This is a genomic window from Sinomonas albida (genome assembly GCF_004919045.1).
In the GTDB taxonomy this organism is placed as follows: Bacteria; Actinomycetota; Actinomycetes; order Actinomycetales; family Micrococcaceae; genus Sinomonas; species Sinomonas albida.
In genome coordinates this window covers 56,821-112,684 of sequence record NZ_SWDW01000012.1, presented here as the reverse complement: position 1 = coordinate 112,684, position 55,864 = coordinate 56,821, and the positions used below count along the sequence as shown (strand labels likewise).

Annotated in this window: 53 protein-coding genes, 1 tRNA gene and 1 pseudogene (1 of these 55 cut by a window edge); 18 read left to right on the top strand and 37 right to left on the bottom strand. The window is 69.3% G+C overall.

Going from position 1 to position 55,864, the window contains the following annotated elements; all coding sequences use genetic code 11:
- Window positions 1–140: 140 nt before the first annotated feature.
- Window positions 141–917, top strand: a complete 777-nt coding sequence (locus E6A26_RS13135; RefSeq protein WP_136611644.1) for an isocitrate lyase/PEP mutase family protein — start codon at window positions 141–143, stop codon at window positions 915–917.
- Between the two features lie 104 nt (window positions 918–1,021).
- Here E6A26_RS13135 and E6A26_RS13130 read toward each other — a convergent pair whose 3' ends face one another.
- Entirely contained in the window at window positions 1,022–1,735 is a 714-nt protein-coding gene (locus tag E6A26_RS13130; protein ID WP_136611643.1) for an MBL fold metallo-hydrolase, read from the bottom strand.
- Window positions 1,736–1,772: 37 nt separating this feature from the next.
- Here E6A26_RS13130 and E6A26_RS13125 point away from each other — a divergent pair, with 37 nt between their 5' ends.
- Together E6A26_RS13125 and E6A26_RS13120 are read left to right on the top strand one after the other, a co-directional pair.
- Window positions 1,773–2,327 carry a TetR/AcrR family transcriptional regulator gene (locus tag E6A26_RS13125; protein WP_136611642.1) on the top strand — a complete coding sequence of 185 codons (555 nt, stop codon included), beginning with the start codon at window positions 1,773–1,775 and terminating at the stop codon, window positions 2,325–2,327.
- Between the two features lie 84 nt (window positions 2,328–2,411).
- Window positions 2,412–2,690 carry a DUF2277 domain-containing protein gene (locus E6A26_RS13120; RefSeq protein WP_136611641.1) on the top strand — a complete coding sequence of 93 codons (279 nt, stop codon included), beginning with the start codon at window positions 2,412–2,414 and terminating at the stop codon, window positions 2,688–2,690.
- A 246-nt stretch (window positions 2,691–2,936) separates the two neighbouring features.
- On the opposite strand, the gene E6A26_RS13115 is transcribed toward E6A26_RS13120, so the two are convergent.
- Complete coding sequence (locus tag E6A26_RS13115; RefSeq protein ID WP_136611640.1) at window positions 2,937–5,321, bottom strand: ATP-binding cassette domain-containing protein; 2,385 nt, start codon at window positions 5,319–5,321, stop codon at window positions 2,937–2,939.
- A 189-nt stretch (window positions 5,322–5,510) separates the two neighbouring features.
- Between E6A26_RS13115 and E6A26_RS13110 the strand changes: the two genes are divergently transcribed.
- Together E6A26_RS13110 and E6A26_RS13105 are read left to right on the top strand one after the other, a co-directional pair.
- Window positions 5,511–6,554 (top strand): squalene cyclase, encoded by a 1,044-nt coding sequence (locus E6A26_RS13110; RefSeq protein ID WP_234865474.1) that lies wholly within the window; start codon window positions 5,511–5,513, stop codon window positions 6,552–6,554.
- A complete protein-coding gene (locus E6A26_RS13105; protein ID WP_234865472.1) occupies window positions 6,541–7,632 on the top strand; it encodes a Gfo/Idh/MocA family protein in 1,092 nt (363 codons plus the stop codon). The genes E6A26_RS13110 and E6A26_RS13105 overlap by 14 nt, the downstream gene beginning before the upstream one ends.
- Here E6A26_RS13105 and E6A26_RS13100 read toward each other — a convergent pair.
- The 3 genes from E6A26_RS13100 to E6A26_RS13090 all read right to left on the bottom strand — a co-directional run bounded on the left by E6A26_RS13100 (window position 7,629) and on the right by E6A26_RS13090 (window position 11,255).
- Window positions 7,629–8,552 (bottom strand): DMT family transporter, encoded by a 924-nt coding sequence (locus tag E6A26_RS13100; RefSeq protein WP_234865470.1) that lies wholly within the window; start codon window positions 8,550–8,552, stop codon window positions 7,629–7,631. The genes E6A26_RS13105 and E6A26_RS13100 overlap by 4 nt on opposite strands.
- Before the next feature lie 67 nt (window positions 8,553–8,619).
- Window positions 8,620–10,125, bottom strand: a complete 1,506-nt coding sequence (locus tag E6A26_RS13095; protein WP_136611637.1) for an arylsulfotransferase family protein — start codon at window positions 10,123–10,125, stop codon at window positions 8,620–8,622.
- Between the two features lie 86 nt (window positions 10,126–10,211).
- Window positions 10,212–11,255: a YeiH family protein gene (locus tag E6A26_RS13090; RefSeq protein ID WP_136611636.1), complete on the bottom strand. Its 1,044-nt coding sequence runs from the start codon at window positions 11,253–11,255 to the stop codon at window positions 10,212–10,214.
- Between E6A26_RS13090 and E6A26_RS18155 the strand changes: the two are divergent.
- The 4 genes and pseudogenes from E6A26_RS18155 to E6A26_RS13075 form a co-directional block, all read left to right on the top strand.
- A pseudogene (locus E6A26_RS18155) lies at window positions 11,155–11,832 on the top strand (LysR family transcriptional regulator); the annotation flags it as partial. The gene E6A26_RS13090 and the pseudogene E6A26_RS18155 sit on opposite strands and share 101 nt — an antisense overlap.
- Window positions 11,807–12,214 (top strand): LysR substrate-binding domain-containing protein, encoded by a 408-nt coding sequence (locus E6A26_RS17650; RefSeq protein WP_327407657.1) that lies wholly within the window; start codon window positions 11,807–11,809, stop codon window positions 12,212–12,214. The pseudogene E6A26_RS18155 and the gene E6A26_RS17650, both read left to right, overlap by 26 nt.
- A gap of 19 nt (window positions 12,215–12,233) precedes the next feature.
- Entirely contained in the window at window positions 12,234–13,142 is a 909-nt protein-coding gene (locus E6A26_RS13080) for a hypothetical protein (protein WP_136611634.1), read from the top strand.
- Window positions 13,143–13,204: 62 nt separating this feature from the next.
- Window positions 13,205–13,852 (top strand): peptide deformylase, encoded by a 648-nt coding sequence (locus tag E6A26_RS13075; RefSeq protein ID WP_136611633.1) that lies wholly within the window; start codon window positions 13,205–13,207, stop codon window positions 13,850–13,852.
- 34 nt (window positions 13,853–13,886) lie between these two features.
- Here E6A26_RS13075 and E6A26_RS13070 read toward each other — a convergent pair whose 3' ends face one another.
- Window positions 13,887–15,923 (bottom strand): S9 family peptidase, encoded by a 2,037-nt coding sequence (locus E6A26_RS13070; RefSeq protein WP_234865464.1) that lies wholly within the window; start codon window positions 15,921–15,923, stop codon window positions 13,887–13,889.
- A gap of 43 nt (window positions 15,924–15,966) precedes the next feature.
- Here E6A26_RS13070 and E6A26_RS13065 point away from each other — a divergent pair, with 43 nt between their 5' ends.
- On the top strand, window positions 15,967–16,848 hold the full coding sequence (locus E6A26_RS13065; RefSeq protein ID WP_136611632.1) for a methyltransferase domain-containing protein: 882 nt from the start codon (window positions 15,967–15,969) through the stop codon (window positions 16,846–16,848).
- Here the strand turns inward: E6A26_RS13065 and yczE are convergent.
- Window positions 16,826–17,512: a membrane protein YczE gene (gene yczE, locus E6A26_RS13060; protein ID WP_136611631.1), complete on the bottom strand. Its 687-nt coding sequence runs from the start codon at window positions 17,510–17,512 to the stop codon at window positions 16,826–16,828. The genes E6A26_RS13065 and yczE overlap by 23 nt on opposite strands.
- Before the next feature lie 61 nt (window positions 17,513–17,573).
- Between yczE and yczR the strand changes: the two genes are divergently transcribed.
- The 4 genes from yczR (at window position 17,574) to E6A26_RS13040 (ending at window position 21,174) form a co-directional block, all read left to right on the top strand.
- The gene (gene yczR / locus E6A26_RS13055; protein ID WP_234865462.1) at window positions 17,574–18,974 is read left to right on the top strand and encodes a MocR-like transcription factor YczR; all 1,401 of its coding nucleotides are present in this window, start codon (window positions 17,574–17,576) and stop codon (window positions 18,972–18,974) included.
- 99 nt (window positions 18,975–19,073) lie between these two features.
- Window positions 19,074–19,538, top strand: coding sequence for an NfeD family protein (locus E6A26_RS13050; RefSeq protein WP_136611629.1), 465 nt, complete (start codon window positions 19,074–19,076; stop codon window positions 19,536–19,538).
- A gap of 43 nt (window positions 19,539–19,581) precedes the next feature.
- On the top strand, window positions 19,582–20,697 hold the full coding sequence (locus tag E6A26_RS13045; RefSeq protein ID WP_234865460.1) for an SPFH domain-containing protein: 1,116 nt from the start codon (window positions 19,582–19,584) through the stop codon (window positions 20,695–20,697).
- Window positions 20,698–20,826: 129 nt separating this feature from the next.
- On the top strand, window positions 20,827–21,174 hold the full coding sequence (locus E6A26_RS13040) for an RNA polymerase-binding protein RbpA (protein WP_136611628.1): 348 nt from the start codon (window positions 20,827–20,829) through the stop codon (window positions 21,172–21,174).
- Window positions 21,175–21,231: 57 nt separating this feature from the next.
- Here the strand turns inward: E6A26_RS13040 and E6A26_RS13035 are convergent, their stop codons facing one another.
- Genes E6A26_RS13035 through E6A26_RS13015 form a run of 5 tightly spaced genes read right to left on the bottom strand, consistent with a single transcriptional unit; the run spans window position 21,232 to window position 25,694 of the window.
- Complete coding sequence (locus E6A26_RS13035; RefSeq protein WP_136611627.1) at window positions 21,232–22,050, bottom strand: MBL fold metallo-hydrolase; 819 nt, start codon at window positions 22,048–22,050, stop codon at window positions 21,232–21,234.
- A complete protein-coding gene (locus E6A26_RS18150; RefSeq protein WP_136611626.1) occupies window positions 22,047–23,129 on the bottom strand; it encodes an ABC transporter ATP-binding protein in 1,083 nt (360 codons plus the stop codon). The genes E6A26_RS13035 and E6A26_RS18150 overlap by 4 nt, the downstream gene beginning before the upstream one ends.
- Window positions 23,126–23,887, bottom strand: a complete 762-nt coding sequence (locus tag E6A26_RS13025) for an ABC transporter permease (RefSeq protein ID WP_136611625.1) — start codon at window positions 23,885–23,887, stop codon at window positions 23,126–23,128. The genes E6A26_RS18150 and E6A26_RS13025 overlap by 4 nt, the downstream gene beginning before the upstream one ends.
- Entirely contained in the window at window positions 23,884–24,768 is an 885-nt protein-coding gene (locus E6A26_RS13020; RefSeq protein ID WP_211129127.1) for an ABC transporter permease subunit, read from the bottom strand. Before E6A26_RS13020 ends, E6A26_RS13025 begins: the two co-directional genes overlap by 4 nt.
- Window positions 24,768–25,694, bottom strand: a complete 927-nt coding sequence (locus E6A26_RS13015) for an extracellular solute-binding protein (protein WP_211129125.1) — start codon at window positions 25,692–25,694, stop codon at window positions 24,768–24,770. The genes E6A26_RS13020 and E6A26_RS13015 overlap by 1 nt, the downstream gene beginning before the upstream one ends.
- A gap of 364 nt (window positions 25,695–26,058) precedes the next feature.
- Here E6A26_RS13015 and E6A26_RS13010 point away from each other — a divergent pair, with 364 nt between their 5' ends.
- Window positions 26,059–27,120: a LacI family DNA-binding transcriptional regulator gene (locus E6A26_RS13010; protein ID WP_136611624.1), complete on the top strand. Its 1,062-nt coding sequence runs from the start codon at window positions 26,059–26,061 to the stop codon at window positions 27,118–27,120.
- Window positions 27,121–27,131: 11 nt separating this feature from the next.
- Here E6A26_RS13010 and E6A26_RS13005 read toward each other — a convergent pair whose 3' ends face one another.
- The 17 genes from E6A26_RS13005 to E6A26_RS12915 all read right to left on the bottom strand — a co-directional run bounded on the left by E6A26_RS13005 (window position 27,132) and on the right by E6A26_RS12915 (window position 47,956).
- Entirely contained in the window at window positions 27,132–27,866 is a 735-nt protein-coding gene (locus E6A26_RS13005; RefSeq protein WP_136611623.1) for a polyprenol monophosphomannose synthase, read from the bottom strand.
- Between the two features lie 406 nt (window positions 27,867–28,272).
- Complete coding sequence (locus E6A26_RS13000; protein ID WP_136611622.1) at window positions 28,273–29,943, bottom strand: amidohydrolase; 1,671 nt, start codon at window positions 29,941–29,943, stop codon at window positions 28,273–28,275.
- A gap of 60 nt (window positions 29,944–30,003) precedes the next feature.
- The gene (locus E6A26_RS12995; protein WP_136611621.1) at window positions 30,004–32,970 is read right to left on the bottom strand and encodes a DEAD/DEAH box helicase; all 2,967 of its coding nucleotides are present in this window, start codon (window positions 32,968–32,970) and stop codon (window positions 30,004–30,006) included.
- Window positions 32,971–32,979: 9 nt separating this feature from the next.
- Window positions 32,980–33,774: a twin-arginine translocase subunit TatC gene (gene tatC, locus E6A26_RS12990; protein WP_136611683.1), complete on the bottom strand. Its 795-nt coding sequence runs from the start codon at window positions 33,772–33,774 to the stop codon at window positions 32,980–32,982.
- A gap of 44 nt (window positions 33,775–33,818) precedes the next feature.
- Entirely contained in the window at window positions 33,819–34,100 is a 282-nt protein-coding gene (gene tatA, locus E6A26_RS12985; RefSeq protein ID WP_136611620.1) for a Sec-independent protein translocase subunit TatA, read from the bottom strand.
- 406 nt (window positions 34,101–34,506) lie between these two features.
- The gene (locus tag E6A26_RS12975; protein ID WP_136611618.1) at window positions 34,507–36,474 is read right to left on the bottom strand and encodes a helix-turn-helix transcriptional regulator; all 1,968 of its coding nucleotides are present in this window, start codon (window positions 36,472–36,474) and stop codon (window positions 34,507–34,509) included.
- A 119-nt stretch (window positions 36,475–36,593) separates the two neighbouring features.
- A complete protein-coding gene (locus E6A26_RS12970; protein WP_136611617.1) occupies window positions 36,594–36,989 on the bottom strand; it encodes an FKBP-type peptidyl-prolyl cis-trans isomerase in 396 nt (131 codons plus the stop codon).
- A gap of 61 nt (window positions 36,990–37,050) precedes the next feature.
- On the bottom strand, window positions 37,051–37,980 hold the full coding sequence (locus E6A26_RS12965; RefSeq protein WP_136611616.1) for an FKBP-type peptidyl-prolyl cis-trans isomerase: 930 nt from the start codon (window positions 37,978–37,980) through the stop codon (window positions 37,051–37,053).
- A gap of 131 nt (window positions 37,981–38,111) precedes the next feature.
- Entirely contained in the window at window positions 38,112–39,488 is a 1,377-nt protein-coding gene (pafA, locus tag E6A26_RS12960) for a Pup--protein ligase (protein ID WP_136611615.1), read from the bottom strand.
- Window positions 39,489–39,552: 64 nt separating this feature from the next.
- Window positions 39,553–40,251, bottom strand: coding sequence for a proteasome subunit alpha (gene prcA / locus E6A26_RS12955; RefSeq protein WP_136611614.1), 699 nt, complete (start codon window positions 40,249–40,251; stop codon window positions 39,553–39,555).
- Between the two features lies 1 nt (window position 40,252).
- Complete coding sequence (gene prcB, locus E6A26_RS12950; protein ID WP_136611613.1) at window positions 40,253–41,062, bottom strand: proteasome subunit beta; 810 nt, start codon at window positions 41,060–41,062, stop codon at window positions 40,253–40,255.
- An 8-nt stretch (window positions 41,063–41,070) separates the two neighbouring features.
- Entirely contained in the window at window positions 41,071–41,268 is a 198-nt protein-coding gene (locus E6A26_RS12945; RefSeq protein ID WP_136611612.1) for a ubiquitin-like protein Pup, read from the bottom strand.
- Between the two features lie 104 nt (window positions 41,269–41,372).
- Entirely contained in the window at window positions 41,373–43,022 is a 1,650-nt protein-coding gene (dop, locus tag E6A26_RS12940; RefSeq protein ID WP_234865458.1) for a depupylase/deamidase Dop, read from the bottom strand.
- Between the two features lie 24 nt (window positions 43,023–43,046).
- Window positions 43,047–44,747, bottom strand: coding sequence for a proteasome ATPase (gene arc, locus E6A26_RS12935; protein WP_407695385.1), 1,701 nt, complete (start codon window positions 44,745–44,747; stop codon window positions 43,047–43,049).
- Window positions 44,748–44,944: 197 nt separating this feature from the next.
- The gene (locus E6A26_RS12930; protein WP_136611610.1) at window positions 44,945–45,961 is read right to left on the bottom strand and encodes a tRNA (adenine-N1)-methyltransferase; all 1,017 of its coding nucleotides are present in this window, start codon (window positions 45,959–45,961) and stop codon (window positions 44,945–44,947) included.
- Window positions 45,962–46,007: 46 nt separating this feature from the next.
- Window positions 46,008–47,237, bottom strand: coding sequence for a site-2 protease family protein (locus E6A26_RS12925; protein WP_234865456.1), 1,230 nt, complete (start codon window positions 47,235–47,237; stop codon window positions 46,008–46,010).
- Window positions 47,234–47,956, bottom strand: coding sequence for an HAD family hydrolase (locus E6A26_RS12915; RefSeq protein WP_136611609.1), 723 nt, complete (start codon window positions 47,954–47,956; stop codon window positions 47,234–47,236). The genes E6A26_RS12925 and E6A26_RS12915 overlap by 4 nt, the downstream gene beginning before the upstream one ends.
- Before the next feature lie 106 nt (window positions 47,957–48,062).
- Between E6A26_RS12915 and E6A26_RS12910 the strand changes: the two genes are divergently transcribed.
- Window positions 48,063–48,962: a proteasome assembly chaperone family protein gene (locus E6A26_RS12910; RefSeq protein WP_136611608.1), complete on the top strand. Its 900-nt coding sequence runs from the start codon at window positions 48,063–48,065 to the stop codon at window positions 48,960–48,962.
- 58 nt (window positions 48,963–49,020) lie between these two features.
- Here the strand turns inward: E6A26_RS12910 and mshC are convergent, their stop codons facing one another.
- Window positions 49,021–50,295, bottom strand: a complete 1,275-nt coding sequence (gene mshC, locus E6A26_RS12905; RefSeq protein WP_136611607.1) for a cysteine--1-D-myo-inosityl 2-amino-2-deoxy-alpha-D-glucopyranoside ligase — start codon at window positions 50,293–50,295, stop codon at window positions 49,021–49,023.
- A gap of 56 nt (window positions 50,296–50,351) precedes the next feature.
- The gene (locus E6A26_RS12900) at window positions 50,352–50,573 is read right to left on the bottom strand and encodes a hypothetical protein (protein WP_136611606.1); all 222 of its coding nucleotides are present in this window, start codon (window positions 50,571–50,573) and stop codon (window positions 50,352–50,354) included.
- 80 nt (window positions 50,574–50,653) lie between these two features.
- On the opposite strand from E6A26_RS12900, the gene E6A26_RS12895 reads away from it, so the two are divergent.
- Window positions 50,654–50,884 (top strand): DUF5703 family protein, encoded by a 231-nt coding sequence (locus E6A26_RS12895; protein WP_136611605.1) that lies wholly within the window; start codon window positions 50,654–50,656, stop codon window positions 50,882–50,884.
- A gap of 1 nt (window position 50,885) precedes the next feature.
- On the opposite strand, the gene E6A26_RS12890 is transcribed toward E6A26_RS12895, so the two are convergent.
- Both E6A26_RS12890 and E6A26_RS12885 read right to left on the bottom strand, forming a co-directional pair.
- Window positions 50,886–52,064, bottom strand: coding sequence for an acyl-CoA dehydrogenase family protein (locus E6A26_RS12890; RefSeq protein WP_136611604.1), 1,179 nt, complete (start codon window positions 52,062–52,064; stop codon window positions 50,886–50,888).
- A 99-nt stretch (window positions 52,065–52,163) separates the two neighbouring features.
- Window positions 52,164–53,486, bottom strand: a complete 1,323-nt coding sequence (locus E6A26_RS12885) for a M20/M25/M40 family metallo-hydrolase (protein WP_136611603.1) — start codon at window positions 53,484–53,486, stop codon at window positions 52,164–52,166.
- A 164-nt stretch (window positions 53,487–53,650) separates the two neighbouring features.
- On the opposite strand from E6A26_RS12885, the gene E6A26_RS12880 reads away from it, so the two are divergent.
- A tRNA-Leu gene (locus E6A26_RS12880) sits at window positions 53,651–53,734 on the top strand.
- A gap of 92 nt (window positions 53,735–53,826) precedes the next feature.
- Here E6A26_RS12880 and E6A26_RS17940 read toward each other — a convergent pair.
- The 4 genes from E6A26_RS17940 to E6A26_RS12860 form a co-directional block, all read right to left on the bottom strand.
- A complete protein-coding gene (locus tag E6A26_RS17940) occupies window positions 53,827–54,123 on the bottom strand; it encodes a hypothetical protein (RefSeq protein WP_136611602.1) in 297 nt (98 codons plus the stop codon).
- Window positions 54,116–54,448, bottom strand: coding sequence for an ArsR/SmtB family transcription factor (locus E6A26_RS12870; RefSeq protein ID WP_136611601.1), 333 nt, complete (start codon window positions 54,446–54,448; stop codon window positions 54,116–54,118). Before E6A26_RS12870 ends, E6A26_RS17940 begins: the two co-directional genes overlap by 8 nt.
- Before the next feature lie 151 nt (window positions 54,449–54,599).
- Window positions 54,600–55,487, bottom strand: a complete 888-nt coding sequence (locus E6A26_RS12865) for a metal ABC transporter permease (RefSeq protein ID WP_136611600.1) — start codon at window positions 55,485–55,487, stop codon at window positions 54,600–54,602.
- Window positions 55,484–55,864 carry the end of a metal ABC transporter permease gene (locus E6A26_RS12860; protein ID WP_136611599.1) on the bottom strand. Its footprint extends 531 nt past the window's final position, so only the last 381 of its 912 coding nucleotides appear in the window; the start codon falls outside the window, past its right edge; its stop codon occupies window positions 55,484–55,486. Before E6A26_RS12860 ends, E6A26_RS12865 begins: the two co-directional genes overlap by 4 nt.

The window sequence follows — 55,864 nt, the reverse complement described above, 5'->3', positions numbered from 1 at the left end:
CAGACTGTTACTTGACATAATGCAGATTATCGGCGATTGACCAGGACGGTTCGGAGCAGCGCGCCACAGTCTCACGAATAACACTCTCTGCCGGTTGGTCGGCTCGGTGTTAGCCTGCCATCGCGGGAAGGAGCCCACTCATGACGTTCCGTGATCTGCACTTCCAGGACAGCCCACTGCTGCTACCCAACGCCTGGGACGTCGGCTCGGCGATAGCGTTCGCCGCGGCAGGCTTCCCGGCAATCGGCACGACGAGTTTCGGCGTGAATGCGGCGAGCGGGCGCCCCGACGCCGAGGGCGCGAGCCGAGATGCGACCGCCGCGTTGGTCGAGCAGCTCCGGGCCTTGCCCACCTACATTTCCGCCGACATCGAGAACGGGTACAGTGACGACCCGGCTGAGGTCGCCGCACTCGTCGCTGGGCTCAGCCCAGACGGCGTGAATATTGAGGATTCCGCTGGCGGCCGACTTGTCGACCCAGCGATCCCGGCCGCGAAGATTCGCGCGATCAAACAGGCCGCCCCGGACGTGTTCGTCAACGCCCGAGTGGACTCCTACTGGTTTCACGAGGACGACACTGTCGGTGCTGTCCTGGATCGGGCGAAGGCGTACGCAGATGCGGGCGCCGATTGCATCTTCCTGCCCGGTGCTGCAGACCCCGCGACATTGGAGCAGCTGACCGCGGCCATCCAGCTTCCGGTCAACGTGCTGGCCGTATCAGGCCTGACCCTGATTGATCTGTGGAACCTCGGCGTGCGGCGGGTCAGCACCGGGTCACTGCCGTACCGTGCCGCCATCGACGCCGCGGTAAATGTCGCCACGGCACTCCGAGACGGTCGCGACATCCCTTCCGCGACGTCCTATGCCGAGTCGCAGCAGCGACTCCTCGACTTCGCGCTGCGCGCGGATTCAGACTGACCACTGCATAGGTCCCTCGTGAACCCGTGAGGGATGAGTCAGACTCCCCCGCTGTCGTCGTCGTACATGATGTACCTCGTTCACCGCTTGGAGACCAGAGCTCGCTAGATCTCCGCGGCGCGGTACGCGGCGATGAGCGACGGCGCGTCACCGCGCCATGGTGCGCCGTGGCCAGGAATGATCCAGTCGACATCCAGTCCGGCCAACTTCTCGATCGACGACGACGATCCCGCCTGATCGTCGGTGAACGGCGCCGGCTGGGGGCCTTCCACGCCCGTCAGAACGTGGCGCGTGGTCAGCTCGTCGCCGACGAACACCGCACGTACGGCCGGAAAGTAGACGGCGACACTTCCGGGCGAATGGCCCGGCATGGCGACGATCCGCGGCGAACCGGGCAGCGGCAGGACGTCGCCGTCGTGGACCGGCAAGACCTCCCGCAGCGGCGGGATGCGCAGGGCGCCCTTGGAGATCGCGTAAGCGAAGAACCGAATCGTCGGGCCGAGCCGCCGTGGATCCTTTGGCGTGGCTGGCGGCTTGGCACCCTTCGCCCGGTCAGCGTCTTCTGCGCCGATGTAGACCGGGATGTTGAGCTCGCTCCTCAGGCGTTCGGCGAACCCGATGTGGTCGCTGTCGCCGTGGGTGAGGACGATTCCCTTGATATCGGTGATCGGGCGCCCAATTGCCTTCAGTTCATTCATGAGGTCCCGGTAGTGCCCGGGCAGACCTGCGTCGACGAGAGTTATGCCGTCGTCGGCGACGATGAGGTGGGCAGCGACGATGTCGTTGCCGATGCGGCGAAGTTGCGCGGCGAGTTCCATGAAGGCTACGATAGTTAGCCATCGATAGGAGGTCAAGATGCCCGCTCCAGAAAAGACCACCCAAGGGGCCATCGTGGCGGCCGGACGTGAACTCGTGGAACGACGCGGCCTGGGCGGGCTCACCATGCAGGCCGTCGCTGAACGGGTCGGAGTCAGAGCGCCGTCGCTCTACAAGCGAGTGCGCAACCGCGGCGAACTCGTCGACCTCGTGGTCGGGTCGGTCATCGAGGACCTGGCTCGTGAACTGCGGGACGCAATCAATGGCATCGAAGACCCGCGCGAGCAGCTGGCGTGCGCCGCAACAGCCCTGCGCTCCTTCGGCCACGAAAGACCGGAGAGCTACGGGCTCGTGTTCGGGCTCGCGCAGGAAGCGAGTGAGCCCACCCGCGCGGCCCGTGATCGCGCCGTCGCCCCCATTCTCTCGGCCTGCTCGGCACTCGTCGGTGACCAGCATGCACTCGATGCCGCGCGGCTCGTCACCGCGTGGGCCAACGGCTTCATCACGATGGAGCTGGCCGAGTCCTTCCAGATGGGCGGGGACGTCGACCGCGCCTGGGCCTGGGGCCTCGATCGAGTCGTCCGAGCCCTGTGACGGCTGACCTCCGGCACCGCTTCGCCCATTCGGGAGGACCCGATTCAGGAAGACCGATCCCCCAGCGCGGCGTATCGTCGGAGCATGTGCCGGAACATTCACACGCTCCATAACTTCGAGCCAGCAGCAACCTCGGACGAGGTCCACGCAGCCGCCCTGCAGTACGTGCGCAAGATTGCGGGCACCACGAAACCGTCGAAGGCGAACCAAGCGGCGTTCGAGCAAGCTGTGCACGAGATCGCGCACATCACGCAGCACCTCCTCGACGACCTGGTCGCCACGACGCCGCCGAAGAACCGCGAGGAAGAAGCAGCAAAGGCCCACGCTCGAGCCGTGCGCTCGGGGCGCTACGCCACGGCCTAGTTCCCTTCAGGCAGGGGTTCCCTTCACGCAGGCCACTCCCCCACGACGCCGGGCGCACAGAATTCCTCGCCGGCTCGCTGGACTTCTCGGGGTGATGAAGGGATCCGTCTCGCGGGCCGCGGAGACAGCCAGCGCCCGGTAGCCGGTGGACTTGGTACCGACTCCCGGGCGCACGCACGCCTCTCAAGCACTTCCATCATCCTCGCGGGCGGCTGCAAGTACCACCATCGCCCGCCGCGGATCGCGTCAGGCGCCCACGTAGGCGGCCAGGTGCTCCCCCGTCAGCGTCGACTTCGCGGCAACAAGCTCGGCCGGCGTGCCCTCGAAGACGATCCGGCCGCCGTCGTGCCCGGCGCCGGGACCAAGATCGATGATCCAGTCGGCATGCGCCATGACCGCCTGGTGGTGCTCGATCACGATGACGGACTTCCCGGAATCGACGAGCCGGTCAAGCATGCCGAGCAGCTGCTCGACGTCCGCGAGGTGGAGGCCGCTCGTCGGCTCGTCGAGCACGTAGACCCCGCCCTGCTCGCCCATCTGGTTGGCCAGCTTGAGCCGCTGCCGCTCGCCGCCGGAGAGAGTGGTCAGGGGCTGGCCGAGACTCACGTAGCCGAGCCCCACGTCCTCCATCCGCGCGAGGATCGCGGCGGCGGCGGCCGTCTTCGCCTCGCCCTTGGAGAAGAACGCATGCGCCTCGGAGACCGGCAGGTCGAGCACCTCCGCGATGTTCAGACCGCCGAAGCGAAGCTCGAGCACCTCGGCCTGGAAGCGCTTGCCGCCGCAGTCCTCGCACGGGGTCGCCACCGTCTCCATGAAGCCAAGCTCGGTAAAGATCATGCCGTTGCCGTTACATGTGGGGCAGGCGCCTTCCGAGTTGGCCGAAAAGAGCGCAGGCTTGACGGCGTTGGCCTTCGCAAACGCCTTCCGGATGGGCTCGAGCAGACCCGTGTACGTCGCCGGGTTGCTTCGCCGCGACCCGCGGATTGCTGTCTGGTCGATCGCGACGACGCCTTCGCGCTTCGAGACGGACCCGTGGATGAGCGAGCTCTTGCCCGAGCCAGCCACCCCCGTCACCGCGACGAGCACGCCAAGGGGAATGTCGACGTCGACCGCCTGCAGATTGTGGGTGCTCGCTCCGCGCACCGCGAGGTTCCCGGTCGGCGTGCGGACGGCTTCCTTCACGGAGACGCGGTCCTCGATGTGCCGGCCCGTGATGGTGTCGCTTCCCCGCAGACCGTCGACCGTTCCTTCGAAGCAGATCGTGCCGCCGCCCGAGCCGGCCCCGGGGCCGAGGTCGACGACGTGGTCGGCGATGGCGATCATCTCCGGCTTGTGCTCGACGACGAGCACCGTGTTGCCCTTGTCCCGCAGGCGAAGCAGCAGCTCGTTCATCCGCTGGATGTCATGGGGATGCAGCCCGATGGTCGGCTCGTCGAAGACGTAGGTCACGTCGGTGAGCGACGAGCCCAGGTGGCGGAGCATCTTGATGCGCTGCGACTCACCACCCGAAAGCGTCCCGGACGGACGGTCCAGCGAAAGGTATCCGAGCCCGAGCTCGACGAACGCGTCGAGGTTCTCCCCGAGGGCGTTGAGGAGCGGAGCCACCGAGGGCTCCCTGAGCCCGCGGATCCACGCGGCAAGGTCCGTGATCTGCATCGTGCAGGCGTCCGCGATGGTGATGCCGTCAATCTTCGACGAACGAGCCCCCTCGCTGAGCCGCGTGCCCCCGCACTCGGGGCACGTCGCGAACGTCGCGAGACGCTCCACGAAAGCCCGGATGTGTGGCTGAAGCGCGTCGATGTCCTTGCTCAGCATCGACTTGCGGATCTTGGGGATCAGTCCCTCGTAGGTGACGTTGATCCCCTTCGCCCTGATCTTGGTCGGCTCCTTGTGGAGGAACTCGCGGAGCTCTTTCTCCGTGTAGTCGCGGATCGGCTTGTCTGGGTCGACGAAGCCGGACTCGCTGAACGTGCGGACCATCCAACCGTCGGCGGTGTAGCCGGGAACCAGGATCGCACCTTCGTTGAGGGACTTCGTCTCGTCGTAGAGCTGCGTGAGATCGATGTCGGAGACCGTGCCCCGCCCCTCGCACCGCGGGCACATGCCTCCGTGGTAGATGGCCTCGCGCACGATCGTCTTCTCCCCCGTCGCGCTCGTCATGACCCCACTGGCCTTGCGCGTCGGGACGTTGAACGAGAAGGCCGTCGGGGGGCCGACATACGGCGAGCCGAGGCGGCTGAAGAGCACCCGCAGGATGGCGTTGGCGTCGGTCACGGTGCCGACCGTAGAGCGGGCGTTGGCGCCCATCCGCTCCTGGTCCACGATGATCGCCGTCGTCAGGCCTTCGAGGACGTCGACGTCGGGCCTCGCGAGGGACGGCATGAACCCCTGGAGGAACGCGCTGTAGGTCTCGTTGATCATGCGCTGGGACTCGGCGGCGATCGTGTCGAAGACCAGCGAGCTCTTCCCAGAGCCCGAGACGCCGGTGAACACCGTGAGCCGGCGCTTCGGAATCTCGATGCTGACGTCTTTGAGGTTGTTCTCACGTGCGCCGTGCACTCGGATCAGGTCGTGGCTGTCGGCGACGTGCGGCGTGGTCCGCTTGGCGTCCGCACTCGTGGCCATGCTCATCGTCTCTCCCTCTGCCGGGGCCGGACGGCCCTCGCGGTCTTCAGGGCCGCCAGCCCGACCTGGTCAGCCTAGGCCAGCACGGGTTCGGGCACCCCTACGCGATCATGCTAGGCGCAGGTACTGAGGTGGGGCTTCTTGAATCCTGACTGGCTCGCCGTTTCGCTGCGCCCGGGCCGGTAGGCTGAGGAGATGGTCGAGGTTGCCTCCGTCACAGATTGGCTCATCGATTCGGATCCTGCGCTGCGCTGGCAGGTGGAGCGCGACCTCCTCGGCGCGCCGGAAGAGGTGTGGGCGGCGACGCGACGGCGCGTTGCCTCCGAGGGCTTCGGAGCGCGGCTCCTCGCGCTTCAGGATCAGGACGGCCAGTGGGCGGGCGGCTCGTTCTTCCCGGCGGACTTCGACTTCCATGGCCCGGAGGCGGCCGACGGCGCCGGGCAGCCTTGGACTGCCACGACCTGGACGCTCAACTCGCTTCGGGAGTGGGGACTCGACCCCTCGTTCCTCGCGGGCACGGCCGAGAAGCTCGACGCGAACAGCCGGTGGGACTACAACGGCCTCCCGTATTGGGGCGGCGAAGTCGATTGCTGCATCAACGCCTACACGCTCGCGAACGGCGCATGGCTCGGCGCCGACGTCTCGTCGATTGCCCAGTGGTTCCTTGACCATCAGATGGACGAGGGCGGGTGGAACTGCGAGTGGGTCGAGGGATCGAGGCGCTCCTCGTTCCATTCGACGCTCAACGCGCTCAAGGGCATTCTCTCGTTCGAGGCCGCCACGGGCGGGAACGCGGATCTGAGCGAGGCGCGTCGAGGCGCCGAGGAATACCTCTTGCGACGCCGGCTTCTCCACCGGCAGACGACGGGCGAGCTCGTGGCACCATGGGTCACGACGTTCGCCTACCCCTTCCGTTGGAAGTACAGCGCGCTCAATGCGGTCGACTACTTCCGCGCTGCCTCGCTCTACAGCGGCGCCGCGCCGGATCCACGGGTGGAGGAAGCCATCAACGTCATCCGGTCGGCGCGCCGAGAGGACGGCACCTGGCTGCAGGAGGCGCGTCACCCCGGGCGGGTCTGGTTCGAGGTCGATGTCCAGCCCGGCGAACCTTCCAAATGGCTCACTTTCTACGGCACGCGGGCCCTGGCCTGGTGGGACGAGGCGCGGGAGGCCGCTCAGGCCGGGTCGCCGGCTACGGCGGCGTCTGCGCGGGAAGGAAGCGCCAGTGCAGAATTCTGAGCCGGTCCGGGTCGGCATCATCGGGGCCGCGTGGCGGGGCCAGTATTTCCTGCAGCTCGCGCGCCGATTCCCGCGCGAGCTCGAGCTCGTCGGCGTCGTCGCGCGGCGCGAGGAGGTGCGCCGCGAGGTCGCCGAGCGCTGGAACGTCCCGGTCTACGCGTCGGCCGATGAGCTTATCAGCGCGGCGGCCCCGGAATTCGTGGTCACGAGCGTGAGCTGGGACGCCAATCCGGCCCAGATCGAGGCGGCTGTCGCGCGGGGCGTCGCGGTTCTCTCCGAGACCCCGCCGGCACCAGACCTGAGCGGGCTCCGGCGGCTGTGGGAGCGGGTGGGCCCGTCAGGCCTCGTCCAGGTCGCCGAGCAGTACATGCACATGCCCACCCACGCGGCCCGGCTTGCCGCCGTGCGTCGTGGGCTCATCGGCGAGCTGAGCTCCGTCCAGGTCTCCTCGACGCATCTCTACCACGCGGCGAGCATCATCAGATCGTTCCTCGGCGTGGGCTTCGAGCCGGCAACTGTGAGCGCGCGCAAGTTCGCGGGACCCCTGGTCAACCCGAGCGACCGCGGCGGATGGACGCATGACCTCGAACCGCGGATGGCGACCACCACGATCGGCACCCTCGAATTCGAGAGCGGGCGGAGCGCCCTCTACGACTTCACGGACAACCAGTCGCGCAACCACCTGCGTTCCCGACGCCTCGTGCTGCGCGGCAGCACGGGGGAAATCAGCAACGATCGCCTCGTGAGGATCGTTGACGCCGAGACGATCCTGGAGTCGCGCATCGAGCGCCACCAATCGGGCTACGAGCTCGACCACGAGGGCTTCGACACCGCGCACCTGAGCCTCGACGGCGAGGTCCTCTGGCGCAATCCGTTCTTCGGCCTCCGTTTCAATGACGAGGACATCGCGATGTCCTCGATCCTGCTCGCGACCGCAGAGTGGATCCGAGGATTCGGCCCGGCGCCCTATCCGCTTGCCGAGGCCGCGCAGGATCACGTGCTCGGCCTGGCGATCGAGCGCTCGGCTGCCGAGCAGTCGATGGTCACGACGGCGGCCGAGGCCTGGTCGCTGAGCTAGCCGGCCGGCCTACGGCGTACAGGCAGCGCCAGGGCCACAAGGCACGCGACAATGAGACCCATGCCGGCCCAGCCGAACCATGGGAGGCGCTCGCCGACGACGACGACCGCCAAGACCGCGGCGACCACGGGCTCGGCCAGCGAGACGGTCGTGGCGGTGCTCGACGCGACCCGGCTGAGGCCCCAGCCGAACAGCAGATAGCCAACGAACATGGGCACCGCCGCGAGGTAGGCGCCGACGGCGAGATTGGTCCACGAGTCGAGGAACGGCCGGCCCACACCGACGAGCACGGCCAGCAGGACGACCGCGGCGACCGCGAACGTGGCCCCGACCGACGCGCGGGACGGGACGCCGAGGCGCATGAGCCGATGCGACGTCCATGAGTAGCCCGCATACGTCGAGGCGGCGAGCACGCCGAGGAGCACGCCGGCCGCCGTCTGGGCGGACTCGCCTCCTCCGCCGCCTCCCCGAGCGAAGCTCAGCAGGACCGCGCCGACGACGCCGAGGGTCGCGCCCGCCGCCCACTGCGGCGTGAGCCGCCGGCCGTCGAGGAACCGCTCGAGCACTGCGGACGCCACGGGAGCGCCGCCAATCGAGACGGCCGTACCGATCGCCACGCCAGCCAGGCGCATCGAAGTGTAGAAGGCCACGGAGTACAGGGCGACGGCGGCACCGCCGACGATGACGAGCGGCCATGAGGCGGCAAGGAGCCGAGAGCTCGAGGCGATCTGCGGCGCCGAAGTTGCCGCGAGGAGAAGTCCGCCGACACCCATCGACGCCGCCCCCATCGCGAGGGGACTCACCGATCCAGCGAGCGCGGAGGCAGTCCCGGTGGTTCCCCACAGGATGGACGCGAGCAGGACACACGCAATCCCGAGCGAGTGGCCCTCGCTCCGATCGTTGACGCCGGAATCCACCACGTCACCATTTAACGGCACAGGGTGCCGTTGGCCAGCACGAGGCCAGACCGGCGCCCACCTCGCCGGGCTACGCCTTGACGACGGCGGAGCGCGCGAGCACTTTGCCCGTCGAGTCGAGCGCCTCGGCGGCGACATGCTGTGCGGTGGCGACGGCGGCCGTCGTCTCGAACCCCGTGCGCTTGACCACGACGGACTCCGCGAGCGAGGCCGCGTCGTCGCTCGTCAGGAAGCGCCAGCTCGCCACCTCGGTCGCGCCGTTCCAGCTCGCGTAGACCTGCATCGTCGAGCCGTTCCCGGGGAGGACGGCCACGTCCGGCAAGGTGTCCGGGGCGGCAGTCCACACCTCCCTGTAGACGCGGTAGGAACCGCCACCGATGCTCGTGGCCTCGAACACGGCATTGCCCGCGGCGTCGAACTCGGTCGCGGACGGATCCGAGCCCCAGCCCACGAAGTAATGGCCGTTGTCGAGGAACTGCACGTTCCCCATCGCATTGCCGCGGTGCCCGCCCCTCGCGAGCTCAAGCTTGACGGCCGCTGTCCGCTTCTTCTCGTCGACCGTGAGGAGCAGGCCGCGTGAGGTCCCGACAGTGCCGTCCTTGTAGTGGTTGTCGAACATGCTGATGACCCCATCCGGCCGCTGCCGCACGTCGTGCTGCCATGCGAAGGCGCCCTCGGCGGGGATGGCGAAGTCGCTCTGCTTCCCGCCAAGCCGCCACACCACCGCGCCCGACGTGTTCACGAGGTAGATGGTGTGGGTGTGCCGGAACGAGATGAGGTATCCGTCGGAGCGCAGATCGACGGCGTTGACGTGATAGCGGTCGAACGCCTTCGCCGCAGTGCTTCCGTCCGCCGTGGAGTCGTCGGAGGGCTTGACGTAGCTCTCGTCGAGCGGGATCTGGTCCGAGGCCTTCCAGTCGAACAGGACCCTCCCCGTGGCCACGTCCACCTCCTGGACGTGGCAGTCGTACATGTAGTCCTTCGTGCTCCCACCCAGCGGGGAGAGGTCGACCTGCACGGTCGGGTAGGCGGTGAGGAGGGCGGTGCCGTTGGCCGTGAGACGGAATTCGTGCAGGTCCGCTCTGAGGCCGCCGCCCGCGGAGACCTCGGCGATGGTCCTGTAGCTCGTGTCCTTGACGATTCCCGTGCCCTCGCCGTGGCCGCCGATCCCCTTGCCGCTCCAGTAGGTGAGGACCGGTTTCCCCTGGTACTGCTGGACCTTGAGGTCGGTGACGCCCGCGCCCGTCGGCTCCATCCACACCGGGTGGCCGGCGTTGTCCATGATGAGCCCATTGGAGCCGTGGCCCATGGGTCCCGCGAACACGAGCCCGGCTGCGGTCGCCCCCGAGGACCACACGTCGACGTGGGGCGTCGTCAGCTTCGTGCTGACGAAGGTCCTGTCCGGCGGCGGGCTGCCGGCCGTCGCGCCGGCGGAGGGGGTCGCGCTCGGTGTGGCCGCGGAGGCGCTCGGCGGGAGCGGGAAGATGCTGGACCGCGCGACTCCTGCGCCCGCCACCGCCCCGAAGACCGCAAGACCCGCACCCTGAAGAAAACGCCGACGGCTCACCTTTCCCATGAAACTGAGGCTAGACACGAACCCTGTGCCGGCGGATTCGCCTAACTGTAGGTTCCCTGAGAGCGGCCCGGGTAGCGGCTTGTGGCTCAGCCGATGAGGGCCGCGCCGGCGAGGCCGACGGCGCCGACCACCGCCGTCGAGCAGGCGGCAAGGGCTAGCGTCCGCCCGCCCCGCCGCAGCAGAACGCCCAGCCGCACGCCCGCACCAAGGGCGAGCATCGCCGTCGTCAGCAGGAAGCTCTGGACCCACGACGCCGCGCCGAGCACCTCCGTCGGCACGGGCACAGCGCTGCGCAGTATCGCCATCAGCAGGAAGCCGACCACGAAGAGGGGAACGATCGGCGGCCGCTTGGCGCCCGCAAGCGCGCCACTGCGCCGGCGCCGCCACGAGAGCACGGCGGCAACGGGCGCGAGCATGAGCACGCGCGCGAGCTTGACCGTGACGGCGACCGCGAGCGCCCCTCCACCGATGATCCCGCCGGCGGCGACGACCTGCGCGACCTCGTGGATGGAGGCGCCGGCCCAGATGGCCGCGACGTGCGGCGCGAGGCCGAAGACGCCGGCGAGGAGCGGGAGAACGGGGATCATGGCCGTGCCGAACAGGACCACAAGAGCCACGGCGGTGACCGTCTCCTCTTCGTCGGCGTCGACGATCGACTCCACCCCCGCCACGGCGGCCGCGCCGCACACGGAGAAGCCGCACGCAATGAGCAGGGCCTGCCGCGCCGGTACTCCAAGGGCCCGCCCGACCCCGATCGTTGCCACGATGCCAGTCGCCACGACAGCTGCGGCGAGGACCGGAATCCCCCAGCCGAGCGCCGCCAGGTCGCGCAGAGACAGCTGGAGGCCCAGCACCACGATCCCGAGCCGGAGCGGGACCCGCGCGGCGACTGCGAGGCCAGCCGCGAGACGGTCCGGGAGCAGGCCGAAGTTGCGGGCCGCGAGGCCCAGCACGATTCCCACGAGCAGCGGGCTGAGACCTGGGACAAACGCTGCGATCACGAGGGCAGCCACAGCCCCCAGCGCCGCGATGGCGAGCCCGGGCCCGAGACTCCGGAACCCCGCAAGATGGCTCGCGGCCGACGAGCTGGGACGCGGAGGCGCTGGGATCGTGTGTTCTGGGGCTGCCATGCTTCCATGCTTCCGTGCGCCGCCTCTGCGCAGTAGACGGCAATCCGGCATGGAGTCATATGCTGGCGATATGGCTGTTCGGGACTGGGATCTGAGGCATTACCGTCTCCTTGCTGCGCTCGCGGCGCGGGGCAGCATCGGTGCCGCCGCGCGGGAGACGGGCATGGCCCAGCCGAACGCGTCGCGGCTCCTGGAGCAGATGGAGGCCTCGGCAGGCTTCGCCCTCGCGCGGCGCACGCCCCGAGGCACGGAGCTGACTGATCGGGGTCGAGTCATCGCTGGCCTCGCGGCGGAGGTCCTCGAGGCGGCGGACAGCGTGACCCGCGCCGTCGACGCCCTCGAGCGGGACAGGGGCACCCTTCACGTGTGCGCGAGCATGACGGTTGCCGAGCACCTCATGCCGCAGTGGCTCGCGGCGGCCCAGCAGCGCCTGCCCGGCATGAGCGTCACGCTCGACGTCGGCAACTCCGACGAGGTCTTCGACCGTCTCCGCTCCGGCGCCGCAGACCTGGGCTTCGTCGAGGGCCCAACGGTGCAGACCGGCTTCCGCTATCTCGAGGTGGCCCGCGACGAGCTCGTGGTCATCGTGCGCCCGGACCATCCGTGGGCGAACGACGGCGACGTGCCCCCCCGACGAGGTCGCGGCGGCCGGGCTTGTGGTGCGGGAGCCGGGGTCCGGGACGCGGCAGACTGCCGACCTTGCGCTGGCGCCGTACGGTGCCGGGCATCGCTTCGAGGTGGGGAGCAACGCGGCCCTCGCGGCGAGCGTCGCCGCGGGACTCGGCCCGGGAGTCGTGAGCCGGCTCGCGGTTCAGCTCGCACTGCGCAGCGGGCGACTCTCCGAGGCGCGGACGCCAGGGCTCCGGCTCGCGCGCGTGCTGCGGGCGGTGTGGTCTGCGTCGGCACCCCTTCCGCGATCGGCGGAGGACTTCCTCGGCATCGTCACCCACGCGGGCTAGCGCGCAGTAGCCTAACCTCATGGGTCCGCGTCCGCGCGCCGGTCGGATCGCCGCAGGTCTGATCGCCGTCGGCCTGGCCAGCGCGCTGGCCGCGTGCTCGCCGGGTGCCGCGACGCCGCCTAGCCTCCCGCCGTCGTCGTCCGTCTCCCCCACCGCGGCGGGGCCGGTCTCCGCCGTCGTCGACCAGTTCCGCGACGGCTACGCGAGCGGAACGATCGTCCTGCAGCTTGATGACACGGCCTCGGCGCCCATGACCGTGGTCCGCGCGGAGCTCGTGGACGCCCGCTTCGTGGACGGTACCGCCTGGAGCGGGAGCGAGGAGCTCTCCCCCGGCCTCGCGATCAGCCTCCCGGCGCAGACGACGGCGCCGCGCTGCGACCACGCGGACGACGGCGCGCCCGCCGTCCGCGTGACCCTCGCCGACGGCTCGCTCCACACCGTGGCGGCATCGGACCCGCATGTCGTGCTGCCGCGGATCCACGCCGACGCGTGCTTCGCAGAGCGCGTGTCCGCCGTCGTCACGCTCCGATTCTCGGATGCGCTCTCCCCCGGCTCCGCCCCCGGCACCGCGGTCCTCACGCTCAACCAGGGTGCCGCGCAGCCCTCCACGACGAGCCGCTCCACTGCGGGACCCGCCCAGGCGACGCTCGTCTCCGTGGCCAACACGACCCTCCTCGACGAGGACCCGTCGGCCCCGTGGCCGCGCGAAGTGAGCCTCTCGGCGGGCGGGCCGCCGCTGCGGGTGACCGTGCGGCCCGCTCGCTGCGATCCGCACGCCGTCGCCGAGGACAAGGTCGGGACCCTCATCCCGCTCACCGTTCGCCTCGGGTCCGCGACAGGCACGGTCAAAGTGGCGGCATCGTCGACCCTGCGCGCCGAGATCTACGCGTTTGTGGCCCGATCCTGCGGCTGGACGCCTGCGCCGTGAACAGGACCGAGCCGCGGAGGGCCGGCGCGGGCGGAGCGTCGCCCGCGCCCTAGGCTGTCACCATGAGTCCCGCATCGCCCAGCCGCTGGTCCCCCGCACGCCTCATGGAGGCCGCCGCGGAGATCGTCGCGGCGGAGAGCCTCCCCGAGATCGTCCAGGCCGGGCATCCGGTGCTGCGCACGCAGGCGCTGCCATTCGACGGACAGCTCGATGCGGCCCTGCTCGCGGCGCTCATCGAGGTCATGCGACGCACCATGCACGCGGCGCCGGGCGTTGGCCTCGCCGCCCCGCAGATCGGCCTCCCGCTGCGCCTCGCGGTGCTCGAGGACACCTGGGCAGCCGATCACGATGTGGCGCTGGCCCGCGAGCGCGCTCCGCTCCCGTTCTTCGCCGTCATCAACCCCACCTACCTTCCGCTCGGCGAAGAGCGGTCCGCCTTCTACGAGGGATGCCTCTCGGTCCGCGGGTACACCGCGGTGGTGCGGCGGCCGTCGCGGGTCGAGGCCCGGTGGACGGCGCCAGACGGCTCGGCGCGGAGGGCGGAGTTCTCCGGCTGGCAGGCCCGGATCGTCCAGCACGAGACAGACCACCTCGGCGGCACCCTCTACGTGGACCGCGCCGAGCTCCGGTCGCTGTGCAGCAACGAGGAGTACTCGGCGCGGTGGTCGCATCCGACGCCCGAGGCCGCAGCCCGAGAACTGGGATTCTAAGGGCCGGGCCGCGGCGGCAGGCCCCTCGGAGGTCCTAGCCTTCCGCGGGTGCGGGGTTGGCCTCGGTCGGAAGGTGGCGCGACCACCACCGCAGGATGTGCTCGAACCGCTGCTTCCGGTGGTGGGGCGTTCCGGCCCGGGACAGCTCGTGGTTCTCGCCGGGGAACACCAGGAGCTCCGTCTCGACGCCGCGGAGCCGCAATGCCGTGTAGTAGCGCTGCGCCTGCTCGATCGGGCAGCGCCAGTCTTCCTCGGAGTGGACCACGAGGGTCGGCGTGGTGACGTTGTCGACGAAGGCCATGGGGCTCTGGGACTGCATCGCCTCGACGTCCCAGCCCGTGTACTCGCCGGGGAAGAACCAGCCGATATCGGACGAGCCGATGAAGCTCACCGGGTCGAGGAAGCCGCGCTCGACGATCGCCGCGCGGAAGCGGTGGTCGTGCGCGATGGTCCAGGCGGTCAGGTAGCCGCCGTAGGAGCCGCCCATGACGCCCAGCCGTTCGCGGTCCAGTTCCGGGAACTCGGCGAGGGCCGAGTCCACAAAGCCGAGAACGTCTTCGAGGTCGACGCTTCCCATGCGGCCCTTGATGGCCCTCCCGTGGTCCTCTCCGTATCCGGCCGCCCCGCGGGGATTGCACATGAGCACCGCGTAGCCCGCTCCGGCATAGACCTGGGCCTCGTCGAACCACGCGCCGGTGTACTGGGCGAACGGGCCGCCATGGATGTTCAGCAGCACGGGGAACGGGCCGGTGCCCTGAGGCAGCACGAGCCACCCGTGGACGGGCGTCCCGTCGGCGCTCTTGCCGGTGAATTCCCGGGGCACGAGCGGGGCTGCCGCCTCGCGGAGCGGGGCCGCGAAGTCGGTGAGGCGTTCCGGTGCACCCTCCCGGACCGCGGCGAGTTCGCCCGGCGTCGTCGCGTCAGCGAACGCAAGGACGACGGCGCCGCCCGCCGAGTCCGCGCCGGTCACCACCCGATCGTCCCCGACGAGGACCTCCCGGCCACCGCCGGGGGCGAACGCCACGAGCCGAGCCGTGCCGCGCCGTCGTCCGATCGCGAGGGCGCGACCGTCGGCCCCGACCCGAAGCGCCGCCGGTGCCTCGCCGAAGTCGTCGTCCGGATCGCTGACCCGCACAGTCGAGCCGGCTTCGAAATCGTGCCAGAACATGTGGGTGCTCCAGCCCACGAAGTCCGTGCCGGACTCCCCCAGAGTCGACGCGAGGACGAAGAGACCAGATCCGTCCGCCGCCTCGCGCACGGCCCGGACCGAGGCCGCGTCCGGCGTCCCGAGCTCGATCGGTGCGCTTCCGCCGCCGTCCACGGCCGTCCGGACCACGCGGGATCCGAGGGTGTCGACGTCCGCAGGGTCGAATTGCGACACCGTGTACACCCACTGGCCGTCCGAGGAGAACGAGGGGAGCGAGTGATCCACCGCGGTCGTCGTCAGCTGGCGGGCCTCGGGAAGGCCAGTCTCGCGCTCGTCGGCCGGAGTCTCGGCCTCGGCCGCCTTCGCGCGGCCCTTCGCGCTCACGAACGGCTCGTCGTTGCCGTTCGGAAGGTCCAGGACGAAGAGCTGCGAGCGCTGGTCGCCCGTGTACCCGGGCCCGTTGACCCGGTAGTTGAGATGAGTTACGAGCCGCGGGTCCTCGGCGCGGGGGCCCACCCCGTCCATGCTTCCGTAGCGCCCCGCCTCGGGTTCGCGCGACGTGAACGCGATCCGGTTGCCCTCGGGCGACCACGCGAACTGCTCGACGCCGAGGAGCCGGTTGGTCAGGACGCGCGGCTCGCCGCCCTGCGCTTCCACGAGGCACAGCTGGGGCCGGCCCTCCGGAGTTGCCCGGAGGAACGCGAGCCACCGCCCGTCGGGCGAGTATCGCGGCGCCGTGTCACGGAACCCGCGCGTGAGGCGCCGGGGTGCAGCACCGCCGTCGAGCGGCACCTCCCACAGCTGGCCGACGGGTGCATCGGCGCGGAAGTCGGGACGTGTCGCCGCGACGACGCAGCGGGCGCCGGATGGGTGCACGGTCGGGGCGGACAGGGAGACAACGGTGTCGAGGTGCGTGGGCTTCACGCCGTGAAGCCTAGCCCTCGCCGCCACGGCTAGCATGGAGGCCATGCCCTTTCCCGCCCAGGACCTTCTGCGCTGCCCCGTGTGCGAGGGCCCGTGGGACGCGGCGCGGAGCAGCGAGCGCTCGCTCGTGTGCGTGGGCGGCCACCGTTTCGACGCGGCGCGCCAGGGCTACGTCAACTTCCTCACGGGACGCGGAACGCGGTTCGTGCCCGACACCGCGGACATGGTGGCGGCGCGGGACCGCTTCCTGTCTGCGGGCCACTACGCGCCGATCGCCGCCGCTCTTGCGGACGCCGCTGCGGGAGTGTTGGCCGCGCCTCCAGCGAACGACGGCGGCACTCACCGCGCCGCCCGGCCCGGCCCCCGCGCCGTGCTCGACGCTGGAGCCGGCACGGGGTACTACCTGTCGGCGGTCCTGGAGCGGGCGGTGGGGTCGCCCGCCGTCGCCCTCGATCTCTCGCCCCACGCCCTGAGGCGCGCCGCGAAACTGCCGAGGACGGCGGCCATCGTGTGGGACCTCTGGCGGCCCCTCCCCCTCCGGGACGCATGTGTGGACGTCGTGCTCGACGTCTTCGCCCCGCGGAACCTGCCGGAATTCGCGCGGGTCCTGCGGCCCGGCGGGCTCCTGTGCGTGGTCACGCCACTCCCGGAGCACCTGGCCGAGCTGCGCGGCGCGCTGCCACTGCTTGAGGTGCCTGCCGGGAAGGTCCATGAGGTCGCTCGCGCCGCGGCCCAGGACTTCGAGGCCGTCGCGGCGAGGCCGGTGAGGATCCCCCTCGAGCTCGACGAGGAATCGGCGGCTGACGTGGCCCTCATGGGTCCAGCCGGCCACCACTCGTCCCGGGAGGCCGTGTTGGCCGGACTGACCCGCGGCACGATCCACGCGACGGCCGCCGTGGAACTCAGCGTGCTGCGTCGGCGCTGATCGGGACCACGGGGCCAGAGCCCGCGGCGGGCACGATTCGGCGCCGTCCCAGCTCGACCCGGAGCAGCCTGACCGCGAGCTGGATGAGCGGGCCGATGGCGAAGGCGAAGACCGCCGTGCCCACGCCCACGGTCCCGCCGAGGAGCCATCCGATGGCGGTGACGCTGAGCTCGATCCCGCTGCGGACCACCCACACGGGCCATCCAGTGCGGGCCACGAGCCCCGTCATGAGGCCGTCGCGGGGCCCTGGCCCGAGTCCCGCGCCGATGTACAGCGCGGACGCGAACGCGAGCAGCGCGAGACCCGCGCCGAGGAAGAGGGCCTCGGCAGCTGGACCCCACACGGGCAGCGAGCTCGCGGGCGGGAGCACGGCGAGGCCGAAGTCGGCGAACACGCCGATGAGCGCGGCATTGGAGAGCGTCCCCCAGCCGGGCCTCTGGCGCAGGGGAATCCAGAGGAGCAGCACGGCGAGGCTGATGGCGATCGTCGAGGTCCCGAACGTGAGGCCCAGGGTTCGTGCCACGCCCTGCCCGAAGACGTCCCACGGCGAGCCGCCGAGGCCCGCGCGCAGGATGAGCGCGATGGCGATCCCGTACGCGAAGAGTCCGAGGTAGAGGCGCACAAGGCGGACCGATATCCGCCGGCTGGTGAGAAAACGCTGCATGGAGTAAAGATTCGCCCAAAGTGGAATGCTCAAAAAGGTCCAATTCGGACATAATGGCCTCATGACCTCCATCACGGCCACGCGATTGGCCACGATACTCGGTCCGTGGCGGAGCCAGAGCCCCGCGTACGCTGCACTCGCGGACCGGATCCGCCTTGTGGCCCTCGACGGAAGACTGGCCCATGGCACCCGGATGCCCGCCGAGCGCGACCTCGCCGCAGCGCTGGGCCTGAGCCGGACGACCGTGGCCGCGGCCTACGCGCGGCTGCGCGACGCGGGGTCCCTCGAGAGCCGCCGCGGGTCCGGCAGCTTCGTCTCGCTCGGCACGCGCCCCGCCGCGGACGCCGCGGTCGACGGGATCGCGCTCGACTTCACGAAGGCCGCCATGCCCGCGGCCGGGCCGGTCGCCGCCTGCTTCGCGGCCGCCGCCGCGCTCATCGGCCCCGAGCTCTCGCGATCGGGCTACGAGATCACCGGCCATCCGGCCCTGCGGGGGGCTGTCGCCGCGCACTTCGCCCGGCGTGGCGTCCCGACCGATCCGGAACAGATCCTCGTGACGTCCGGTGCGCAGCATGCCATCGCCCTCCTCACGAGGGTCCTCGCCACGCCCGGAGATCGCGCCCTCATCGAGCAGCCCACTTATCCCCATGCGATCGACGCGCTCCAGGCAGCCAAGGCCCGGCCCGTGCCCGTGCCGGTGGACGTGGAGGGCGCGTGGGACCTGGCCGAAGCCGAAGCAGCGATGCGGGATGCAACGCCCTCGCTCGGCTACGTCATGCCGGACTTCCAGAACCCGACCGGCGCGAGCCTCAGCGAAGACGAGCGCGGACGCCTCGCCCGCGCAGCCGACCGCCACGGCACGGTGCTCATCGCCGACGAGACGACCATGTGGCTCGACCTCCGCCGCGGACCGCGCCGGCCGCTCGCCGCGTACTCCCCCGCCGTCGTCACCGTCGGGGGGCTCGGCAAGCTCGCGTGGGGCGGACTCCGGGTCGGATGGATCCGCGCGAGCCGATCGCTCGTGGCGCGCCTTGCCCAGTCGCGCACGAGCATGGACCTCGGCACCCCGGTGTTCGAACAACTCGTCGCGGTCGAGCTCCTGGCGCGGGAGCGCGACCTCGTCGCCGAGCGGCGGACTCGGCTCGCCGATGGCCTCGCTGCGATGCGGGAGGGCCTCGCCGAACAGTTCCCGCAGTGGACCGTCCCGGATCCGGACGGCGGGCTGGCACTCTGGCTCGACTGCTCGCCATGGTCGTCCTCCGAGTTGGTCCTCGGTGCCCGCGAGGAGGGACTTGCCCTCACCGCCGGACCGCGCTTCGGGCTCAACGGAGCCTTCGAAGGCCGGCTCCGCCTCCCGTTCACTGACTCCCCAGAGTCGATCCGGGCCGCCGTCGGGGCGCTGCGGAGGGCCGCCGACAGGCACGCGAGCGGTCCTCTGGCCGAACCTCTCGTCGCGGTCTGACGAGGTACAACGCCCCGTTGCCGAGTTGTTGTCCACAGGCCCCCTACGAGGGGGTCAGCTGGGCTAGGGTAGTGGAAAGAATGGGGTTGGAGGGCCCGAATGGACTGGATCGCACATAACGCGTGGATGCTGTGGCTGGTTCTGGCCCTCGTGCTCGGCGGGATCGAGATGGTCAGCCTCAGCCTCGTTTTCGCCATGCTCAGCGGTGGCGCCCTCGCGGCTTTCGTCGCCGCGCTCCTCGGGGGACCAGCGTGGCTCCAGGGCCTCGTGTTCGCCCTGGTCTCGGTCGGCATGATCGCGTTCGTCCGCCCCATCGCGATGCGTCACATGCGCTTGGGCATCGAGGACGTGCGGACCAACGTCGATCGGCTCGTCGGAGCGCGGGCCACCGTGATGGAGCCTGTCGACAGCAGAAACGGCCTCGTGAAGATCGGAGGCGACGTGTGGACAGCCCGCGCCGAGCGGGGCGAGTTCCTCCCAGGAGACGTAGTCCAAGTCGTCGCCATCGAGGGGGCGACGGCCGTCGTCGCGCCAAGCGGCGAGACCTCACCATATCGGAGCTGACGGCCCAACCCAGAGGCCGCCGCAAGAACATCAGGGGGTAATCATGGATGCAGGTGGAGTTCTCCTCCTCGTCGTTGTCATAGCGCTGGTCCTGTTCGTCATGACCGTGCTCGTCCGGGCGGTGCGCATCATTCCGCAGGCCCGCGCCGGCGTCGTCGAACGCCTCGGGAAGTACCAGCGCACGCTGGCCCCGGGCCTCACCCTGCTCATCCCCTTCGTCGACCGGCTCCTGCCGCTCCTCGACCTCCGCGAGCAGGTCGTCTCGTTCCCGCCCCAGCCGGTCATCACCTCGGACAACCTCGTCGTGTCGATCGACACCGTCGTGTACTTCCAGGTCACTGATCCCCGCGCCGCGACGTACGAGATCGCCAACTACATCCAAGCCGTCGAGCAGCTCACCATCACCACTCTCCGCAACGTGGTCGGCGGGCTCAACCTCGAGGAGGCCCTGACCTCGCGAGACCAGATCAACGGTCAGCTGCGGGGCGTCCTCGATGAGGCCACCGGGCGATGGGGGCTGCGCGTCTCCCGCGTCGAGCTCAAGGCGATCGAGCCGCCGCACTCGATCCAGGATTCGATGGAGAAGCAGATGCGTGCCGAGCGTGATCGGCGCGCCGCGATCCTGACCGCGGAGGGCACCAAGCAGTCGGCGATCCTCACGGCAGAGGGCGAGCGGCAGTCGCAGATCCTCAAGGCTGAAGGCCAGGCGAAGGCAGCGGTCCTCAAGGCAGACGGTGAGTCGCAGGCCATCCAGAAGGTCTTCGACGCGATCCATCGCGGGAACCCGGACAACAAGCTTCTCGCCTACCAGTACCTCCAGACACTCCCCAAGATCGCCGAAGGCAATTCCAACAAGCTCTGGATCATCCCGAGCGAGGTCGGCGAGGCGCTCAAGGGCATTGGCGGCGCGCTCGGCAGCGCGGGCCAGGCCTTCGCCGCAGCCGGCGGCGGCGCTCCCGCTACGCCCGAGCGCACGGACGACGGCGTTGCCCCCGCGAGCGAGCTCGTCGCCGAGGCTTCCCCGAGTGCGGACAGGCTCGAGCAGGACGCGCGGGAGTTCGAAGAGGAGGCGGGGCGGCCGTCTGAGCTCGATGCTGAGGCCCAAGGCATCCTCGAACATCACCTACGTCGCGGCAGGTCCGACGACACCTCGGCATGACGGCCCCTCACGACGCCCGCCCGAGCGCCTATAATGGAAAGTCCGCCCGGGAACACGCACGCGTCCGCGGGCGTTGAGATGTGCGTCGGGCCCGAAAGGTCCGGACCGCAGAACGCGAGGGAGTAGATAATGAGCGACCGCAGCCTGCGCGGCATGCGCCTGGGTGCACAGTCCATGGAAAGCGAGGCGGGCGTCGAGCCGGCGCCTCGCCAGCGCGTCGAGTACCGCTGCGAGGACGGCGAGCAGGTCTTCGTGACTTTCTCCTCCGAGGCGGAGATCCCTCCTGTCTGGACGTCGAAGACGGGCAAAGAGGCTTTCCTCGTCGACGGCGAGCGTCCGTCGGAGGGCGCGGAGAAGGCCGTGCGCACGCACTGGGACATGCTCCTGGAGCGTCGCAGCATCCCCGAGCTTGAGCAGATCCTCGAGGATCGCCTCACGCTGCTGCGCGAGAAGCGCGGCGAGCGCGCGGGAGCCTAGCGCAACCAGAGAGTGGAAAGGGCGGGAACCGCAAGGTTCCCGCCCTTTCCCGTCTCGTCAGAGCACCATCCCCGGGACGGCCAGATGAATCGGGCCGCGGAAGGTCTCCGCGGCGTCCGTGACGGCCTGCGCGCCTATTGCCGGGTCGGACAGATGCGTGATGACGAGTTGCCGGGCGCGCGCTTCCGTTGCGAGGCCGCCCGCGAGCCGTGCGGTGAGGTGCCCGTGGCCGACCAGCGACTCCTCGTCCGCGTCGAGATAGGTCGCTTCGCAGACGAACACGTCGGCGTCGCGGGCGGCATCTACCACGCCCTGGCAGTAGCCGGTGTCGGACGAGAAGGCGACCACCTGACCGCGATCCGTCTCGAACCGCAATGCGGCCGAGGGAACGCTGTGGTGCGCGGCGTAGGCCCTGAATCGAAGCCCGTCTAACTCGATCCAGGTCTTACCGTCGAGCTCGAGTGGTTGGATCTCCCACGCTTGGAAGATCGGTCGCTCCATGCCCGGCAGGGTCGGAATTCCAAACAGAGAGTCGAACAGCCCGAGCCTGCCCACCTCCTCTCCGGGGACAAACAGCGGGATGCTGGCGAGAGCTCGGGGGAAGGTCCAGCGGTATGCCCATGCCATCAGGTCCAGGCAGTGATCGGCGTGCAGATGGGTCACCACGATCCCGCGGAGTTCGTCGAGGCGGTGCCCGGCCTGCAGGTAGGCAAGGAGGGACCCCGGGCCAGCGTCAACGAGAACATGGCCGCTGCCACTTCGCACAAGGTAGGAAGAGGCTGCGCCCGCGGCCGTCGGCGCAGTCGCGCAGCTGCCGAGAATCTCACAGACCGGCGTCGTCGATTGTTTCGGCTCGGGGCCGGAAGGCCCGATCATGGCGCACCGACAAGGAGGTCGGCGTGTCCAGAGCGCACCGAGACCCTGGCGTGGGTGCCAAGGCGGACACCGAGCGGCAGCCTAGCCACCAGGAGCGTGTCCCCCGCCCGAAGCGTCACCTGCGCGGCATCGCCCACGAACTCCTGATGGACAACTGCAACGTCCAGGGCTGAACCATCGTCGTTCGGTTCGTCGTGGACGGCGAGCGATTCGGCCCGCAGGAGCACCCTGATTCCACGGTGCGCCGAGCGCCGCTGCCGGAGACCCGCAATGGGCACGCGCCACCGCCCGTCGAAGAGGAGCGCGTGTCCGTCCTCGAGCCGCGCGTCCTCAAGCCGTGAACCCCCCAGGAAGTCCGCCACGAAGGCGTCCGCGGGATCGTCCCACAGCTCGCGCGCCGGTCCGAACTGGACTACGGCGCCGTCGCGCAAGACCGCGATCCGCTGTCCCAACGCGAGCGCTTCCTTCTGATCATGGGTGACCAGAAGGGTCGCGCTCTCGGTAGCGGTCAGCACCTGCGCAAGCTCTCGGCGCAGGGCACCGCGCAGCTGGGGGTCCAACGCCGCCATGGGCTCGTCGAGCAGCAGCACTTTCGGTTCGACGGCGAGCGCTCGGGCCAGCGCGACTCGCTGGCGCTGCCCCCCGGAAAGCTGATCGGGATGGCGCTCGCCGAACGCCGTCAAGGACGTGAGCTCGAGCAGGTCGGCTACCCGCTGTCTGCGGCGGAGGGAGGGAATGCGGTGTGCCTTCATTCCGTAGGCCACGTTGGCCGCAACGCTCATGTGCGGGAACAGGGCGTAGTTCTGGGGAACCAGTCCGGCTCCCCGGGCGGCGGGCCGTTCGCGGGTGACATCCCGCCCCCCGATCATGATCTTCCCCTCGCTCACCGGGACGAGCCCCGCTACGGCGCGCAGCATCGAGCTCTTGCCGCATCCCGAGGGGCCGACAACCGCAACCGTCTCCCCCGCAGCGGCGTCGAGCGTCACCCGTCTTGCAGCGGTGGCTGCGCCGTAGCGGATCGTCACGTCCGCGACCGCAAGCCCTGAATGGTCAGTGGCACGTAGAGCCGAAGTCGTCATGGGTCGGTTCTCCTTGTTCTTCGCTGGATCGAGACGATCGCGAGGAGTACGGGGACGATGAAGGCGATGAAGATCACGGTCTGGGCCGAGGCGAGTTCAAGGCGTCCGGTCGAGTAGGCGTCGAAGAGGGCAAACGGAACCGTCGGTGTGGCCGGCGGGTTCACAAAGAAGCTGATGTTGAATTCGCCGAATGAGAGGGCGAACACCATTGCGGCCGACTGCGCTATGGCGAGCCCGCACGCTGGCACCGTGATGGTCCTGATGACGAGGGCGGATCCGGCTCCGAGACTCGCTGCGACCTCCTCGGCGGCTCGGAGGCTCTCATCCGCGAGCACCGGAACCAGGGCGGCGAGGGTAAAGGGCAAGGTCAGGACCACGTGCGCCATCACGAGGAGAAGTCCGCTTGGTCTCAGAGCCGGGAAGGTCCCGACCAGTGCCACGCTGAGCGCGATCCCTGGGACAGCGAGCGGAACGTTGACCAGATAGCCGACCGCGCGGCTCACAAGCGATCGGCTCCGCGCAATGCGCCACGCGATCACGCCTCCGAGGAGCAGATTGATCCCGACCACGAGCGTCGCGACTCCCAAGCTTCGCGCAACCGCCGGCGCCAGCGGTGCCCACGCGTACCCAAGCCAGTCCAAGGTGACGCCGCGACCCCACGGGCCCTGCGAGAAGTCGACACTCGTCGCGGCGAGTGCCGTCCCAGCAATCGGCATGACCACAAACAGTCCTACGAGCACGCGAATCATCCTGCTCATGCCCTGCTCACCGCCCACCTCGAAAATCGTGAAAGCACCCGCCCCGAGACGATAGAGAGCACGGCGATGGCCGCCAGAAGAACCGCGAGCGTCGACGAGTCCGCGAGCCTGTAGCCAGTCGTCAGCTCGTTGACCACGTTGAGGGGCAAGAGCCTCACGCCGGCCGAAAGCGTCGCGACGGTGCCGTAGCCGCCGAGCGCGACCGCGGTCGCGGTTGCGCAGGCCTCGATGATTGCGGGCAGGAGGATGGGGAGGGTGATGGTTGCAAACACGCGCAGCCGCGATGCACCGAGTGTGCCCGCGCATTCGGCGAGCGCGGGATCGAGCGATGCGGCCGCGGCGCGCAGCGGTCCCAGCACGCGCGGAAGGCTGAAATACACGTAGGCGATGAGCATTCCGCCGAAGAGGTAGGCCACGCCGGAGAAGCCGTTCCAGACGAGGGCCAGGAGTCCGGTTCGCCCGACGAGCACGATGGCGAAGAAGCCGATGATGATTCCGGGCAGAGCGATGGGCGCAGTCAGGATCGCGTGCTCGACGACGGCCACGACTCCTTCGCGGCCGCGCCGGCGCGGCCTGGCACGGCGCAGCACTATGGGAAGGACCACCGCGAGACAGATGGCAACGCTTCCGAGGGAGATCATGGCTGAATTGCCAAGCGCGACGTGAACCGATCCCGACGTGATGGCCTGTTCGTAGTGCTTGAGCGTGAATCCGTCGTCTGACCGCACAGCGCCCAGGCCCACAGAGTTTGCAACCAGCACCCCGACCGGGTAGACGCTGAAGATGAGAATGGGCGCAAGCGAGACGAGAAGGGCCACGTGTCCGGCCAGCGCGCCGCTCGACTGAGCGCCGCGCTGGCCGGAGGCCGAGATCCTCGACACTAGAACCCGACCTTGTCCTGGTAGAGCTTGATGAAGTCCTGTTGCACCTTCCCCTGTTTCGCGTAGTCGATCGTCACCGCGCGGCGGTAATCGGAGTCGGGAAGGACCTTGGCGGCGATCTCAGCCGGAACGCTTCCGACGACTGGTCGCATGTAGCCCTTGGCGAAGAGAGCCTGGCCTTCCTCGGAGAAGTAGAAGTCGAGAAGCGCTTGACCGTTGGCCTTGTGGGGCGCGCCTGCCACCAGACCGACGATGTAAGGAATCTGCAGCGACCCCTCCTTGGGGATCACTACCTCGACATTGGCTCCCGTGTCGCGCAGTTTGTAGCCGTTGAAGTCCGTATCGATGAGGATCGGAATCTCACCCTGAGCGACCTTGGCGGTCGCCGTCTGCGCGGAGGTGGACGCTCCGTTCCGCTTGAGCGCCGCGAGGTAGTCGAGGCCCGGTCCCCAGTTGTCAAGGGAGCCGCCGAGGGCGATGTTCGCCGCCGTCGCCACCGAGTAACCGACCGCGGCCTGCGTCGGGTCCAGATAGCCGACCTTCCCCTTGTACTTCGGATCGAGGAGATCGTTCCACCCCGTCGGAACGGAAGCGCCGCCCAGATGGTCCTTGTTCACGATGAAAGCGACTGTGCCCGTGTGGATGGCCTCCCAGAGGCCCGAAGGACCGCGCAGGTCTGCCGGAACGCGGTCGGAGCCGGAAGGAACATACTTCTGGAGGACATCGGCTGTTGCCAGCTGGCCTGCGAACGCGATCCCCGCGTAGGCAACGTCTGCCACAGGTGCCCCCTTCTCTGCCTGCAGGGCAGCGAGCGCTTGACCAGAGTTCTTGGGATCGTTTGGAGCGGCGATGCCGGTCTTCTTCGTGAAGGCAGGGAGGACCTCTCCGAAGTTTCCCCACTGGGCTGGCGAGTTGTAGGTGATCACGATCGAATCCCCCGAGACGGAGGGCCGTGAGCCGCTCGCCTCGGATGGAGCCGTGACATTTCCGCAGGCAGTTAGGACTGTAGTTGTGACAAGAAGGGTGAGGAGCGCCGTGGAAGCGCGTCGCCAAGCCATCATGTGTTCCTCCGTGGTGGGTGCGAGTGAATCCCGGTTGGGTCGGTGCTTAAACCATTCAGCACGCAGTTGTCGACGGAGTGCATCGAGCTGAACTTCAGCCGGAGGGTGGTCAAATTTTGGATTAACCGGCTGCCGGCAGGCTGACGACGGCGCGCCCGGACATGCGCTCGACCCATACTTGAACGACTACCTGCATTGCCTTCGCCGGCCGCCCCTTGAAAGGACACGGATGCCGCATCGAGCGCCTCGCCCCACATTGCGCGACGTCGCGACACGCGCTGGGGTGTCAGCCGCCCTGGCCAGCTACGCCCTCAACGGCACGGGCAGGGTCGCGGCTGAGACAGTCGAGCGGGTGATGGCCGCCGCCCGCGAGCTCGACTATCAGGCAGACGCTCGCGCGCGAAGCCTGCGCACGGGACGGTCCAGCGTCTACGGAGTCGTGATTCGGAACATGCGCAATCCGTTCTTCCTGAACGTTCTGCGAGGGATGGAAACGCTTGCAGACCAGCACGGCGCCTCCCTGCTGATCGTCAACTCCGGATACGATCCGAATCGGGAGGCGGCCGCCTTGCGGAGGCTCACGTCCGAAGGCGTCGGCGGCATCGCCGTTGCGCCGATCGGACGCAATGGTCCGCTAGCCGAATGGGCGGCAACGCATGAAGGCCTGCCGATCGTTGCCTTCAACCGGACGCCGGACCCCTCCGACCTCGCCAATCCAGCACGCGTGCCCACGGTCGGGCCAGATGACAAGGAAGCGATCAGGCTTGCCTTGGAGCATCTCCTCGACCGAGGACATCGATCTGCCACCCTGGTAGCGGCTCCGTCCGAGCTGGCGGCGGACTGGGGACGTGAACGCGAGTTCCTGAGCCTCTGCCGAGAGTGGGACCTCCGCGGAACGATCATGCGGTGTCCGCTCGACCACGCCAAGGTATCCCAAGCCGCCGCGGAAGCCATCGACGCGACGCGCGCTCCGGCTTTCATCGTCAACTCAGATTATCTGGGGGCAGCCATCTACGATGCCGCCCGATCCCGGGGCCTCCGCGTCGGGGAGGACGTGAGCGTCGTAGGACACGACGACCTCACAACGTCGGCTCTCCTCGAACCGGGCCTGACCACCATCACCTTCGACCAGGAGCGCCTGGGAACAGAGGTGATGGCCATGCTCCTCGACGGTGCGCGCCAACGGGTCGACGTTCGCCTCCCAGTCGAGCTCACCGTGCGCGGCTCGGTTGCCGACCTGCGCTCCATGGCGGGGCCGGAAACGCAGCGACGCCAAGGGCAATTCCGCTAGGCCGCCGGGCTCTAGCGCTGGCCGCGCCCCGTGAGCTGGCGCCAGCGATCGGTCAGGCCCCACTTGGTCACGTTCAGCATGGCCTCGACCACGATGTTGCCGCTCATCTTCGAGGAGCCGAGCTCACGCTCGACGAACGTCACGGGCACCTCGACGACGTTGAGGCCCATCTTGGCCACGCGCCATGCGAGGTCGACCTGGAAGCCGTAGCCCACGGATTCGACGGCGTTGAGGTCCAGCTTCTCGAGGGTGGTGCGACGGAAGGCCCGGTACCCCGCGGTCATATCCTTGACCTTCAGGCCGAGCATGATGCGCGCGTACGTGCTTCCGGTGCGGGAAATGAGCTGACGGTAGAACGGCCAGTTGACCACGGAGCCGCCCTGGACCCAGCGCGAGCCGATCACGAGGTCGGCACCCTGATCGACCGCGTCGAGCAGCAGGGGAAGCTGCTCCGGGCGGTGGGAGCCGTCCGCGTCCATCTCGACGATCACGTCATAGTCGCGCTCGAGCGCCCACTCGAAGCCCGCGATATACGCCGCTCCGAGGCCCTCCTTGCCCTTTCGGTGCATGACGTGCACCTGCGGGTCTTCCGCGGCGATCTGATCGGCGAGCTGGCCCGTCCCGTCCGGGCTGTTGTCGTCTGCCACGAGGACGTCGGAGGCCGGCACGGCCGAGCGCAGACGGCCGAGCGTCTTGGGCAGGGACTCGAGCTCGTTGTACGTCGGAATGATCGTCAGAATACGCACGCAGGCGTCCCTTTCGGAGGCTGGTCACGGGTCACGGCCCCCCGAGGGAGGGCGCAATCGCCCATTATATCCAGCACCCCAGCAGGCCCACGCGCCTTCGGGCCAGTCGCGGGGCTGGCAGCTGGTCAGTCCCCCGGCTGTTTTCTACTGACACGTGGACCTGCCTCTAGGGCAGTGCCACCATCCGAGGTGCTCGATGGCGGCTGGGCTGACCGCATGCGTCCAACAAGCGGCGCAGCCCGATGACACTCGATCCTACGTGCCCCACACGGCCTGTCAACCGCAGTCTGACCTGCGAAAACTGGCGTTTTGCCTGTTCAGCGCGGCGTTTCCGACATGAGAAGGGGCACTCGTACCTGTTCTGTGACGACCGGTCCCACAACGGCCGGTCCCACAACGGCCCGTCCTATGACACCCGGCCAGCGTGCGATGCGAAACCCTCGGCGCTGTACAGGCTGGTCCCTCGATGCACTGTGGCCAGACACCGCGGCCGGTTCTCGGTGTCGAGTGCCGGCAGCAGCGGCGTGCGCGCCCGGGGATCCGTGCTCCAGGCCTGGACGCGTTCGTCCGCGACCTGGACCATGAGCTCGTCGACCTCCCACACGGCGAAGCTCGCGGGCGCCCCGGGCACGAGCTGCCCCATGAGCGGGTCCGCGTGCCGCACGGCGCGCCAGCCGGCGCGGGAATGCCCGATGAACGCCGCGCGGGCGGAGATGCGCTCCGTGGGCGTCGAATGGCCCAGGCAGGCCGCGACGCTAGCCCACGGATTCTGATCGCAGACCGGAGCGTCGCTGCCGAAGCACAGCGGGACGCCAGCGGAGGCGAAGCTCGCGAAGGGATTCATCCCCTCGCGCCGCATCCCGAGGCGTTCCGCGTAGAGCCGTCCGTCTCCGCCCCATGCTGCATCGAAGAGCGGCTGCGCGCTCACGGTCACCGCGTGGGCCGCGAGCTCGGCGATAGCGGCGCCAGAGGCCATCTCCACGTGCTCGAGGCGATGCCCGGCCGCCCGGACGGCGGACGCGCCCACGAGCTCGTCCGCGCGGCGCAGCCCCTCGAGGGCGAGCGCGAGGCCGCCGTCGCCGATCACGTGGAAGCCACCCTGCACCCGCAGTTCCGAGCACGCGGCGAGGTGGCGGCCAACCTGCTCGGCGTCGAGGTAGGCGGTGCCGCGGTGACCAGGCGCGTCGGCGTAGTCCGCCGAGAGCAGCGCCGAACGGGAGCCGATCGAGCCGTCGATGTTGAGGTCCCCCGCGAGCCCGAGTACGGGCACGCCGAGCGAGTCGAGGACGGTCCGGGCCTCGTCCGCCGAGCCGACCAGCTGCCCCCAGTACGCCATGACCTGCGGGACGGCGCCGCCGTCGTCCGCTCCCCCGCCGCCGAGCAGGAGCCGCAGGTCGTCGACGCCGGCGATCTGGGGGGCCGCCTGCTCGACGAGCGCGACGTAGCCGCGCGAAGCGGCCCGCTCGAGGGCCGCCCGGTGGAGGGCGCGCACGTCGTGGGGGTCGCTCGGGCGCGCGGCCGCACGCACCGCGGCGAGGGCCTCGCGCGTCGCAAGCGGACCGCCATCCCATCCGGCCGCCCGCGCCCCGCCGGGCCCGTCGATCCCCGCGGCGGCCGCGAGGGCCGGCGAGACCAGCGCAGAGTGCACATCGACCCGCGTCAGGAGGACCTCGCGGCCGCTGGCCGCCCGGTCCAGCTCCGCGGCGCTTGGCAGCGCACGCTCGGCCCAGCCCGACTCGTCCCAGCCGTGCCCGAGCACGACCCCCGGCGTCGCCGAAGCGGCACGGGCGACGGCGTCCAGCAGCTCGGTGGCCGACCGCGCCGTCGAAAGATCGAGCGAGCGGAGCACGAGCCCGGTGTCCGCGATGTGCACATGAGAGTCGACGAAGCCCGGCGTCACGACCGCACCGTCGAGGTCGACGACGCGAACGTCCGGACCCGCGATGGACGTGGCCGCCTGCTCTCCCCCGACCCAGGCCACGGTACCGCCGTCGACGAGCATCGCCGACGCGAGGGGATCTGCGGTCGAGTACACCGAGCCGTTGCGGTACAGGGTGAGCTCGCGCTCGGAAGACATACGGGTGCCTTTCTGTAGGCGTCTGTTGACGGGGGACGGATGGCTCCGCCTCGAAGGGCCTTAGTCGGCGACGCCCGAGTACGCGACCACGCCGCGCTTGATGGCGTCGATCGCTGCGTGGCAGAGGCGCCGCACCCGCGGCTCGACTCCCGGGACGTCGGCGAGCTGGTCGAGCAGGTCGATGACCTGCTTGACCCAGCGGACGAAGTCGCCCGCCGCGAGCTCGGTGCCGGACAGGACGTTCTGCAGCTCGCGCCCGCGCGCCCACTTGTAGACGGGCCAGACGAGCCCGAAATCGGGCTCTGCCGTCCGGGGAAGCCGGTGCTGCTCCTCGACGCCCTCGAGGGCCGCCCACTCCCGCAGGATGGCATCCACGGCCACGTCGAGCGAGATGCTCGGCATCTTGGGCGGCAGCCCCGGCTCCTCGCGCTTCGCCTGATACACCAGCACGCTCGCAAGGGCCGCGAGTTCCGCCTCGTCCACGTCGTCGAACGCGCCCGCCCTGAGGGCGAGTGCGGTCAGCAGGTCTTTGTCGCCGTAGATGCGGCGCAGCTGCTGGCCGCGATCCGTCACGCGGACGTCGCCGTCTGCGGTGTCGAGGCAGCCGTAGAACTCGAGCACCTCGCACACGCGGTCGAACGTCTTGGCGATCGTGTTCGTCCGCCCCTGAATCTGCTCGACGATCCGATCCGTCTCGTGCCGCAGCTTGCTCCAGCGCTCGCCCCAGCGCGCATGGTCCTCGCGTTCGGCGCAGCCGTGACACGGATGGGCGCGCAGCTGGCGGCGGAGCTCCGTGATGCGGCGCTCGCTGTCCTCGTAGCCGGCGGCGAACGCGAAGTCCCGGCGGGCCCTGCGCTTGCGGCCCGGGGCGTCCGGGCCCTCCGAGCGGGAACGGTCGACGGCGTGGCGCATCGACGCGGCGAGGTCCCGCCGGTCCTTGGGCCGCTTGGGGTCGAAATGCTTGGGGATGCGGATTCTCGCGATCGGCTCCACCGGGCCCTCGAGGTCCTGGTAGCCGATCCGTCGGAGGTTGTGGTCGAACGTGAGGACGTGCGGGCGGGGCTCCCGGGCGTTCGTATCGACGGCCAGGACCACCGCCGACCCGCTCAGACGCCCCTCGGCGATCTCGACGACGTCTCCCGGCAGGAGGCGCGCGAGCGAGTCCACGGTCATGCTCCGCCGCATGCGGCCGGCCTCCCGTGACGCGTACTTTTCTGCCGCGGAGAGTTCGTCGCGCAAGCGCGCATATTCCGCGAAGTCGCCAAGGTGGCACTTCATGGCCTTCTCGTAGCCCGCGAGTGACTCCTCGCGCTCCCGGACCTGGCGCGCGAGGCCCACCACGGACCGGTCGGCCTGGAACTGCGCGAAGGAGCTCTCGAGGATGTCGCGGGCTCGCTTGCGTCCGAACTGCGCCACGAGATTGATGCTCATGTTGTAGGTGGGCCGGAAGCTCGAGTTGAGCGGATAGGTGCGGCGCGAGGCGAGGCCCGCGAGGGCGGTTGGATCGAGGCCAGGCCGCCACTGCACCACAGCGTGCCCTTCGACATCGATGCCCCGGCGACCTGCCCGGCCGGTCAGCTGCGTGTACTCCCCCGAGGTGATGTCGACGTGGGCCTCGCCGTTGAACTTCTCGAGCTTCTCGATGAGCACGCTGCGCGCCGGCATGTTGACGCCGAGCGCGAGCGTCTCCGTCGCGAAGACCGCCTTGACGAGGCCGGCCGCGAACAGCTTCTCGACCACTTCCTTGAACGTGGGCAGGAGCCCCGCGTGGTGCGCCGCGATACCGCGCAGGAGCCCGTCGCGCCACGACCAGAAGCCGAGCACGGCAAGGTCGGTGGGCGGGAGGTCCTTGGCGGCCTCGTCGATCGCCGCGGAGATCGCCGCTCGCTCTTCCGGCGTCGTGAGGTCAAGGCCTGCGTCGACGCACTGCTGGACGGCCGCGTCGCAGCCCATCCGCGAGAAGATGAAGTCGATCGCGGGAAGCAGGCCCTGCCGCTCGAGCGACTGGATCATCTGGGGCCGGCTCGCGCGCGTCCCCGCGAGCTGGACGCCGCCGTCGGACCCGCCGGGGCGACCGCCCGGGCGGCCCCTTCCCCCGTGCTGCCGATCGTCCCGCCGGCGCCCGCGGCCGCCATGGCCGAACCGGGTGCCGCGCACGGCCTGCGATTCACGGCGCGAGATCTCAACGAGCTCGGGGTTGACGGCGGTCAGCTCGCGCGGATGCTCCGCCGCGGAGCGAGTGGCCCGTGCGGGAGCCTCTTGGGCCTCAACGTCCTCCCCTGCGTCCCCCACGTGGTCGTGCGCGTCCGCGAGGTCGTCGAAGGACTGACGCGTGGCGAAGAGGTCTACGAGCCGGCGTCCGACCATGACGTGCTGCCACAGCGGAACGGGCCGATGCTCGGAGACCACAATCTCGGTCTCGCCCCGAACCGTGTCGAGCCATGCGCCGAACTCCTCGGCGTTCGAGACCGTCGCGCTCAGGGAGACGATCCTGACCTCTCGTGGGAGGTGGATGATGACCTCTTCCCACACTGCGCCACGGAACCGGTCGGCGAGGTAATGAACCTCATCCATGACCACGTAGCCAAGACCGTCGAGGGTCGAGGAGCCCGCGTAGAGCATGTTGCGGAGGACTTCGGTCGTCATGACCACCGCGGGTGCCTCACCGTTGACCGTCACGTCTCCGGTGAGGAGCCCCACCCGGTCCGTGCCGTACGCCTCGGACAGCTCCGCGTACTTCTGGTTCGACAGGGCCTTGATGGGGGTTGTATAGAACGCCTTGAGCCCCTTGCGGAGCGCGAGATGCACGGCAAACTCGCCCACGACTGTCTTGCCGGCCCCCGTCGGCGCCGCCACAAGGACTCCTCGGCCAGCCTCGAGAGCTCGGCACGCGTCCCGCTGGAACGGATCGAGAGGGAACGGGAGCTCGGCCGCGAAGGCCCCGAGTTCGGTCTTGGAGAAGGCCCGCCGTTCGGCGTCCAACGCGTATCGCTCGGCTGGGCTCAGATTCTCGGGGACGCTGGACATGAGTCCAGCCTAGAACTTGTCGAGGTCCTCGCGTGACGTAGGCGTATCCGCGGCGGCTTCCGATTCGACGGCGAGCTTCTCCTCGCGGCGCAGTCGACGCTTGTCCTGCAGGAGGCAGAGGCCGATCGCGGCGAAGAAGAGCGCCAAGAGCGGAACCGCGAGCATGAACATCGAGACCGCGTCAGCTCCAGGCGCGGCGAGGGCGGCGAGCACGAACACGGCGAACACCGTGATGCGCCATGCCTTGAGGATCGTCTTCCCGGCGAGGACGCCTGCTGCGTTGAGCCCGACGAGGACGACCGGCACGAGGAACGCGAGGCCGAGGAACAGCACCATGTGCGTGACGAAGTCGATGTACTCGCGCCCGTCGATCAGGTTCGAGAAGCCCGACGGCGTGAACTGGGTGAGCGCGCGCACCACCTGCGGCGTCACGCTCCACCCGACCCACACGCCCGCGAGGAACAGCGGAACTGCTGCGCCCATATAGCCGAGCGTGTAGCGGCGCTCCTTCACCGTGAGCCCGGGCATGACAAAGGCCCAGAGCTGGTAGATCCAGACCGGGCTTGCGAGGACGAGGCCGATCTGGATCGCGAGCTGGAGCTTGAAGTCGAACGGCGAGCCGACAGTCGAGAAGTTGACCCCGGAGATGCCGCCCGTGCGAGCCGCGATGTCCTTGACGGGCGTCTGCAGCGCCTCAAGGATCGGGTCGTACAGGAACCAGCCCGCAATCGCCCCAAGGAGCACGCCGATGGCCGACTTGATGAGCCGGTTCTTGAGCTCCCTGAGGTGCTCGAGCAGGGGCATCCGGCCTTCGGGATTGGCCTTCCGCCCCTTGGCGGCGGTCACGCTCAGGCGCGCTGGGACGGGCCGGCGGAGTTGCCGTCGCCCTCGTCAGCGCCCTTGGGCGGGATGACCTTGCCCTCGACGGGGCCCTCGCCTGACTTCGAGGAGGACGACGACGAAGACGACTTGCCGTCTTCGCTCCTCATCTCCTTGACCTCAGAACGCAGAATGCGCATGGACTGCCCGAGGCTGCGAGCCATGCCGGGAAGCTTGGGCGCCGCAAAGAGCAGAAGCGCCACAACGATGATGATGACGATAGGCCACGGGCTATCGAAGAGTCGTCCCACAAGAAGTCCTTTCCTTCTACTGCAAGTCTAGATGAGTCCGAGGTCACTCAGGGACTGCGCTTGCCCACGAGCTGCCCGGCGGGCAACGCGTCGGGCCCGGCGCGCGTCGCGCCGCTCTGATTTGCCGCGCCGATAGGCGCTTAGCATTTCGTCTGGATCCCCGAATACGGCGCTTCCAGGCGCGGGTCCGCTGGCCTCGCGCGGCGAGTCTGCGCCGTCGTCCGTTGCATCACGAAGCACCGGCCGCGCGCCTGAGCCGATCCCCGCGAGGCTCTCGCCTGCGTCGCTCAGCGTCCGGAGCGCCTTCCGCACGAGCCAGAAGCAGCCCAGCGCCAAGGCGACAGCGCTGCCGACCAGCAGCGCCGCCCACAGAAGGATCCAGAACCACCACGGCACGAGGAAGAGCCTATCCGTTCTGCGCCGCACGCAGCGCACGCATGAACCACGAACGCGCCGCCTCTACGGCAGCCTCCGGTCCCTCGAGCGCGACCGATCCCCCGAACTGCGCGAGGAACCGGGGAAGCCAATCGAGGCGAGCGACGCGCAGTCGGACGCGCCGGCCCCCGTCCTCGAGGTCGACGCCGTCGTATGCTCCGTACTCGTGCTCGACCCAGAGGGCCTCGGGAGCCAGCCGCAGGACGGCCTCGACGTCCGAGGCGCTCGGCTCGACGAGCCAGTCCTCCGCCCGCGGTGCGACCCCCTCGGGCAGAGGGAGCTGCTGGCTCGGCTCGAGTTCGACGATGCGGTCCACGCGGAACACGCGGCGCTCCTCGACCCGATGACAGTAGGCCTCGACGTACCACCGGTCGCCGTCCGAGCGCAGGGCGAGCGGATTGACGAAGCGCTCGGACCGCTCATCCTTGGTCGGGTTGAGATAGGTCAGCCGGAGCGTGGCGCCGTCCGCGACGGCGGCGCGCAGGACGGGCAGGAGCTCGGCGTTCCGCTGCGGCTCGGCCTTCACATCGATCTGTGGCACCGAGCGAGCGCCCTGGATCGTGGCCACGCCCACCTTCTCGGCGAGCGCCTCGAGCGCTGGCCGCTCCTCCGGGGAAGCCATCGGGAGCAGCGTCTGGAGGCCCAGTTGGAGCGAGAGCGCCTCCTCGATGCTGAGCCTGCGCGGGAGCGAGAGCTCGGGCGCGTTCGCGAGGCTCACGATGCCCTCGTGCACGTCCACCTCGATGCAGTCCTGCCAGCCGCCCAGGTCGGTGGGGCCCGAGTACTGCAGCACCGAAAGCTCTTGGGTGAGCTCCCGCTCCGTCATCCCGTATCTCGCTGCCGCCTCCTCGACCGCGACCGGGCCGCGGAGGAGGTATGGCACGAGGTCCACGATGCGGCTGAGCCGCTCGTCGGACGGCCTGGACCTGCGGGCCGCGGCAGCGGGCACCGGGAGCGCTCCCCCGCTCCCGAGGGCGGCGAGCGCGCCTTCGAACCGACGGACGACGGCGTCCGCGAGTTCCGCTGGCGACTCGACGACGAGGGCGTCGCCGAAGCCAGCCAAATAGTCCGCGGCCACGGTGAGATCCCGGAAGGCGTATTCGCCGACCTCCCAGCCGTCAGGTGCGTCGGATTCCACCGGCGTCCAGGCCGTGCGGAGTTCGAGCGCTCGGCCTTCGGCGATCCGAATCCTCGCGGAGCGGGTGGGAAGCGCGTCGAAGCCCTCGAGCTCGGCGTGGACTGCCCCTTCCGCGGGCGGGGCGAACGCGCCGTCGGCGCCGACGCCGATCCGGCCGCGAATCCTCGACAGGCGGAAGACGCGCGGGGCCCCGCGCCCGGTGTCGAACCCCACGAGGTACCACTGGCCGTAACGCTGCCCCAGTCCCCACGGCTGAACGCGGCGCTCTTCCTGCCGGCCGGTGCTCGTCGCGTAGTACTCGAAGGTCACCTCGGCTCGGCGAGAGGCGGCGTCGGCGAGGGCGGCGTAGCGAGGGTCGTCGACCCTCACGCGCGGCTGGACGAGCGACGGCGGCGAGTCCGGCAGCGCGCCCGCGGCCTCGAGCCGGCGGAGGGCCGCGCGCGCGGACGCGCCTGAGCGGGCGCCCTGCGTCGCGAGGCCGGCTAGGGCGAGGAGCTGCTGCTCCTGCGGCGTGAACTCGATCTCCGGCAGCCTGAAGTTGCGCGGATCGATGCGATAGAGCGACGTCGTGGCGCCACTGTCCTCGCGCTCGTAACCCTGGCGCTCCGCGACTTCGGCCCCGAGGGCCCGGAGGTCGGCCTTGTCGCGCTCGAATTGGCGCTCGACCGCCTCCCTGTCCCGCTCGGCTCCCGGAACCCACCCGTAGACGTCCCGGAGGAGGCGCTCGCGAGAGATGCCGAGTTCGGTGTGCAGGAGGGCGATCAGGAGGTTCAGGAGACGTTCGGTCTTCTTCTGGGACACATCGGCAGACTACCGGGAACGCCCGCGGGGCGCGGGCGGCTTGTGCCGCCCGCGCCCCACGGGATCTTCGGTCATGGTCGCGTCAGCGAACTCCGACGAGGTCGACCACAAGTCGAGCGTCAGCGAACTCCGACGAGGTCGACGACAAAGATGAGCGCCTCATTCGGCGCGATGACCCCGCCGGCACCGGCCGAACCGTAGGCGAGCTCCGAGGGGATCTCGAGCCGGCGGCGGCCACCGAGCTTCATGCCGAGAAGGCCCTGGTCCCAGCCCTGGATGACCTGGCCGACGCCCACGCGGAAGTCGAGCGGCCGGCCGTTGTTCCAGCTCGCGTCGAACTCCTCGCCGGTGGACCAGGCCACTCCCACGTAATGCGCGGACACGTTGTCGCCTGCGGCGACCTCGCGGCCCTCGCCCTCGATGAGGTCGACGATCTTCAGCTCCGCGGGCACGGGGCCTTCGGGGAAGTCGATCTCCGGCTTCTGCCGGTCATACTCACGCTGTCCGAAGGACATGATGTGTTCCTCTCTGTGGAATCGTGTCGGTGGGAATCGCGTCGGGGTGGCGGTGCGGCCGTTACTGGATGCCCAGAATGTCGACGACGAAGACCAGATCGCCCTTCGCCTGCCCCTGGCCCTGATCGCCATAGGCCTGGGCCGCAGGAATCACGAGGAGAACACGCGAGCCCACGGTTTTCCCGGTGAGCCCCTTCGTCCACCCCTCGATGACTTGGCCGAGCCCGAACGTCGCCGGGGTGCCGCGGTCAAAGCTCGAGTCGAACTTGGTGCCGTCCGAGAGGTTCACGCCCACGTAGTTGGCCACGATCGTATCCGTGGCCTGAACCGTGGCGCCCTTGCCCTTGATGAGGTCCTGCGAAACGAGCTGGGTCGGCTTCGCAGCGCCCTTGACGTCGATCTGCGGGACGCCCTTCGAGTCCTCGGTGACCTTGGGCAGCCCGGCCGGCGGCGTCACGGTGTCGCCAGACGGCTTGCTCAGCGGAGACGGAACGTCCTTCGCGTCGGTCACCTTGAGGATGAGGAGCGTCGTGGTCCCGTCGCCGCCCTGCTCGGCGCTCACGGGCGGGGTCGCGTAGGCGAGGTAGGAGCCGACCTTGGCACCGACAAGCGCGTTGTACAGCGCCGAATTCTGCTGCTTGAGGCTGTCGTCGACCGGAACCTTCTCAGGCTGGTCCTGGCTGAACGAGTCGCCGAGGGTGCTTCCGTCGGTCCCCTTGAGGGCGAGGACGCTCACGGTCGCGGACTGGCCCGCCTTCACGCGCGCACCAGATCCCTCCTGGACCATCTTGATCGTGAGGCTCGAAACCTTCAGCGGCTTGGTGAAGTCGACCGTCGGGGCCTTCGTGTCGTTGGCCGTCACCTTGAGCGAGCTCAAGGCGTTGACATCACCGGCGGACTGGCTGGTCGGCTCGCTCGACGACGAGCTTCCGGAGCTGCAGCCCGCCATGAGCAGCGCGAGCGGCAGCAAGAGCGCAATGAGTCGGCGCACTGATCTACTTCCTGTGGGGGTCCCCGCCACGGTCGTGGCGGAGGTAGAGGCCCATGGGCCGTCACTAGGGTAACGAGTCTGCCTGTGAAGGAGCCCTCACCCTCGCCGGATACCCTACCTTTCGGATGGAATCAGCCGGAAAACGGCCGGAGCGTCTCGAGCAGCTCGTCGACGCGCGAGTCCTCATTCGCGAACGGATCCTTGCACAGGATGGTGTGGTGTGCGCGGTCGTTGAGCTTGAGATGGACCCAGTCCACCGTGTAGTCGGCACCTGCGGCCTGGGCAGCCTGCACGAAGCGGCCACGGAGGCGGGCGCGAGTGCTCTGCGGCGGGGACTGGACGGCCGTCGCGATGTCCGAGTCGTCGACGAGCCTCGCGGCCGCCCCGCGACGCTGCAGGAGGAAGAAGAGCCCGCGCTCCGGGCTGATGTCGTGGTACGTGAGGTCGAGCTGTGCGACCCGGGCTGAATCGAGATCCACGTCGTTGCGAGAGCAGTAGGAGTCGATGAGCTTCTTCTTGATGGCCCAGTCCACCTCGGTGTCGATCCCGGACGTGTCGCCGGACTCGATCGCCGTGAGGGTGCGGTCCCACAGATCGAGGATGCGCGGGACGTGCGGCGTGTGCGCGCCGTACTGCTGGACGAACTGGCTCACCTTCTCGAGGTAGACGCGCTGCATCTCGAGCGCCGTGAGCTCCGAACCGTTGGCGAGGCGGACGACGGCGCGTCCCGACAGGTCGTGGGAGATCTCCCGGATGCTCCGGATCGGGTTCTCCATGCGGAGATCGCGCATGATGATCCCCGACTCGATCATGCGCAGCACGAGGTCCACGGTGCCGAGCTTCATCATGGTGGTCGTCTCCGACATCGTGGAGTCCCCCACGATGACATGCAGGCGGCGGAAGTGCTCGGCGTCGGCGTGCGGTTCGTCCCGGGTGTTGATGATGGGGCGCGATCGGGTGGTCGCCGAGGAGAGGCCCTCCCAGATGTGGTCGGCGCGCTGCGAGAACGCGTAGATCGGACCGTGGGGAGTGCGGAGGACTTTGCCCGCGCCGCACAGGAGCTGGCGCGTGACGAGGAACGGGATGAGGATCTCCGCGAGCCGGGAGAACTCGGTGCGGCGCGGGATGAGGTAATTCTCGTGGCTGCCGTACGAGTTCCCCGCCGTGTCCGTGTTGTTCTTGAAGAGGTAGACGCTTCCATCGAACCCCTCCTCGTGGAGCCGTTTCTGCGCCTCGTCGATGAGCTCTACGAGGATTCGCTCTCCCGCGCGGTCGTGCGCCACGAGCTGGGCCACGTCGTCGCATTCCGCGGTCGCGTACTCCGGGTGGGAACCGACGTCGAGGTAGAGCCTGGAGCCGTTGCCGAGGAACACGTTGGACGAACGCCCCCAGCTCACGACCTTCCTGAACAGGTAGCGCGCAACCTCCTCGGGGGCGAGCGGCCGGCCCTGAGGGCTCGAGTAGGCGATCCCGAATTCGGTCTCCACTCCAAAGATGCGGCGGTCCACGCGGCTCCTTCCGTGAGCGAGGATGGCCTAACCGGCGACGGTCAGGACAGACGATGCAACCTGGCTAGATGGGTCCCGTCAGGAGCTCATGGAGCTCGTCGGGCCCGATGCGGCGGAACGCGCGCCGGGCGCCCCGCTCGGTCTCGGAGTTGCGGTCGAGCACGGCGACCTCGAGGCTCAGCTGCGTCTCGGTGCGATCCTCGCGCAATGCCTTCGCTGCGAGCTGGATCGCCTCCGCGAAGGAAGCCTCCGCGCTCCACCCGTCGATGACAGCCTCGGCAACCCGCTCGGCCGCGCCGCCCATCACGACGAAGCGGCGCTCGTCGGCGATCGATCCGTCGAAGGTGAGACGGAAGAGATGGTCGGAGCCGACGTCGTGCCCCACCTCGGCCACGGTGAGCTCGACCTCGAACGGCTTCTGCTCTGCGGTGAAGACAGCGCCGAGGCTCTGGGCGTAGACGCTCGCGAGCCCGCGGCCCGTGACGTCCACGCGGTCGTACGAATAGCCGCGGACGTCGGCGTACCTCACGCCCGCCTGACGAAGGCTCTCGAACTCGTTGTACTTGCCGACGGCCGCGAACGCGATCTTGTCGTAGATCTCGCCGATCTTGTGGAGTGATGGGGACGGATTCTCCGCGACCAGGGCGATCCCGTCCCGGCAGCTCAGCACGGCGACGGAGCGGCCTCGCGCGATGCCCTTCCGTGCGAAGTCCGCCCGGTCCTTCATGATCTGCTCGGGCGAGACGTAGAACTGCTGCGTCATCTCAGGCCTCTCGTCCGGCGATGCTGCGTTGCTCGAAGATGTCTCCCGCCACCCGCGCCAGCTCGTGCTCCGGCGCCCGCCGGTGCCCCGTCCGGGTCACCGTGTACACGACCGGCCAGAGCTGGCGGACAGGATCGGGGCCGCCCGTCGCGGAATCGTCGTCGGCCGCATCGAACAGCGCCTCGACACCGACGCGCACGGCCTCGGCCTCGGAAAGCCCCGGGCGCCACAGCTTCTTGAGGGCGCCGCGTGCGAAGACCGAGCCGGAGCCCACCGAATGGTGCTCGAGCTCCTCGTAGCGCCCGCCCGTGACGTCGTAGGAGAACAGCCGGCCCATGCTCTGTTCGAGGTCGAATCCCGCGAAGAGCGGGACCACGGCGAGTCCCTGGAGTGCGAGGCCGAGGTTCGAGCGGATCATCGCGCCGAGCCGCGTGGCCTTGCCCTCGAGACTCAGCAGCGTGCCCTCGATCTTCTCGTAATGCTCGAGCTCGACCTGGAAGAGGCGGACGATGTCGACCGCGAGGCCCGCCGTCCCGGCGATGCCGAGTACCGAGTACTGATCGGCCGGGAAGACCTTCTCGATGTGTCGGCTCGCGATCATGCTCCCCATCGTCGCGCGGCGATCGCCGGCCATGAGGACGCCGCCCGCGAAGGACATCGCGACGACCGTCGTGCCGTGCGGCGCCAGATGCGAGGCGTCCGTGGGCAGGACTCGGTTGGAGGGCAGCAGTTCAGGGCGTGCCGCCGCAAGATGCTCGGTGAAGGACGAAGTCGCTTGCGCCGCGACTCGTTCCGCGAGGAAGTCGTTCATCCCGGCGCCTACTGGCCGCCCTTCTGGACGAACCCGCGGACGAATTCCTCGGCGTTGCTCTCGAGGACGCCGTCGATCTCGTCCAGAAGGTCGTCCACGCCCTCCGTCGCCTCGGACGCCTGGGGTGCAGCCGGCGCCGGCGTGCCCGGCTCGACGTCTTCGGCTTCATCCCGTGACTGGCTGCTCTTCTGCTCCTGACCGGCCATAGCCGCCTCCTTGCGTCGAGCTCGCCGCCTCTGCAGCGGGCTGTGAAACCTATACTGTCACTCTTTCATGCGGGCGGATCCTCCCGCGGGAGCGGGCCTCCGCGCTAGGTGTGGCGCTCCCCCAGGAGGGCCGTGAGAAAGCCCTCGATGCTCGGATGCTCCTCGAACAAAGCCTCGGTGAGAGCCCTAGTCCCACGCAGCGGCTCACGCGTGGGGACGCGCTGAAGGCGGTAGCTCCCCGGCGGCGAGAACACGACCGAGTCCCAGCTCGCGCTCGCGACATTCGCAGGGAAGCGCTGGATGCTCTTCCCTCGGAACCAGGCACGAGTGTCTGCGGGCGGGTCAATCGACGCGCGCGCGATGTCGACGTCCTCGACCAGGCGCTCGAGACTCCCCTTCGAGAGCAGGCGGTGCGCGAGGCCGCGCTCGGGGCGGACGTCGGACCACTGGATGTCCACGAGCCCAAGCCGAGCATCGTCCCACGCGAGGCCGTCCCGCGCACGGTAGCCCTCGAGCACCCTCTGCTTGGCAGCCCATTCGACGTACCCCGCCGCTGCGTCCGGCCCCGACTCAAGGTCGGTGAGCGCGCGCTCCCACAGTCGGAGGACCGCGGCCGTGTGACCGTCTCCACCGTGCTCGGCCGCGACGCCGGCATCGGCGGCGAGCTTGGCGGCAGCCTCGAAATAGACCCACTGCAGCTCGAGCCCCGTGAGCCGGCGGCCATCCAGCAGCCGCACCGTCTCCCGGAGCCCGGTGTCGTGGCTGAGCCGGTGCATCGCGGCAACCGGCTCATGGATCTCGACCGCCGGGCAGGCGCCGGCCTCGATGAGGCTGAGCACCATTGCCGTGGTCCCGAACTTGAGGTAGTTGGCCACGTGGCTGCAGTTCGCGTCGCCCACGATGACGTGGAGGCGCCGGTACTTGTCGGCCACAGAGTGGGGTTCGTCCCTCGTGTTGATGATCGGGCGGCGCATCGTGGTCTCAAGCCCGACCTCCGCCTCGAAGAAGTCGGCCCGTTGGCTGATCTGATAGCCGGGGGTGCGGCCGTCCTGGCCGATTCCAACTCGTCCCGCCCCGCACATGAGCTGCCGCGAGACGAAGAACGGCGTGAGGCCCTTGACCAAGTCGGCAAATGGGACGGCCCGCGGCACGAGGTAGTTCTCGTGGGATCCGTACGAGGCGCCCTTGCCGTCCGTGTTGTTCTTGTAGAGGTTGATCGGCCCGCGCTCCTGATCGCCCGCGAGGACTCGCACGGCCGCGAGCACCACGACGTCGCCCGCCGCGTCCCACGCCACGGCATCGAGCGGGTTCGTGACCTCGGGGCTCGAGTATTCGGGGTGCGCGTGGTCGACGTAGAGCCGCGCACCATTGCCCAGCACTAGGTTCATGAGGGCGGGTTCCTGGTCCCCGTCGAGCTCGAGCTCGGCCGGACCATGTGCGAGGGCCACGCCCTCAGCCGTCAGGACAGGCTCCATGTCCGTCAGGAGATCCGGATGCGCCTGAGTGCGCCGCACCGACCACCCGCGGGCGTCGCGCAACGGCGTCTCGTCCGTGTAGTCCCAACCTGCCCCCGGCGAGGCGTGCAGGCGTTCGCGCGTGAGCTTCGCATAGGACGCGATCACCTGCGAGGACAGGTACGTCGCATTGGCGCCCGGAGCGGACGGCGCGTGGATGCCGTATTCAGTCTCCGAGCCCATGACGCGCAGCGCCCCGCCGGCCGGCAGTCCCTCGGGTCCGTGGTCAGTGCTTGACATGTCACTCCCCCTCGCGACCCAGGGTCACAGGTACTGGCCCGTGCTCTGCGCCGTCTCGATGGACTTTCCGGGCTCACTCCCGCCTTTGCCCTGCACGATCGTGCGGATGTAGGTGATGCGCTCGCCCTTCTTGCCTGAGATCCGCGCCCAGTCGTCGGGGTTCGTCGTATTCGGCATGTCCTCGTGCTCGCGGAATTCGTCGGCCACAGCCCGGAGCAGGTGCTCCACGCGGATGCCCTTCGAGCCCGTCAGCAGGAGATCCTTGATCGCGGACTTCTTGGCCCGGTCCACGACGTTCTGGATCACGGCCCCCGAGTTGAAGTCCTTGAAGTAGAGGATCTCGGTGTCGCCGTTGGCGTACGTCACCTCGAGGTACTCGTTGACCTTGTCGGTCGAGTACATGGCCTCAACCGTGCGCTGGATCATCATGTTCACCGTGGCCGACCGGTCACCGCCGTGCTCAGCGAGATCCGACGCGTGGATCGGAAGCTCCTCCGTGAGGTACTTCGAAAAGATGTCCGCTGCGGCCTCGGCGTCGGGACGCTGGATCTTGATCTTGACGTCCAGGCGGCCGGGTCGGAGGATCGCCGGATCGATCATGTCCTCACGGTTGGAGGCGCCGATGACGATGACGTTGTCGAGCCGCTCGACGCCGTCGATCTCACTCAGGAGCTGAGGGACGATCGTGGTCTCGACGTCGGATGAGACACCCGTACCACGCGTGCGGAACAAGGAGTCCATCTCGTCGAAGAAGACGACCACGGGGCTTCCGTCCGAAGCCTTCTCCCGGGCCCGCGAGAAGATCAGGCGGATGTGCCGCTCGGTCTCCCCAACGTACTTGTCGAGGAGCTCGGGACCCTTGATGTTGAGGAAGTAGCTCTTGATGTCCTGGCCACCGGCCCGCTCCATGGCCCGCGCAGCGAGCGAGTTCGCCACGGCCTTCGCGATGAGCGTCTTGCCGCAGCCCGGAGGGCCGTACAGGAGGATGCCCTTGGGTGCCTTCAGTCCGTGCTCGCGGTACAGGCCCGGGTGCAGGAACGGGAGCTCCACGGCGTCACGAATCTGCTCGATCTGGGACGCGAGGCCGCCGATGTCGTCGTAGCTGATGTCGGGGACCTCTTCGAGGACGAGATTCTCGACCTCGGACCGTGGCACCTTCTCGAGCGCCGTCTGCGTGCGATTGTCCACGGACACGGCATCGCCGACGCGGAGCTGCTCGAGCAGGAGCGGGCCCGAAAGGCGCACGACTCGTTCCTCGTCGCCGCGCCCGATCACGAGGACCCGGTCGGCGCCGAGGATCTCCTTGACGGTCACAAGCTCGCCCGAACGCTCGTAGCCGAGTCCCGCGACCACCTCGAACGCCTCGTTGAGCAGGACCTCCTGCCCGACGCTGAGCTCATTGAAGGCCACGAGGGGGCTCAGCCCGACCCGGATCTTGCGGCCGGCCGTCACCACGTCCGCGCTCTCGTCCGTGACGGCGGCAGCAGCGCCTCCGGCCGGGCGGCGGCGGTTGAGCTGGACGACCGTCCCGTAGCTGTAGGGCGGCTGGCCCTCGTGCTCGAGGGCGGACTTGAGCCGCACGATCTCGGTCTTCGCCGTCTGGAGCATCTCGGCCATGCGGGTGTTGTTGGACGTGGCTGCGGAAAGCTGCCGGTCCACCGCCCGAAGCTTGTCCCGGAGGACATTGACCTGACGCTCGAGGACTCCCACCTGCTCCGCGCTCATGCGGGCGGCGTCCTCGCGCCCAGCTCCAGTCCCCTCGCGCTCTTCCATGACTCTCACACCCTCTCGTGGCTCGGAATGTTCCGATACTTCGACACTAGCCCCACTGTGTCCCGAGCAAACGACTCTGAGAACAAGAGACGCTAAGCGTTACATTGACGCAACGTTTGAGCGGCGTGAAAGCATCCGGGCGGGAAAGCTCAGTCTTCTTCGGCTCGTCCAGCCCTTGCATCTCGGGCCGCCCGGCGCAGCTTCCGATCTGACACTTGGCGCTCGCCGACGGACTCGGGCGTCCACGCATTGAGGTCCTCTTGGGTGAACTCCGTCTTGACACGCTTCTTCCGCACGAGCGGCTCGACGCCGTCGGCGAGCCGCCGCGCGACGAGAAGGAAGCCAGTGTGCCCGACCATGCGGTGCTCCGGCCGCACCGCTAGCCCCTCGAGGTGCCACCCGCGGACCATCGACTCCCACGCATCGGGTTCCGTGAAGCGCCCGTCGGCCCTGATGGCCTCGGCCGTGCGCGACAGCTGGGTCGCCGTCGCGACGTAGTTGATCCAGACGCCCCCGGGAGCGAGGACGGTGGCCACCGCATCGAGGCACTCCCACGGGGCCAGCATGTCGAGCACCACGCGGTCGACACTTCCAGGCTCCTCGGCCTTGACGACCTCGTCCTGGAAGTCCCCCAGCGAGATGCGCCACGCGGGATGCGGTCCGCCGAAGATCGTCTCGACGTTCCCGCGCGCGATGTCGGCGAATTCCTGGCGCCGTTCGAACGAATGGAGGTAGCCGCCGTCGCCCACCGCCCGCAGGAGCGAGATCGACAGTGCGCCCGAGCCGACCCCCGCCTCGACCACGCGGGCGCCTGGGAAGACGTCTGCCATCGTGACGATCTGGCCCGCGTCCTTGGGGTAGACCACGGCCGCGCCGCGCGGCATCGAGAGCACGAAGTCAGACAGGAGGGGGCGGAGGGCCTGATACTGGTGGCCCGCGGTATTGGTGACGACCGAGCCGTCCGGAAGGCCGATGACGGCGTCGTGGTTCAGGAAGCCCTTGTGGGTGTGGAACGCTCCCCCTGCCTCGAGGGTGATCGTGTTCATCCGTCCGCGCTCGTCCGTGAGCTGCACGCGCTCGCCGACTCGGAACGGCCCGCGGCGCATCGCGGCTCCGGTCGGCTCCGGGACGAGCGCGGAGGAGGACGGCGTGCTGCTGTGGGTCATGGTTTCCTTCTTGCTGGATGCGGGTGCGCGGGAGGCGACGCTGCCGCTAGCGAGCGGGCCGGCCCGAGATGGCCGCGACGACGGCGCGCTGGCTGAGCAGCCCGACGACGCGTCCCGTGGCGTCGACGACGGCGTATTCGGTGCCCTGGAGCTGGGCGAGGTATTGGACGAGCTCTTGGCCCCCGGCACTCTCGGGAACGTAGGCGCCCGGCGCGAGCGCATAGCCCACGGCGGTCACCGGGGTGCTCGCGCGGGCCGGCTCCGGGACGCGCGCGATGGCCGTGGGGTCGACGACGCCTTGCGGCTTGCCGTCCGGCGCACAGAGGACGACGACGACGCCCTGGCCCGCGCCTGCCTCGACGGCCTGCTCCACGGTGGCGAAGTTGGGCACGCCCACGGCGGCGACGGCGAGCTGGCCTGCCACGACGTTGGGAAGGCGGCTGCGGAACCCCGCGTTGCGGATGGAGGCGCTGGCTCCCTGCCAGAGGAAGGCCGCGACGAGCAGCAGCACGAGCGTGAACGAGATGTCGATGCCTTGACCCTGCAGCCACGGCAGCACGAGGCCGAAGAAGACGATGGCGGCCACGACCACGCGTCCGGCCCAGCCGGCCGCGATCGTGCCCCTCTCCTGGGACCCCGTGAGGCGCCACACGATGCTCTCGACAAGGCGACCGCCGTCAAGCGGCAGGCCGGGAAGGACGTTGAAGACCCCAATGAGGAAGTTCGCCCACATGAAGATGTTCGCGAGGATTGCCGCGACGCCGGTCGGCTCGGCAGCGTTGATGAGGATCCATGCGGCACCTGCGAGCACAAAGTTCGCCGCGGGACCCGCGAGCGCCACGACCACCGAGCGCCCTGGGGACGCCGTGAAGGTCTCGAACTGCGTATGCCCGCCCCACAGGTTGAGCACGATCTTCTGGCTCGGCCAGCCGAACGCCCGCGCGCTCAGGGCGTGCGCGAGCTCGTGGATCAGTACCGAGACCAGGAGCAGCACGGCGTAGGCGAAGGCCACAAAGTAGGCCCCTGTTCCGAGCTGCGGCTCGCGCGCTGCGAGCGTGGGGCCGTAGACGACCACCGTGAAGCCCGCAATGAGGAACCACGAGTAAGCGAGGTATACGGGGACCCCTGCGATCCGTCCCAGCGGGATCCCGTCCCGCGACCGTCCCTCTGCGGCGTGGCGCTGGCCCTCGGGGTTGCGCTGGCCTTCGGGGTGCGGCTGGCCCTCGGGGTTGGGCTGGCCCTCGGGATTGGGCTGGCCCTCGGGTCCGGCACTCATGCGTGCCCCTGCCCGGCCAAGGTCGACGTCGCGCGCTCGAGGAGGGCTGCGACGTCGTCAACGGTGCGGCCCTCGAGGGTGGACCACTGGGCGGCACCCAGCTCGGCGGGGATCGCCACGGCGTTGGGCACCACAATCGTGGTGAGTCCCGCGGCCACGGCCGAGGTCGCGCCCGGGAGGGAGTCCTCGATGGCCACGCACTGGGACGGTTCGAGGTCCGCAAGTGACGCCGCCAGGTGGGCGAAGCCGGCGAGGTACGGCTCGGGGTCAGGCTTGCCGCGAGACACGCTGTCGCCCGTGATCACCGCGCGGAACGTATCCGCCGGAAGATGGGCGAGGATGCGCTCGACCATGGGCCGCTCGGACATCGTGACGAGGGCGCATTCAACCCCCGCGCCGCGCAGCGCGTCGAGGAGTTCGCGGACGCCCGGGCGCCAGGGAACAGCCTTGGCCAGCTGCTCGATCACCCTCGCCGTGAGGCGGTCGATGATCTCCCTGATCTCGAGCTCCACCCCGGCTTCGCGGAGCATGGCCGCCGACGTCGGAAGTGCCTGCCCCACGAGACGCATGGCCTGTTCGTGGCTCCACTGGCCGCCGAACGACTCCACCAGCTCGTGCTCGGCCACGATCCAATAGGGCTCGGTGTCGACAAGGGTTCCGTCCATGTCCCAGAGGACGGCACGCAGACGGGCAGCGTCGAGTTCGTCGGGAAGGCGCATATGAACCAGTCTACGGGGACGGGCAGGGTGTCCTCCCTCCGCGAAACTCGGGCCTGCGCCTCGGAACCACCCTGCGAACCGGGCCGCTTGGTCATAGGCTGGAGCGATGAACGAGTTCGACGCCGACGCTCCGGCTCCCCACCTCGGCCTCTTCCCGCCGCCCGCCGAGGGCGAGCGGGTCACGGTCATGCTCGCGGCCTTCGAGGGGTGGAATGACGCGGGCGAGGCGGCGAGCGAGGCGGTGCGGGCTATCAAGCGGCAGTTCGGTGCCCAGAAGGTCGGGGCGATCGACGCCGACGACTACTACGATTTCCAATTCACCCGGCCCACCGTGCGCCGCTCCGGGTCCGGCCGGCGCAGAATCCGCTGGCCCTCTACTCGCGTCTCGACTGCGCGCCTCGACGACTACCCCATCAACCTCGTCTTCATCCAGGGCACCGAGCCGTCGTACCGCTGGCGCGCCTTCACGGAAGAGCTCATGGAATACGTCGAGGATCTCGACGTCGACTATCTGATCGTGATCGGCGCTCTCCTCGCGGACGTCCCGCACAGCCGCCCCATCCCTGTGACCGCGACGAGCGAAGCGGGAGACCTGCGCGAGAGGCTCAACCTCGAGGCGTCGCAGTATGAAGGCCCGACGGGGATCGTGGGCGTCTTCGCCGACGCGGCGGACCACCACGGGATCCCCACGATCTCTCTGTGGGCGGCCGTCCCGCACTACGTGGCCCAGGCGCCGTCGCCGAAGGCACAGCTTGCGCTCATGCACCGGATCGAGGAGATGGTCCAGATCCCGCTCGAGACGAATGAGCTCGCCGAGGACGCGGAAGCCTGGGAACGCGGGGTCAACGAGCTCGCGACTGAGGACCCCGAGATCGCTGCGTACATCCAGCAGCTCGAGGAGGCCAAGGACACCGCGGACCTGCCTGAGGCCACCGGCGAGTCGATCGCGCGCGAGTTCGAGCGCTACCTGAAGCGCCGGGGCAAGGAGGGTGGCGCCGCCACCTGAGCAGGAGGCCGCTCAGGCCGTGCGGCGTCCGGGGCCGTGGGCCCGGCGCGAGCGTCCCTTAGAGCCGGACGCCCAGGAGGGCGTCCAGCGCAGCGGCGACCAGTTCGCCGTCGGCCGCTTCACCCGCCCGAGCAGCCACGGCGTCGTCGGCCCACTTGTCGACGGCGGCGAGCGCGCGCGGCGCATCGAGATCGTCCGCGAGGGCCTCGCGGATCTCTGTGAGCAGGAGCTCCGCCGAGCCCCTCGGCGCCTGCGGCACGGCCTCGCGCCAGCGCGCGAGCCTGGCCTTCGAGCTCGCGAAGAGCTCTGCGGTCCACTCCCAATCGGAGCGATAGTGGTTGGCGAGGATCGCGAGCCGGATGGCCTGCGGCTCCTCCCCCGCTGCCCTGAGCCTCGAGACCAGGACGAGGTTGCCCAGGGACTTGCTCATCTTCTGGCCGTCGAGCCCCACCATGCCCGTGTGGGCGAAGTGCTCGGCCAGGGGGACGTGGTGCAGCGACCAAGCGTGGCCAGCCCCCATCTCGTGGTGCGGGAACGCGAGGTCCGAGCCTCCGCCCTGGACCGTGAACGGGGCGGGGAGGAAGCGCTGTGCGATGACCGTGCACTCGATGTGCCAGCCAGGGCGTCCTCGGCCAAGGTTGCCGCCGTCCCAGTGCGGCTCGCCGAGGCGGGCCTCACGCCACAGGATCGGATCGAGGGGGCTGTGCTTGCCGGGCCGCTCGGGGTCGCCGCCGCGCTCGCCGAAAACCTCGATCATCTCGGCGACCGTCATGTGCGAAACGGTGCCCAGACGCCACGCTTCCGGCGAGTCCGCGCGGCGCGTGGCTTCGGTGACGTCGTAGTAGACGTCGCCGTCGGGCTCGCCTTCCGCGCCCGCCAGCTGGTACGCGAGGCCATCCTCGAGAAGCCGCTCGACCTCCGGAACGATCCACGGGATTGACTCGACGGCACCGATGTAGTGATCCGGGGCGAGGACGTTGAGCGCCTCCATGTCCGTCTGGAACAGCTCGATCTGCTGCTTCGCGAGGGTGCGCCAGTCGACGCCCGTCGCGTCGGCGCGCTCGAGAAGCGGGTCGTCGACGTCGGTGGTGTTCTGGACGTAGGCGACCGTGCTCCCGGCGTCCCGCCACACCCGGTTCAGGAGATCGAACGCGACGTAGGTTGCGGCGTGGCCGAGGTGGGTCGCGTCATACGGCGTGATCCCGCAGACGTAGAGCGACTGCTGGGGTGCCTCGGGGAGCTCGGCCATATCCTGGCTCGCCGAATCCCACAGGCGGATCTTCCCGCTCTTGCCGGGGAGGGAGGGGATCGGGGCCTGGCGCCAAGTCTTCACGCGACAAGCCTAGTGCTCCGGGCAGAGCGGCTCGAAACCGGCGCCCGATGCGGGCGCTAGCCCTCCTCCTCGTCCCCGTCGTCCAGGAGATCGATGGGGAGGTCCTCGCCGTAGGCGTCGTAGAGGGCATCGGAATAGGCCTCGAAGGCGTCCGCCACGGCAAAGTAGGCGGCCTCCACCGCGGGGTCGTCGTCACCGCGACGGGACGACGCCGCCACGAGGTGCTCTTCGAGCGCCGCCGTGAGCGAACCGAGTGCCACGCGAGGGTCGATGCTCATGGGCCCACGGTAATCTGATTCGAAGGGACTGCCTAGATCGCCGGATGGCGCAACAGGACACTCAGGAGGAAGCGAGGGCCATGAAGGAACGGATCCTCGGCCCGGGCCCGGCCAACAGCGCCACCAACGGCAAGTACGAGTACCTCGTGCTCTCCGTCAAGCCCGGCGAGTCGATCGCGGAGGCGCGCCAGCGCGTGCGGGAGCACTCCGAGTACGGCAAGTGGGAGCTCGAACGCAGCCGTCTCTACATGGGCGGCGGCCGGAGATACTGGCTGCGCCGCAGGGTCATCGCCGTCGAGCGGACGGCCTAGCTCAGTTCCTCCCCACGGCCGGATCCTCAAGCGGCCCCAAGAGCGCATTCGCCACGGTCGCGTGAGCCGACTCCGGATCCGACGGGTGGTACTGGCCCGCGACCACGTCCCGGTAGAGCCGCTGGAGCTCGCTGGAACGGAAATAGCCTCCGCCGCCGCCCACCCGCATCGCGACGTCCACAACGGCCCGCGCCGTTTCGGTCGCGCGGTGCTTGAGCCCACTGAGGGCGGGGAACCACGCCGCTCCGCGGTCTACGAGCCCGTCCACGTCTTCCGCGACCCGCTCGAGCTGCGGGAGGACGCCGTCGACCGCCATCGCCGCATCGGCGAGCTGCCACCGAATGTCCGGGTCCTGGGCGTAGGGGCGGCCGCCGTTCTTGAGGGACTTGCGCCGATGGGCTGCCTCGACCCCGAGTGCGAGCGCCCGTTCAGCGATTCCCGTGTAGACCGCCGCGAGCAGCGTCTCGAACACGGCGAAGATGCCGAAGATGAGCAGGTCGGGATTCGGCCCGACGGGGAGGCGCCGGACGATTCGTTCTTCGGGCGCGAGCGCGCCCTCGAGAAGGGTGGTGCAGGACTGGCTCGCGCGCATGCCGAGCGTGTCCCAGTCGTCCAGTTGACGCCACCCAGGCTCGTCGCGACGGATGAACCCGTAGACGAGCTGGGGCTCCTGGCCCGTCGAGTCCTTCCCGAACGTCCCCATGCGTGTCCAGACCGGCGCGAGGCTCGTGAAGACCTTCGTACCCGTGAAGCGGACGCCCCCGCCGGGCTGCGGCTCGGCCGCCGTCACGGAGTCGAACAGGACCGAATCGTTTCCTGCCTCCGAAATACCGAACGAGAAGACCTCCCCGGCCGCAGCCTCGTCGAGCACGAAGTCCAGACTCGCATCGCCGCGCGCCCCGAAGACGCGGGCCACTCCGGTCCACACGAGGTGCATGTTGACCCCGAGCGCGGTGGCCGGCGCGGCCGCCGCGAGCCGGCGCTGAAGACGCACGACGTCGGCAAGGCTGGCTCCCAGCCCGCCCGCGGCTTGGGCGACGAAGGCCTTGAGATAGCCGGCCTCGACGAGCTCATGGAAGTCCTCGTGGAAGAACTCGTTGCGCTCGTCGTAGCCCGGCGCACGAGCGCGGATGCGGTCGATGAGCCCATCGGGCAGGACGCTGGCTGGGTCGAGGCTCACGCCGACTCCTCTCGGTTGCGGCAAGCTGGCTTGGCCTTGCCTTACCTGGCCTTGCCTTGCCGTGGCAGGCGCCGGGCTGTGGGCTGGAGGCCCAGGCCCTCAGTACGTGGTGAGCAGGCGGCGCAGGACCCTTGCGCCGAAGCGGAGAGACTCCTCCGGGACCCGCTCGTCGACCCCATGGAACATGCCGGCGAAGTCCAGCTCGGCGGGCAGCTGCAACGGTGCGAAGCCATAGCCGGTGATGCCGAGGCGGCTCAGCGACTTGTTGTCCGTGCCGCCGGACAGCGTGTACGGAAGGACGGGCGCGCCGGGGTCTTCGGCCTGGAGCGCGCCGACCATCGACTCGACCAAGGCACCCTCGAACGGAGTCTCGAGCGCCACGTCGTGGTGCACATAGGAGAAGTCGACGCCCTCCCCCGCAAGCTCCTTGATCTTCTCGAGCACGAGCTCGTCCTGGCCCGGGAGCGTCCGCACGTCGATGCGCGCTTCAGCGCTGCCCGGAATGACGTTTTCCTTGTAGCCGGCCCTGAGGATCGTGGGATTGGACGTGTTCTGGAGCGTCGCCCCGACGAAGCGCGCGAACGTCCCGAGTTCCTTCAGGAGGATCTCCGGATTGTCGCGGTCGAACTCAACGCCGGTGAGCTCGGTGACCCCGTCCAGGAACCGTCGTGTCGTGTCGGTCAGCTCGATCGGCCACGTGTGCTCGCCGATCCGGCTCACGGCCCGGGCGAGACGCGTCACGGCGTTCTCAGTGTTGGTCTGGGAGCCATGGCCGGCGCGCCCCGAGGCGGTGAGCTTGAGCCACGAGAGGCCCTTCTCCGCGGTCTGGAGCATGTAGGTGCGGCGCCCGCCGATCTCAGCAGAGAAGCCGCCCACCTCGCTGATGGCCTCTTTCGCGCCCTCGAACAGCTCGGGCCGGTTGTCCACCGCCCAGCGGGCGCCGTACGCGCCGCCGGCCTCCTCGTCGGCGAACATCGCGATCACGAGGTCGCGGCGCGGTCGGGTCCCCGTGCGCTGGAGCTCACGAACCACGGAGAGGACCATCGCGTCCATGTCCTTCATGTCGACGGCGCCGCGCCCCCAGATGAGCCCGTCCTTGAGCTCGGCCGCGAACGGGTCGACGGTCCAGTCGTCTTTCTGGGCGGGGACTACGTCGAGGTGGCCGTGGACCACGAGGGCGCTGGCCGTGGGGTCGGTGCCCTCCAATCGCGCGACAACCGAAGCACGTCCCGGCGCCGATTCGAAGACCTCCGCGTCGAGGCCGACGTCCGTGAGCAGTCCCGCCGCATATTCGGCTGCCGCGCGCTCGCCCGGGCCGGACCCGTCACCGAAGTTGCTCGTGTCGAACCGGATGAGGTCCTGGCAGATCTGGACCACCTCGTCCTCGGCGCGAAGCGGGCTTTCGGCTGGGCGGTCGATCATGCAAGCTCCTCGGCGACGACGGTTCGATGAGGCCCAGCCTAGCCTTCGGCCCCAGCGGGCAAACGGCGCCCCGGCTGATTTCTTCCGCGGGCCCAGATCGTGTAGAGTTTTCTTCGCTGCCCGGGAGGGAATCGCACCATGCGAACACTTCCTGGAGCCTACCTGCGCGGGTGGCGGAATGGCAGACGCGCTAGCTTGAGGTGCTAGTGCCCGATTAGGGCGTGGGGGTTCAAGTCCCCCTCCGCGCACAAAGGGAAATGACCCCCAACCTGGAAGACATTCTCAGGTTGGGGGTCATTTTTTTGCCTGACGTGCCGCAGGGGCAACGGCTCAATCAGTCTCAGTGCTCGTCGTAGTGGTCGCCGTGGGCGGCGTGCTTGTGCCCTGCGTGGACGTAGTCAAGGTGATCGCCATGCTGGACGGCCTCGTGGCCGCAGTCCGGGCCGTGCTGGTGCTCGGCGGTTGAGTGCTCGGCGACGGACTCGTGCTCGTCGTAGTGGTCTCCGTGCAGGGCGTGGTGGTGGGTTCCGTGGACATAGTCGAGGTGGTCGCCGTGCTGGACGGCCTCGTGGCCGCAGTCAGGGCCGTGCTGGTGGTCTGTGACGGAGTGCTCAGCGTGGGTTTCGGTCTCAGGCATGATGGGTCTCTTCCGATTCAGTCTCGACGCCGCCCGTCGGCGCCTCCTGTGCATGGACGAGGGCGTCTGCGATGACGTGGCTGATGTGGTGGTCGGCCACGTGGTAGGTCACTTCCCTCCCGCTCCGCTCGGCCCGGACCAGGCCGGAGAGGCGGAGTGTCCGCAGATGCTGTGAGACCAGGGGCTGGGACAGTCCGCTGGACTCGGACAGGGCTCCGACTGTCTGCGCCTGCCTGCCGAGAAGGACCAGCAGGCGGAGCCTTGACTCCCCACTGAGGACCTTGAACAGCTTCGCTGCGCCGGCCAGTGCGGAACCGTCGTCCATGTCTCAAAGCCTAGGCACACGTATAAACAGTTGGCAATACATGCATGAATGAAAGTGCCCGCCGCGGAAGCGTTGTTGCTCGGAACCAGTAGCTGCCAGTAGCAGTGGGGTCAGTTGCCCGACCGGCTTGCGGCTGGCCGGCTCTGGGGTGTCACGCGTCCGGAGTCCGTGGTGCTCGCCATACATTCCCCTGGTGGGGTGCGGCTTGGACGGCCCCGACCCCCGAGGCCTGTGCGGGGCGAATGAGGAACGTGAGGGCGTAGACCGCGCTTGCGGCCGCGATGATCGCGAAACTCGGGGGCAGCTGGGGCACGGCTGCGCTGAGCAAGAGCCCTCCCCACATCTCCGCGACCGCGAGCGTGGCGGAGAGCGCGAGGGCGCGGTACGGGCGGTCCGTGAGCCGGGCCGCCGCACCGGCCGGGGCGGCGAGCAGGCCGAGCAACAGCAGCGAGCCCACGGCCTGGGTGGCTTCGCCGGCGCACACCCCGACGAGGGCCAGGAAACCGAAGCCAAGAGCCCGCACGGGAACGCCGCGGGCAGCCGCCACCTCGCCGTCGATCGTGGCGAACAGCAGCGGGCGGGCTATGAGCAGGACGATGAGTCCTGCCGCGGCCGCGACCGCGACGGCGGTCGTGGTCTGATCGGCGTTCAGGCCGAAGATCGAACCGAACAGGACGCTCGTTCCCGCTCCGCCCTGGAGGCCGCTGCGGGAGGTCGTGTAGACCGTGAGGAAGAAGGCACCGAGGCCCAGGATCCACGCGAAGACGCTTCCGATGGCGACATCGTCAGCCCCTCCCCGCCGGCCCAGCCCGCCGATCAGCAGCCCGACGCCGACGGTGGCGGCGAACAGCCCGAGCCGCAGGTCGTAGCCGCCTGCCAGGGCCGCCATCGCGCCCGTGAAAGCGACGTGGCTGAGCGCGTCGCCGGTGAAGACCTGGGCCCTCAGCACCAGGAAGTAGCCCACGAGCCCGCAGGCGAAGGCGATGAAGCTCCCGGCCAGAAAGGCGTGCTGGAAGAAGGGCTGCCCGATGACCGTCATGCCGCGCCTCGAACCGCCTGGAGAGTGCGCGCGCGGCCGATCGCATCCCTTGAGATCCGGACAACGTGCGCGAGGACGAGTCCGGCGAAGGCGATCCCGGTCACGAAGAACCCCAGCGGGTAGGGCTCGTAGTAGGCGGCGGTGAGACCGGCCCAGCACGAGACGAATCCCAGCGCCACGGACAGGACGAGGCCCAGGCTCGGCCTGGCGGTGAGCTGCTGTGCGGTGGCGGCGGGGATGACCATGAGGGCGAAGACCAGGAGCGTTCCGGTGATCTGGCTTGCCTCGGCGGTGGCCACGCCCAGGAGCACGAGGAACAGCCTGCCCAGCGCAGGGACCCGCACGCCGCGCCCCGCGGCGACATCTGGGTCCACCGA

Bases quoted from the DNA above. Each gene is read 5' to 3' on its own strand.
- E6A26_RS12995 (WP_136611621.1), bottom strand. From the start codon at position 32,970: ATGTCCAGCGTCCCCGAGAATCTGAGCCCAGCCGAGCGATACGCGTTG.
- E6A26_RS13115 (WP_136611640.1), bottom strand. From the start codon at position 5,321: ATGAGCATGGCCACGAGTGCGGACGCCAAGCGGACCACGCCGCACGTC.
- E6A26_RS13090 (WP_136611636.1), bottom strand. From the start codon at position 11,255: ATGGCAGCCCCAGAACACACGATCCCAGCGCCTCCGCGTCCCAGCTCG.
- E6A26_RS13110 (WP_234865474.1), top strand. From the start codon at position 5,511: ATGGTCGAGGTTGCCTCCGTCACAGATTGGCTCATCGATTCGGATCCT.
- E6A26_RS12900 (WP_136611606.1), bottom strand. From the start codon at position 50,573: ATGAGCATCGACCCTCGCGTGGCACTCGGTTCGCTCACGGCGGCGCTC.
- E6A26_RS12910 (WP_136611608.1), top strand. From the start codon at position 48,063: ATGAACGAGTTCGACGCCGACGCTCCGGCTCCCCACCTCGGCCTCTTC.
- prcA (WP_136611614.1), bottom strand. From the start codon at position 40,251: ATGACGCAGCAGTTCTACGTCTCGCCCGAGCAGATCATGAAGGACCGG.
- E6A26_RS13050 (WP_136611629.1), top strand. From the start codon at position 19,074: ATGGACTGGATCGCACATAACGCGTGGATGCTGTGGCTGGTTCTGGCC.
- E6A26_RS13120 (WP_136611641.1), top strand. From the start codon at position 2,412: ATGTGCCGGAACATTCACACGCTCCATAACTTCGAGCCAGCAGCAACC.
- E6A26_RS12885 (WP_136611603.1), bottom strand. From the start codon at position 53,486: ATGATCGACCGCCCAGCCGAAAGCCCGCTTCGCGCCGAGGACGAGGTG.
- E6A26_RS13045 (WP_234865460.1), top strand. From the start codon at position 19,582: ATGGATGCAGGTGGAGTTCTCCTCCTCGTCGTTGTCATAGCGCTGGTC.
- E6A26_RS12915 (WP_136611609.1), bottom strand. From the start codon at position 47,956: ATGCGCCTTCCCGACGAACTCGACGCTGCCCGTCTGCGTGCCGTCCTC.
- E6A26_RS13025 (WP_136611625.1), bottom strand. From the start codon at position 23,887: ATGAGCAGGATGATTCGCGTGCTCGTAGGACTGTTTGTGGTCATGCCG.
- prcB (WP_136611613.1), bottom strand. From the start codon at position 41,062: ATGAACGACTTCCTCGCGGAACGAGTCGCGGCGCAAGCGACTTCGTCC.
- E6A26_RS18150 (WP_136611626.1), bottom strand. From the start codon at position 23,129: ATGACGACTTCGGCTCTACGTGCCACTGACCATTCAGGGCTTGCGGTC.
- E6A26_RS12930 (WP_136611610.1), bottom strand. From the start codon at position 45,961: ATGACCCACAGCAGCACGCCGTCCTCCTCCGCGCTCGTCCCGGAGCCG.
- E6A26_RS12870 (WP_136611601.1), bottom strand. From the start codon at position 54,448: ATGGACGACGGTTCCGCACTGGCCGGCGCAGCGAAGCTGTTCAAGGTC.
- E6A26_RS12945 (WP_136611612.1), bottom strand. From the start codon at position 41,268: ATGGCCGGTCAGGAGCAGAAGAGCAGCCAGTCACGGGATGAAGCCGAA.
- yczR (WP_234865462.1), top strand. From the start codon at position 17,574: ATGACCTCCATCACGGCCACGCGATTGGCCACGATACTCGGTCCGTGG.
- tatC (WP_136611683.1), bottom strand. From the start codon at position 33,774: ATGCCCCTGCTCGAGCACCTCAGGGAGCTCAAGAACCGGCTCATCAAG.
- E6A26_RS13135 (WP_136611644.1), top strand. From the start codon at position 141: ATGACGTTCCGTGATCTGCACTTCCAGGACAGCCCACTGCTGCTACCC.
- E6A26_RS13075 (WP_136611633.1), top strand. From the start codon at position 13,205: ATGAGTCCCGCATCGCCCAGCCGCTGGTCCCCCGCACGCCTCATGGAG.
- E6A26_RS13040 (WP_136611628.1), top strand. From the start codon at position 20,827: ATGAGCGACCGCAGCCTGCGCGGCATGCGCCTGGGTGCACAGTCCATG.
- E6A26_RS13130 (WP_136611643.1), bottom strand. From the start codon at position 1,735: ATGGAACTCGCCGCGCAACTTCGCCGCATCGGCAACGACATCGTCGCT.
- E6A26_RS13125 (WP_136611642.1), top strand. From the start codon at position 1,773: ATGCCCGCTCCAGAAAAGACCACCCAAGGGGCCATCGTGGCGGCCGGA.
- E6A26_RS13080 (WP_136611634.1), top strand. From the start codon at position 12,234: ATGGGTCCGCGTCCGCGCGCCGGTCGGATCGCCGCAGGTCTGATCGCC.
- E6A26_RS13000 (WP_136611622.1), bottom strand. From the start codon at position 29,943: ATGTCTTCCGAGCGCGAGCTCACCCTGTACCGCAACGGCTCGGTGTAC.
- E6A26_RS13035 (WP_136611627.1), bottom strand. From the start codon at position 22,050: ATGATCGGGCCTTCCGGCCCCGAGCCGAAACAATCGACGACGCCGGTC.
- dop (WP_234865458.1), bottom strand. From the start codon at position 43,022: ATGTCAAGCACTGACCACGGACCCGAGGGACTGCCGGCCGGCGGGGCG.
- E6A26_RS13010 (WP_136611624.1), top strand. From the start codon at position 26,059: ATGCCGCATCGAGCGCCTCGCCCCACATTGCGCGACGTCGCGACACGC.
- yczE (WP_136611631.1), bottom strand. From the start codon at position 17,512: ATGCAGCGTTTTCTCACCAGCCGGCGGATATCGGTCCGCCTTGTGCGC.
- E6A26_RS12925 (WP_234865456.1), bottom strand. From the start codon at position 47,237: ATGAGTGCCGGACCCGAGGGCCAGCCCAATCCCGAGGGCCAGCCCAAC.
- E6A26_RS17940 (WP_136611602.1), bottom strand. From the start codon at position 54,123: ATGCCTGAGACCGAAACCCACGCTGAGCACTCCGTCACAGACCACCAG.
- E6A26_RS13095 (WP_136611637.1), bottom strand. From the start codon at position 10,125: ATGGGAAAGGTGAGCCGTCGGCGTTTTCTTCAGGGTGCGGGTCTTGCG.
- E6A26_RS12895 (WP_136611605.1), top strand. From the start codon at position 50,654: ATGAAGGAACGGATCCTCGGCCCGGGCCCGGCCAACAGCGCCACCAAC.
- arc (WP_407695385.1), bottom strand. From the start codon at position 44,747: ATGAGCGCGGAGCAGGTGGGAGTCCTCGAGCGTCAGGTCAATGTCCTC.
- E6A26_RS12865 (WP_136611600.1), bottom strand. From the start codon at position 55,487: ATGACGGTCATCGGGCAGCCCTTCTTCCAGCACGCCTTTCTGGCCGGG.
- E6A26_RS12970 (WP_136611617.1), bottom strand. From the start codon at position 36,989: ATGTCCTTCGGACAGCGTGAGTATGACCGGCAGAAGCCGGAGATCGAC.
- E6A26_RS13065 (WP_136611632.1), top strand. From the start codon at position 15,967: ATGCCCTTTCCCGCCCAGGACCTTCTGCGCTGCCCCGTGTGCGAGGGC.